Origin of the sequence: Actinacidiphila alni, assembly GCF_900112845.1 — a bacterium.
GTDB lineage: Bacteria > Actinomycetota > Actinomycetes > Streptomycetales > Streptomycetaceae > Actinacidiphila > Actinacidiphila alni.
Genome location: NZ_FONG01000007.1, coordinates 229434 through 286139 on the forward strand (window position 1 = coordinate 229434; position 56706 = coordinate 286139).

A 56706-nucleotide genomic window follows, 5' to 3' on the forward strand; every position below is an offset into this window, starting at 1 on the left:
AGCTGTACCTCAACCACCTGGTCGACGGCCCGGACGAGCATGTCGTCGTCGACATGACGGCGGGCGCCGACGCCTTCGCCTCCGGTCTGTTCACCCGCTTCGACCAGACCTTCGTGGTCGCCGAGCCGACCCGCAAGGGCGTGTCGGTCTACCGGCAGTACCGCGACTACGCGGCCGAGTACGGTGTCGCGCTGGCCGTCGTCGGCAACAAGATCACCGGTCCCGACGACGTGGCCTTCCTGCGCGAGCACGTCGGCGACGACCTGCTGGTCTGCCTGGAGCAGTCCCCGTACGTCCGCGCCCAGGAGCAGGGCAGGCACGCGCCGTTGGGGCGACTCGAACCCGGCAATCTCGGCGCGCTCGACCGGATGCGCGCCGCCGTCGAGAGCCGCGCCAAGGACTGGGGCACCTACCAGGACCAGGCCGTCGCCTTCCACCTCAAGAACGCCGCCGCCTGGGCCAACCGGGCCACCGGCCAGGATCTCGCCGCGCAGGTCGACCCCGGATTCCGGCACGGCCCGGCGGCGCTGCTCGCGGACACCGCGGCGCACTGACGGCGTCCCGCGCACGTACCGCGTCACCCTCCCCGCGACCCCGCACACCCGCTACGAACGGAGCTTGCCCATGTCCCTCGACGTCTCCCCCGAACTGCTCGCCCAGGCCGAGGCCGGGGAGGTCGACGAGGCCGCCTTCGTCGACACCGTCCGGCTCTCGCTGCCGTACGCGTACGACATGATCGCCGGTCTCACCACGGCACTCGCCGCCGGTTCTGCCCCCTTCGCCGACAACACCGAGCCGCCGGCCACCGAGGCCGAGCGCGGCCAGCTGCTGCGCGCCCTGTCCAGCGACGCCATCCGCGGCAGCCTGGAACGCCACTTCGACGTCCGGCTCGCCTTCCAGAACTGCCACCGCGTGGCCGTCTTCCGCCCGGCCGACGCGCGGTCCGCCGCCTTCCGCGACTTCACCTCCGTCCGGTCCCAGCTGCTCAACCAGTCACCGGAGCTGCGGGACTGCTGACGGACCGCCGGCGCCGGGGCCGCCGCTGTGACCCGGGTCGCAGCGGCGGCCTGTCACGTACGGCGGTGGTCGTTTGTCCCATGGTCGTCACCGGCACGGGGCCGGTACCGAACGAGGGGAACGCCATGAACGCCACGAACGCGAGGCCGGACGGCCACCGCGTCGTCGTACTCGGCGCCGGCTACACCGGCATGTACACCGCCCTGCGGCTGGCGCACAGGACCCGCCGCGACGGAGTACGGATCACGCTGGTCAACCCGTCGGGCCGGTTCGTGGAACGGCTGCGCTCGCACCGGATCGCCGCCGGGCAGGAACTGGCCCACCACAAGATCCGGGACCTGCTCGCCGGCACCGGCATCACCTTCGTCGAGGGCACCGCCACCGCGATCGACCCCGCCGCGCGCCGCGTCACGGTCGACGGCGCCGCGCCGCCGGACCACGAGCTGCGCTACGAGACGCTCGTCCACGCGCTGGGCAGCGCCGCCGACACCGGGGCGGTGCCCGGCGCGGACGCGCACGCGTTCACCCTCGACAGCCCCGGTTCCGCCGGGCGGTTCGCCGCCCGGACCGCCGAACTCGCCGCGTCCGGCGGTGCGGTGACCGTCTGCGGCGGCGGCCTGACCGGCATCGAGGCGGCCACCGAGATCGCCGAGAGCCGGCCCGGTCTGCGCGTCACGCTGATCAGCTCTGACGAACCCGGCGGCATGATGGGCGCCGGGGCCAGGGCGTACGTGCGCCGCGCGCTCGACCGGCTCGGCGTCACCGTGGAGAGCGGCAGCCGGGTCGCCAAGGTGCTGCCCGGGGCCGTCGAACTGGCCGACGGCCGCACCGTACGCTCCGACGCCTGCCTGTGGACGGCCGGCGTGACCGTACCGCCGCTGGCCGCCGACGCCGGGTTCGCCACCGACGCGCGCGGCCGGATCGTCGTCGACGCGGCGCTGCGGTCGGTGTCCCACCCCGAGGTGCTGGCGATCGGTGACGCCGCGGCCGTCCGGATGGCCTGGGGCGAGATCCACGGCACCTGCCAGAGCGGGGTGCCCACCGCCCAGCAGGCCGCCGACACGATCGTGCGGCTGCTGCGCGGCAAGCCGGTCAGGCCGTTCCGCTTCGGTTACGTCCACCAGCCGGTCAGTCTCGGCCGCCGGGACGCGGTCATCCAGTTCACCAGGGCCGACGACACCCCGCGCCGGGCGTATCTCACCGGCCGCGCGGCGGTCGCGTACAAGGAGCTGGTCAGCGGCAGCCCGCTGGTCGTGTACCGGCTGAGCCGGCGCATGAATGTCTCCGCCAACTTCTTCAAGGGCGGCCGTGCCACCCGCAGGCCGGCCGTATGACGGGCGCGGCGTCGGCCGTCCCTGCGGCGCGCCGCGCGCCGGCCGGTGCGTTGCCGCGGGCGGCGCGGCGCTGGGAGCATGAGCCGATGACGGACGCGCGCGCGGGACAGGACCCGTACCTCGAACACCGCAGGCTGCTGTTCGCCACCGCCTACCGGATGCTCGGCACGGTCACCGACGCGGAGGACGTGCTCCAGGACACCTGGCTGAAGTGGAGCGCCGCCGACCGCGGCGCCGTCCGCCACCCCAAGGCGTATCTGGTGCGCACCGTCACCAATCTCTCGCTGAACCGCCTCACGTCGGCGCGCGCCACCCGCGAGACGTATGTCGGCCCCTGGCTGCCCGAACCCCTGCTCACCGCGCCGGACATCGCCTCGGACGCCGAGGTCGCCGACGCCGTCTCCACCGCGATCCTCGTCGTCCTGGAGACGCTGAGCCCGGTCGAGCGCGCCGTCTTCCTGCTCCGCGAGGTCTTCGGCTTCACGTACGCCGAGATCGGCGAGGCCGTCGACCGCCCGGAGGCGACCGTCCGGCAGACCGCGCACCGTGCCCGCGACCACGTCCGCGCCCGTACGCCCCGCTACGACACGGACGACGCCGAGCGCCGCCGGATCACCGACCGTTTCCTGCGTGCCTGCGCGGGCGGCGACCTCAACGCCGTGCTGGAACTCCTCGCCCCCGATGTGACCGCCTGGTCCGACGGCGGCGGCAAGGTCACGGCCGCGCGCCGCCCCCTGCACGGCACCGACCATGTCGCCCGGTGGATGCTCGGCTTCCTCGCCAAGCCGGAGCTGGCCGGTCTGTCCATGCGCACCGCGCCCATCAACGGCGAGCTGGGGATTCTCGCCGATCTCGGCGGGCAGCCGGTCGGCGCTCTCACCTTCGACCTCCTCGACGGCCGTATCCGCGCGCTGCGTTTCCAGGTCAACCCGGCCAAGCTCGCGGGCCTCCGGCCCGGGGGCGCCCTGGCGTCAGTGGGTGCGGGCGCGGGTCAGGATTCCGCCGGGCATCGGGAGTGACGCCCGGGACCCGTCATGGTGGGGGCGGCAGACGAGTCGAGCTGTACGCCGGATTTTGTCGCCGGGCGGCCTCGCGGCCGGCCGGGAGACGGCCATCCATCTAGGACCGGCGTTGCCGCCGGCCTCGTGCGGTCTACCCGCGGACTCGGGCGGGCAGCCCTCGAACGTCCGCGCAGAGCACCAAGCCTGGTGTTCCTTTTGACCTTGCTCCGGGTGGGGTTTACCTAGCCGTCCAGGTCACCCTGGACGCTGGTGGTCTCTTACACCACCGTTTCACCCTTACCGGGGACCGAGATCCCCGGCGGTCTGTTTTCTGTGGCACTGTCCCGCGGGTCACCCCGGGTGGCCGTTAGCCACCACCCTGCCCTGTGGAGTCCGGACGTTCCTCGGGAAGCCCCCGGAGGGGATTCACGCGGCCGCCCGCTCGGCTCGTCTGCCGTGTGGACCATGGTACTGGCTGGGAGCGGGGCCCGTGGATCAGGCCGGGGCGAACAGCACCTGGGCGGTGCCGGGGTCGGCGGCGGTGAGGCGGACGCGCAGCCGGCGGCCGAGCGGGAGGGGCGGGGCGCCGGGCGCGGAGGCGATCCGGGCGACGACGGCGGGGTCGTCCAGGTGGATGGTGCCCGAGCCCGGGTCGCCCTCCTTCACGTCGACCACATAGGCGTCGAAGACCTCGCCGACCCGGTCCTCGAGCAGGACGGACTCGATGAGGTCCACGCATCCGCGCTCGACGCGGTTGGCCCGCTGGGTGCCCTCGTTCATCTCCTTGGGGAGGGTGGGCAGCGCTTCCAGCACCCAGCCGGGCGGCTCCGTACCGGCCGCGACGGCGAGGCAGATCTCGCCCGCGTAGCGGTCCACGAGGCGGCGCAGCGGCGCGGTGCAGTGGGTGTACGGGGCGGCGACGGCCGCGTGCGTGGTGTGCTCGGGGAGCGGGCCCGCCCCGGGCCCGAAGACGGTGTAGCCCGCGCCGCGCAGCAGCGTCGTGCACTCCTGGAGGAAGGCGGCGTGGTGCGTGCGCCGCGGGTCGAGGGAGCGGATGACGGTGGCGTACGAGGTGCCGTCCGGCCAGTCGACGCCCAGCGCCCGCGCGACCCGCCGCAGCCGGGCGACCGAGCCGTCGGGCGCGGTCGGCAGCGTACGGAGCACGCCGACCGCGGCCGGGCCGTTCCCGCCGCCGAGCATCAGATCGGCGGCGGCCATCCCCGTCAGCAGCGAGATCTGCGCGTTCCAGCCGTCGGCGGGCAGCGGCGCCCGGTACTCCAGGACGTAGTCGCCGCCGTGCCCGGCGATCTCCTGCTCGGGCACGTTCAACGAGATGCCGCCGCGCGCCACTTCCATCGCCTCGCGCAGCCCGCCGATCTCCTTCAGCAGCGCGACCGGCTCCTCGGCCGTACCGGCGTCGATGGCGTGCTGGACGCCGGCGTAGTCGAGCCGGGCGCGGCTGCGGACCAGCGCCCTGCGGACGTCGGTCGCGGTCGTCGCGCCGTCCGCGTCGAGGTCGAGCCGCCACAGCAGCGCGGGCCTGACCTGGTCCGGCAGCAGGCTCGCGGCGCCCTCGCTCAGCTCCACCGGGTGCAGCGGGACCCGCTCGTCGGGGAAGTAGAGCGTGGTGACGCGGCGGTGCGCCTCGGTGTCCAGCGCGCCGCCGGGCGTCACGAAGGCGGCGACGTCGGCGATGGCGTAGTGCACGCGGTAGCCGCCGCCGGGCCGACGCTCCAGGTGCATGGCCTGGTCGAGATCGACGGAGCCCGGCGGGTCGACGGTGAACAGCGGCAGGTCGGTGGCGTCCGTCTCCGGCAGCCGGGGCGCCGCGGCGGCCGCCCGCGCCTCGGCGAGCACGGCGGGCGGGAAGCCCTCCGGCACCTCGAGGGTGGTGCGCAGCGCGGCCAGCGCGGTGCGCAGCGCCGTGCCGTCGGCGGCCGGGACGTGCAGGAGTCGGCGGGGCATACCGCGAGCGTACGGCGGCCTCGCGGACCTGTCCGGTGGGGCACGGCCGGACAGGTGCGTGCGCTCAGGGCGTACGGTGACGCGCGGGCCGGCCCCGATCAGGTCCTACTCTGGTGCGGGCCCACCGCACACCAGGGGCGGGCCCGCACCACCGTACGTACGAAGGAGATGCCGTGCTCGTCCTGCTGCCGCCGTCCGAGGGCAAGGCCACCGGGGGTACGGGCGCCCCGGTCGCGCTGGACTCGCTGTCGCTGCCGGAGCTGACGCGGGCGCGGGCCACCGTCCTCGACGAGTTGGTCGAACTGTGCTCGGGCGACGAGGAGAAGGCCGCCGAGGTGCTGGGGCTCAGCCCCGGGCTGCGCGGCGAGGTCGCCAAGGACGCGGCGCTGCGCACGGCGCCCGCGATGCCCGCCGCCGAGCTGTACACCGGTGTGCTCTACGACGCGCTGGGCCTGGCGACCCTCGGCCGGGCCGCGCGGCGCCGCGCGGAGGAGTCGCTGCTGGTGTTCTCCGGGCTGTGGGGCGCGGTACGCCTCGGCGACCGCATCCCCGCCTACCGCTGCTCGATGGGCGTGAAGCTGCCGGGCGTCGGCGGCCTGGCCGCGTACTGGCGGCGGCAGATGACCGACGTCATGCCGCAGGCCGCGGGCGACGGCCTCGTCCTCGACCTGCGCTCGTCGTCGTACGCGGGCGCCTGGAAGCCGGCCGGCGAGGTCGCCCGGCGTACGGCGACGGTCCGCGTGCTCCAGGTGACCGAGGTCGACGGGGTCGAGAAGCGCACGGTGGTCAGCCACTTCAACAAGGCGACCAAGGGCCGGCTGGTCCGCGCCCTGCTGGAGTCCGGCGCGCGCCCGAAGGACCCGAAGGCGCTGGCGCGGACGCTGCGCAAGCTCGGCTTCACGGTGGAGGAGCAGCCGGGGGCGGGGCGGCTGGACGTGCTGGTGCGCGAGATCCACTGAGGCCCGGGGCGGTCCCCGTTTTACGTTCTTACGCCGGGTCGCATCCCCTTCACGTTGCACCCTGCGCAACAGGCGTTGCGTGTGCTGAAGCATGCCGTGCAGGATGACGGGCATGACCTCCGTGCTCGACCTCGCGCCCGTGATCCCCGTGGTCGTCCTCGACGACGCGGCCGACGCCGTACCGCTCGCGCGGGCGCTGGTCGCGGGCGGGCTGCCCGCCATCGAGATCACGCTGCGCACACCCGCCGCCCCGGCCGCGATCCGGGCGATCGCGGACGACGTACCCGGCGCGGTGGTCGGCGCGGGTACGGTGCTGACGCCGGAGACGGTGGACGCCTCGGTCGCGGCCGGCGCCCGTTTCCTGGTCAGCCCCGGCTGGACGGACACGCTGCTGACGGCGATGCGCGGCTCCGGGCTGCCCTTCCTGCCCGGTGTCTCGACCGCCTCCGAGGTGCTCGGGCTGCTGGAACGCGGCGTCACGGACATGAAGTTCTTCCCCGCGCAGGCGGCCGGCGGCGTCCCGTACCTGCGGTCGCTCGCCTCGCCGCTCCCCCGCGCCCGCTTCTGCCCGACCGGCGGCATCGACGCGGCCCGCGCGCCCGAATACCTGGCGCTGCCCAACGTCGGCTGCGTCGGCGGGACATGGATGGTCCCCGGCGACGCGGTGCGCGAGCGGCGGTGGGACACCGTGGAGAAGCTGGCCCGCGAGGCGGCGGCGCTCGGCGGTCTCACGCGCGGCCGATGACGGCCCTCACCGCAGGTGGCCGGTGCCGTTGAGCAGCCGCAGCGAGGCGTTGCCGTCCGCGTAATAGGCGATCTCCGACAGCGACGCCGGGTCCAGGTGCATCCGGAACAGCGCCTCGGACGGCGCCCCCAGCGCCAGCCTGGCCAGCGTCTTGACCGGCGTGACATGACTGACCAGCAGCAGCGTACGGCCGGGGTGCGCGGCGATCAGCGCGTCACGGGCGCGGGCGACGCGCGCGGCGACCTCGGTGAAGCTCTCGCCGCCGGGCGGCGGGACGTCGGGCGAGCCGAGCCAGGCGTCGAGCGCGGCGGGCTGCCGGTCCCGTACTTCGGCGAAGGTCAGGCCGTCCCAGACCCCGAAGTCCGTCTCCCGCAGGCCCTCGTCGAGGTGTACGGGCATGCCGAGGCGGTCGGCCGCGGCCTGTGCGGTCTCGCGGCAGCGGGCCAGCGGCGAACTGACCACGGCGTGCACCGGGTCCGGGCGGTCGGCGAGCGCGGCGGCGGCCCGCGCGGCCTGCTCCCGCCCGGCCGCCGACAGCGAGGGATCGCTGCCGCCGCTCCCGGAGAAACGCTTCTCCCCCGTCAGCGCGGTCTCGCCGTGCCGGAGCAGCACGAAGGTGGTGGGCGCCGCCATCGCGGGCGCCGCACCTTCCGCGGCGGTGGTCATCGTGGGCCGGACCCGGTCGTCGGCAGCCTGGGACTCGGCCGTCAGAGGCCGGACTCGGCCGTACGCACCAGGATCCGGCGGCAGTTCTCGCACCGCACGACGCTGTTGGCGGGGGCGGCCCTGACCTCGTTCAGCTCGGTGATGTTCAGTTCGAGCCGGCAGCCCTCGCAGCGCTTCTGGTAGAGCCGCGCCGCGCCGACCCCGCCCTGCTGGCCACGCAGCTTGTCGTACAGCTTGATCAGGTCGTCGGGCACGGTCCCGGCGATGACCTCGCGCTCCTTGGCAGCGGTGAAGCCGTCGGCGTCGATGCCCTCGAGCGCGGCGGTCTTGCGGGCCTCGGCCTCGGCGACCTTGGCCTGCACGGACTCCACGCGCGCGGACAGCTCGGTCGCGCGCTCCTGCGCGGCCTCGCGGCGCTCCATGACGTCGAGGACGACGTCCTCCAGGTCGCCCTGCCGCTTGGCGAGCGAGGCGATCTCGCGCTGCAGGTTCTCCAGGTCCTTCGGCGAGGTGACCGCGCCGGAGTCCAGCCGCTGCTGGTCGCGGGCGGCGCGCTGGCGCACCTGGTCGACGTCCTGCTCGGCCTTGGTCTGCTCGCGCGCGGTGTCGCTCTCCTCGGTCTGCGCGGCGACCAGCAGATCGCGGAGCTGCGTCAGGTCGGCGCCGAGCCGCTCCAGCTCGGCGTGCTCGGGCAGGGTCTTGCGCTTGTGGTCGAGTTGCGCGATACGCGAATCGAGGGCCTGGACTTCGAGAAGTCGGATCTGGTCGGCGGGCTCGGCGTTCAGCGGGGGGCTCCTGTACGGGTGGAAGGGCTTGGGGTGGTGTCCGGGGTGCCGGGAGTGCCAGGGATACCGGGGGCGTTCCCGGCTTCGGGGCTTCCCGGTGTCTCCGGTGTCTCCGGTGCGACGGTGTGTGCCGCGTGTGCGGTCCACGGGTCGGTGACCTCGTACGAGACATGGGTGCGCAGCGCCCAGCCGTGCCGGTCGGAGATCGCGTCGAGCTGGGCCGCGGCCTGCTCGCACCACGGCCACTCGGTGGCCCAGTGCGCGGCGTCCACCAGCGCGGGCGGGCCCGCCTGCTGCGCCTCGGAGGCCGGGTGGTGGCGCAGGTCGGCGGTCACGTACGCGTCCACGCCGGCCGCGCGCACCTGCGCGAAGAGGCTGTCGCCGGAACCGCCGCAGACCGCGACCGTACGCACCGGGGCCTGCGGGTCGCCCGCGATCCGCAGGCCGGTCGCGGTGCGCGGCAGCGCCTCGGCCGCCCGCCGCGCGAACTCGGCCAGCGTCAGCGGCGCCGCCGTCTCGCCGATCCTGCCGAGGCCGCGATGGCCGGCGGGATCGGCCGGATCGGGTACGAGCGGGCCGGTGATCCGCAGACCGAGCGCCTCGGCGAGGGCGTCGGAGACGCCCGGGTCGGCGCGGTCGGCGTTGGTGTGCGCGACGAGCAGCGCGACGCCGTTCCCGATCAGGTCGTGCACGACCCGGCCCTTGAATCCGGCCGGGCCGACCGGCGCCACCGTCGTCGTCCCGCGCAGATACAGCGGATGGTGCGTGACCAGCAGGTCCGCGCCGATCCGTACGGCCTCCTCGACCACCTCGCGCACCGGGTCGACGGCGAACAGCACCCGCGACACCTCGGCCTCGGGCTCGCCGCAGACCAGGCCGACGGCGTCCCACGACTCGGCCAGCTCGGCGGGCCAGAGGGTGTCGAGTTCGGCGAGGACTTCGGACAGTGTGGGCACGGTACGAAGGTTACCTGGCCCCTCGTGCCCGGCGGATCCCGCCGGGTCCCGCCGGCATCCCACCGGATTCTCACCGGATTCCAGCGCGGACGGCCGCCGCGGTCCCGCCGGGAACGGTCGTCGCGGTCCCGCCGTGGACGGGCGTCGCGCGGGGCACATTGGCCCCTGCACATCCGGCCCTCCGCCCGGAGCGGAACGCCGAAACCCGCACCCTTACGTGTGAACCACACCGACTCGCGTTGATCGTCCCGAAATCCCAAAACTACCGTCCTGTGCCGGAGGTGGATGCGTCATATGAGCGGCAATGGCATGGAGATCACCCCCGCCGTCCGCGTGCTGCGGCGGTCGGGTTTCACGATCGCGGCGGACGGGTCGTACGCGGCGTGCCTGGCCGAGGCGGGGGTCGCCGGGGAGGGCGACACCGGCGAAGGGGGCGCGGACTCGGGCGGCGGCGTGGTCAGCGGGTGGTTCGTCGAGCGGTGGACGCTGGCCGGGCCCGAGCCGTACGCGGTGCCGCTGCCGGGGGCGCAGCCGGAGGAGGCCGGGACGCAGCTGGTGCCCCTGCCGGACGGGCGGGTACTGATCCGGCGGCGGGTGGCCGACCGGCACGATCTGGCCCTGCTCTATCCGACCGGGCCGGGCACCGGGGAGCTGCCGATCGGCTCGCTCAGGGGGGACGCAGTAACGCTTCTTCCCCCGTCCCCCTTGGCCGGTACGGCCTTCGCCCTCGTCCATGAGGCCGGGGACGACGGTGGGGCCGACGGCGAGGGTGAGGGGGACGGGGTCACGTCGGTCTGGCAGGTGTGCGGCGCCGGGAACGACGGGCCCGTGCCCGTGCTCCGGGTGACCGGGCGCTGCACCGGCGGCGTCTGGCTCGACCGGGCGGGGCGGCTGCTCGCCCTCGACCGTACGCTCGACGGCCGCACCAAGGCCGTCGCCGTCGACCTGCACCTCGGCGAGGCCAGTCCGCTGCTCCAGCTCACCGAGGACAGTGACGACCGGCTCGTGCTCGCCGAGCCCGACAGCGGTCTGCTCCTGCTGCGCAGCGACGCCACCGGGGAGGCGCGGCTCGGCTGGGGCGTTCTCGGCAGCCGGCGGCCCGTACGTTTCCCCGACGCGCTCCAGGTGCCGGGCGTGCAGCTCACGCCCGTCGCCGCGCAGCCCGGGCAGATCCTCCAGCCCGAGGCGGTCGTGGTCGCGCTCCGCGCGGAGGTGCCCGGCGGGGCGGAGTCGCTCGCGCTGTGGCGCCCGGGCGAACGGCGCCCGCACTGGCGGGCGTCGCCGCCCGGGTGGCTCGGGGCGGCGGGGTTCTGGGGGGCCGACGATTTGCTGCGGCTGCCGTGTTCGGTGCCGGAGTGGCCGTGCGGGGTGGCGGCGTACGAGGCGCCGCGCTTAGGAGCTGGGGCGCTTCCTTCTTCTTCGGGTACGTCCGCGTCACCTTCTTCCGCCGGCTCGTCCGGCGCCGCGCGCGTACGTACTCCGAAGCGGCGTGCGTGCCGGGTGCTGCCGCTCCAGCAGGCGCCGCTCGGCGCGGCGAAGGCGGGGTGACCCCCGTGACCCTGGCGTCACGTCCGTCAGTACACTCGCCCTTTCGGCGCAGGCCGGTTCGTTGTCTCACGGGGATCACGGGGAGATTCAGAAAGATGTCCGACGCTCATTCATCGCACGACGAGGGGTCGAACGGGGATGCCGCGGGGCGGCACCGGGGTGCCGCTTCCTCTTCCTCCGCCGAGGAGGCCGAGGCTCCGCCCCAGGGCAAGCACCGCCGCCCTTCGGACGACTAGCCCTCTCCTCACGCCTTTCCCACCCGCCCACCCGTGCAGGTGATTCGGCGGGTTCCGGTGCCGCCTGTGCGGGGGTCGGTGCCGGGCCGGGGTGTCTCCTCGAGCTGCGTGCGGCACCCTTCGTCCGTATCCGGCACCCATGTGTCGGCACGCAAATCTGCGGGGACACCCCGACCCGGCCCCTCCTCGCCGTCGGCGTCCTCCCCACCACAGGTGGCAAAGGTCAAGGACCAGATTCGGCACCCGGGGGCTCCGGTACCCGCACCCAGGCACTAGGCGATGACATTTGTCATCGGTGGCCGTGGACATTCACCTCTGCCGGGGCGGCGGGGCCGCTCCCTACCGTCGGGGTATGGAGAAAACCGCAGACGCCGTACGCTTCACGGCCGTTCACAAGTCCTTCGGTGCGGTCCGGGCGGTCGCAGGGATCGATCTGGAGATCGCGCGGGGCGAGACGATGGCGCTGCTCGGGCGCAATGGGGCGGGGAAGTCGACCGCGATCAGCTTGTTGCTGGGGTTGGACCGGCCCGATTCGGGTGAGGTGCGGCTGTTCGGCGGTGCGCCGCAGGAGGCGGTCAGGGCCGGGCGGGTCGGGGCGATGCTGCAGGACGGGCGGCCGATACCGCGGGCGACGGTGCGGGAGTTGGTGGGCTTCGTGGCGTCCACGTATCCGCGGCCGATGCCGGTCGCCGAGGCGCTGGCGCTGGCGGGGATCGAGGAGTTGGCGGGGCGCCGGGTGGACCGGCTGTCCGGCGGCCAGGCTCAGCGGCTGCGCTTCGCCGTCGCGGTGGCGGGCAATCCCGAGCTGCTCGTGCTGGACGAGCCGACCGCGGCCCTCGACGTGGAGGCGCGGCGCGCCTTCTGGCGGTCGATGCGCGGCTACGCGGCCCGCGGCAACACCGTGCTGTTCTCCACGCACTATCTGGAGGAGGCGGACGAGAACGCCGACCGCATTCTGGTGATCGACCACGGCCGTACGGTCGCGGACGGCAGCGGCGAGCGGATCAAGCAGGCGGTCGGCGGCACGCTCGTGTCGTTCGACCTGGCCGGGTCCGGGTCGCAGGGCCTGCGCGCCCTGCCCGGCGTCACCCGGGTGGAGATCCGCGGCGACCGGGCCGTCCTGCGGACCGGCGACTCCGACGCCACCGTCGTCGCACTCGCCGCGGCCGGCCGGATCCGCGGCCTCCAAGTGGTCCCGGCCAGCCTGGAGGACGCCTTCCTGACGCTGACCGGCGACCACGGCGCCACCGATGACGACGGCACGGCCCATGACCACGGCACCGCACAAACCCTCATCAAGGAGCCCGTCCGATGACCGAGTACGTCAAGCTCGAAGTGCGGCGCGCGCTGCGCGACCCCGGCTTCATCATCATGGGCTTCGCCATGCCGGTCCTGATGTATCTGCTCTTCACGAACCTCGGCGTCGGCGGCGACAGCAAGGACAAGGCCGACTACCAGGCGTATTACATGATCGGCATGGCAGCGTACGGCGCGCTCGGCGCTTCCATGGGCATCGGCACCGGAGTCGCCGAGGACAAGGGCCACGGCTGGCTGCGCCAGCTGCGCGTCACCCCGCTCAGCCCCCTGCGCGTGGTGATCGGCCGGGCGCTCACCGCCGGCGTGACGGTGCTGCCCGCGATCTGCGCCGTCCTGCTCGCCGGACGGCTGGTGAACGACGTTCACCTGGCGCTGTGGCAGTGGGCCGCCACCGTCCTGCTGCTGTGGGTGGGCACCGTCCCGTTCACGCTGCTGGGCCTCGGCAACGGCTATGGGCTGACCGGTCAGACCACCGGCGTGGTCAGTACCGCCTGCATGATGGGCCTGTCCGTGGTCGGCGGGCTGTGGGTGCCGATCGACGCCTTCCCGCACTGGCTCGCCGCGGTCTCCCGCTGGACGCCGACGCAGCGCTTCGGCCGGCTCGGCTGGAGCGTACTGGACGGGCACGCGCCCACCGCGGGTACGGTGGCGATACTCGGCGGATGGCTGGCCGTCTTCGCTGGTTACGCTGTCCTCTCCTACCGGAGGGGCGCCAGGACCGCGTGATGCACCAGGTGACGGGCCGCGTGGCCGACACGGCGGCGAGCCCCCGGCGGGAGACGTACAGCGCGTACCGAACGGGGACGGTGACCGCCATGACAGTGGACGCGAAGCAGATCGGCGGGGGCAAGACCCTCGCCGAGGACACGGCGTGCCGAAGAGCCTGGTGGCGGCGGCGCGACACCGCCGAGGACATCGCCGAGGAGATCGAGCACCTCAAGGCGCCGGACGGCGGCGCGCTCTACCCCTGGCTGCTGATGGCCGTCGGCCCGACCGCCGATGTCGTCAAGGGCCAGGTCGCGCTGCCGTGGCTGGCGGCCACCGGCCTCGGGATTTTCTGCGTGCTGTACGTGTCCACGGTCCGTACGGCGTTCCACGAGCGGTGGCGCGGCGGGCCGGTCCCGACCCGGCTGCTGGGCGCGCTGGCCGTCTGCGCCGCCGCGCTCGCCATCGGCTACGGCGGCAATTTCCTGCTGCTGTACACCCTGGTCTCGCTCAGCGTGGGCGCGGTCGCCCCCAGCCGCCGCCGGCTCGGGATGATGCTGACACCGCTGAGCGCCGCCGCCGGGATCACGGCGAGCCTGCACCACGAAGGCTTCTGGGGCACGGCGGGGCTGGCGTACGGCACCTTCCTGTCGGGCCTGGTCGTCTCGGTGATCATCACGCTCTTCCATGCCGTCACCCAGCTCAAGGAGACCCGGCAGGAGCTGGCCCGCAGCGCGGTCGCGCAGGAGCGCATGCGGTTCTCCCGCGACCTGCACGACCTGCTCGGGCACACCCTGTCGGTGGTCGTGGTGAAGTCCGAGGCCGCGCGCAGGCTCGCGCCGCGCGACATCGACGCGGCGCTCGCCCAGGTCGCCGACATCGAGGCGGTCGGCCGCCAGGCGCTCACCGAAATCCGCGAGGCCGTCACCGGTTACCGCGAGGGCAGCCTGTCCACCGAACTGGACCGGGCGCGCTCGGCGCTGACCGCCTCCGACATCGAGGTCGTCGTCCAGGAGTCCGGTCCCCCGCTGCCGCCGCAGACCGAGGCGCTGCTCGGCTGGGTGGTCCGCGAGGGCGTCACCAATGTCGTCCGGCACAGCGGCGCCTCGGTCGCCCGTATCGAGCTGGCCACCGACGGCGGCCGCGCCCGCCTCACGATCACCGACAACGGCCGCGGCCCCTGCCCGCCGGAGGGCGCCGACCCCCATCCCCGCACCGGCACCGGCCTGCGCGGCCTCGCCGAACGCCTCGCCGCCGCGGGCGGCTCCCTCGACTCCGGTCCGGCCCACGGCGGCGGCTTCCGCGTCGCCGCGGCCCTCCCGGTCGAGGAGGACCCCCTCCTCGACGCCACCGCCGTCCCGGCGCTCAGGTCCTAGAACCCCGGTCCCGGAGCCAGCCGGTCAGAGCCGTGCGGTTCGGGGTGTCCGGGGCGATGGCGGACAGCAGGGATTCCAGCTCGGCCGGGCCCGCGTCGTCGACCCGGAGAAAGGCCGTGACGAGATCCCGGGCCTTGAGCGGGCCGACCTCCGTGTCCGGGTCGAGGACCGCGGCCGACTGCGCTTCGCGGTCCAACAGCCGCCGCATCAGCGGGATGTAGCGCTCCTGGAGCAGGCGGGCGAGGGCGGGGCCGCACCGCCGGAGGTCGTCGTCATCGCTGAGCGCCCAGTGGTGGGCGTACGGATCGCCGACGCCGTCGTCCTCCCACCCGTCGTCATCGTCCTCGTCGTCGTCCTCGTCGTCGTCATCCTCGTCGAAGACGAACCCGAGGCCGGGCGGTGGCGCGATGTCGCACCGCGCCACCGCGCCACCGGCGTCCGGCTCGCCGGAACCCGGCGCGTCGCGCGTGACCCAGTCCCAGTACGAGCGGGGCACGGTCACGAAGAAGACCTCGAAGGACTCGCCCTCGTCGAATTCGTACGGCTGGAAGGCGAGGATCACCCGGTCCCCGTTGCCGCCCTCCAGGTGGAAGCCGGCCGCGCTCTCGCCGAGGCCCGCGGCTTTCACGGCCGGGCGGACGTATCGCCCGATCAGTGTGCCGAGATCCGTCACCGCGGTCTCCGTTCCTCGTCCTCTGTGCCGCTGCCGGCTTCTCCGGCCTTTCGGGTCGCCGAGCTGCCCGGCCGCTCAGGCCGCGAGCTCGAACATGGCCTGGCTGACGGCCACCGTAGTGACCCCCGCGGCCACCTCGCCACCTCCGGCCACCACAGCGGCGCCCGCCAGTGGCGCGCCGATGATCACGATCGGCACGATGAGCGGCATGAGGCTGCCGCCGTCCTGGGCGAGCGGCACGCTGCCGAGGCCGGGCTGGTAGGCGATGTCCGGGTAGTAGCCGGGGCCGGGACCGGGTGTCGGGGTCGGCACGGGATTCGCCTGCTGCGCCTGCATGGCCGCGGCGGGCGCCGAGCTGAGCACGCGTTTGAACTTGCGCTCGTTCGGCTTGCCGTAGATGACCGAGCCTTCCTCCGGGCCGATGACGTAGTCGCCGTTGCGCATCCGGTACGGGCCGCCGATGGTCCAGCCCTTGACCGCCCTGTCTCCGTTGGCCCGCATGGCCTTGACGTACCAGTCGGCCTCCTTGACCGCCTTGTCCGCCTCGCCGGCCGACTTGACCTCCCAGATGAAGTAGATGCCGGTCTTGTCGTCCTGGACGGCGATGTCCGGAATTCCGTTGCCGCAGCTGGGTCCCGGTGTCGGATTGCCTCCGTAGAGGCAGTTCTTCTTTCCGCCGCCGGGGACCGTCAGGCTCAGGAAGACCTTGTACTTCTTCACGCCCATCGCCCGCAGTTGCTTCCTGATCTCCCTGACGGCCTTTCTGACCGCCATGTTGTGCGCGGTGGTCTTGTCGCCGCTCTTGCCCGACGTGCTGGAGGACTTCATCTTCTTGGGCGGCGGTGTGTAACCGCCGTTGCCGTTGGCCCCGTTGCCGGTCGGGCAGGCGGGATCGTCGGGGCCGCCGCACTTGAGGCGTTCACCGGTGGGGTCGGAGTCGGTGGCCGGATTGTTGGCCGCGTAGGTGTAGCCGTTGAGGGTCTGCGGACGGTCCGTCTCCAGCGCCGGGTCGACGCTGATGAAACGGCCGGTCACCGGGTCGTACGCCCGGGCCCCGATGTAGGTGAGGCCGGTGTCCGGATCGGCGGCCTTGCCGAGGAAACCCTTGTCGTCCGGCCAGTTGCCGCTGCCGCCGGAGCGGGGAGCGCCGAACGGCGTCGTGTAGCGCTTGGTGACCGCCTGGGTGGCGGCGTCGACGGCCAGGCTGCTGGTGCCGTGCTGGTCCCCGGCGATCCAGCTCAGCGTGGTGCCACCGGACTTGCCGGTCCTCACCGCGACGGGGACGCCGCCCGCGGAGTAGGTGCGCTGTGCCCAGTAGGACGGCGCGGCATCCGAGTTGTCGAGGTGGACCTCGGTGATGCCGTCGAGGTAGAGGACCGTCTCGCCGGACGCGTTGCGCCGGATGATCAGCTTGCCGTCGGCGTCGTAGACGTAACCGGTCGTGTCGGTGGTCGTCCCGTGCTGCTCGGAGACCGAGCCGAGGTCGCCCTCGGCGTCCCAGGCCAGGGTCTGCGCGGCGGTGCCGTCGGGTCGGCCGGTGGTGTTGCCGGTGGCGTCGTAGCCGTACTGCGGGGTCACTCCGGTGCAGCTCGCGGCGCCGGTCACCGCGGTCAGCGCGTGCGGCTGGCTGCCGGTGTAGCAGTACGTCCTGCGGCTGTCCCCCGACGTGGTGTGGCGGGTCTCGGTGGAGCGCAGTCCGCCGCTGGAGTAGGTGTACGACGTCCAGTACGGGCTGGCGCCGCCGAGCTTCGCGGCCGTGCGGGAGGCCGTCGCGCAGTCGCCGTCGGCCGGGGTCCACGATTCGGTGAGCCGCTGGTAACCGTCGTAGGCGAAGCACTGGTTGTCCGCGGCTCCGGTGCCGCCGAGGGTCGTCGGGTCCTTGATCGCGGTGACGTTGCCCGCGTCGTCGTAGCTGTACTGGAGGTCCTGCAGCATGTACGGGTGCGTCTGGTCGGTGACGTGCGAGTCGAGCAGGCGCTGGGTGCCCTCCTCGAAGACGTTGGTGATGTACGCCTTCTTCACCTCGGCCGCGGCCGAGGTGCCGAGGGTGGTCAGCAGCGGCTGGCCGGTCGCGGAGTAGCTGGTGTCGAGCACGTATCCGGTACTGCCGCTGAGGGTGGTGGGCAGTCCGACACTGTCGTAGCCGGTGGAGACGATCTCCGAACCCATGCCGCCGGCCGCGGGGGTGCTCACGTACTGCTGGGTGCCGTCGATGTTGTAGTAGGTGGAGAACTTCAGGGTGTCGGCGACCGCGCCCGAGGTGACCAGCGGGTCGCTGTCGGGCAGGTCCAGTTCGGTGCCGGTGGCCCGGTCGAGGCTGTCGTAGGCGGTGACCTTGCGGGTGTACGCGAGGCCGCCGGCGCCGCTGCCTCCGACGTAACGGGTGGAGGTGTCGACCAGTCCCTTGGCCACGGAGTCGTAGCCGTACGAGGTGAGCTGGTTGGCCGGCGTCCGTTCCTCGGCGGTTGAGGTCAGGTCGGCGTTGGCCGGGGCGCGCCAGGAGCCGGTGGTGCGGCCGAGCACGTCGTAGGCGGAGATGACCACCCGGCCTGCCGCGTCCTTGGTCCAGGAGACCTTGTCGTCGGCGGTGTACCCGGTGGTCGTGGTGCCCTTGTCCGGGTCGGCCGCGGAGGTCTGCCGGCCGAACAGGTCGTATCCGTAGGTCCACTTGGCGCCGTCGGGGCCGGTGATGGTGGCCTGCTTGCCGTCGCCCGTGTACGTGTACCGGGTGGAGGTGTACGGCACACCGACGCCGCCGCCGTAGTCGGGGTCGGTGGGTACGGTGCCCGCGTACTGGCGTTCCTCGACGGTGCGGCCGAGCGCGTCGGTGATGGTGCGGGTCGCGGAGCCGCCGGCCGCCGCGGTGGTGGCGGTCGAGTCGCCGGTGTAGGAGGTGGTCGCGGAGCGCTTCTGCACGCCGTAGACGAGCAGGCTGGTGGTCGTCGGGCGTTCCGCGCCGTCGAAGACGGTCTCGGTCTGCGCCGGCGCCTCGCCGTACTCGGCGCGCGTGTAGGTGCCGTTGGGCGCGGTGGTGGCGTCGTGGATGTCGTCGAAGGTCTCGTAGGTCAGGCCGCGGCTGTCGTACCGGGTGTCGGTCAGCAGCCGTCCACCGGCCGGCGTCGGGGTCTGCGTCTGGAGGCTGCGCTGCAGGGCGTCGTAGATGGTGTACGAGGTGTTGTACGTGCTGCCGTCGGCCTTGAGGGTGCCGGTGGACGTCCAGGACGGCTGCGTGGCGCTGAGGTGGTAGCCGAAGACGGTGTTCGCCGTCTGTCCCGCTGACCTGCTGCGGTTGGGCAGCCAGGCGGCCGTCACACGGCCGAGCGCGTCGTAGGTCTTCTCGGTGATCCGGTTGTTGGCGTCGTACGCCTTCAGCGGCAGGCCGCGGGCGGGGTCGAGGTAGTTGTAGGTTTTCTGGCCCTTGGCGTTGGTGATCGTGACCTTGGTCAGCGGCCCGGTGTCCGCGGGGGTGTACGCGGTCGTGGTGGTGCTGCCCGCCGCGTCGGTGGCCGACATGATCCGGCCGAGGGCCGCGGTGGTGTCGTCGTAGGTCGCGGTGCTCGTGGTCTGCCAGGTGGTGGGCGGGCGTTCCCCGGCGGTCGCGCCGGCCGGGTAGGCGGCGGCGCGGCCGGTCCAGGTGGCCTCGCCCTTGGTCGGGACCTGCGACGGGGACCAGGCGGTGGCCGAGGTGTTGTCGAAGACGGTGGCCACGTCGGAGAGCACATTGCCGCGGGAGGCCGCCGAGGCGGGCAGATTCAGCGCCGTCTCGGCGACCGAGCAGGGCCTGTCGACCGTGCGGATGCGCGAGGTCAGCGAGGTGATGCCGACGGCCGCGTTGCGCGCGTACCAGGTGCGGGTGCAGGTCTCGTCGCCGGACACCGCGGTGTCCCCGGTGTCGTCGGAGCTGATCCGCATGCCGTAGCCGTCGTAGCCTGCGGTCTGGATGTCGGTGCGCCAGGTGCCCGGCACGGTCAGGTATGTGGACGAGGAGGTCTTCGCCGTCCGTACGTAGTACGCCTCGATGTCGGCGTACGACTTGTGCTGCGTGGCGGTCCGCTGCGACCAGGGGTCGGAGACGGTGACCGATTCCGGGGCGGCGCCGTTGTACGTGACCTGTTCACGCTCGAAGCCGGCGTACCGGTCGGTGTCCGCGAGGCCGGGGACGGTGAGGCCGGGCAGGGCGACGCCCGTGACCGTCGCCGGACGGGTGCTCGTACTGCCCTTGATCCGGTCGCCGTCCATGCCCTGCATGTAGACGGTGACGGTCCTGGACTGTGTGGTGCCGGCAGCGCCGCTGACCTCGGTGACCTGCCCGTAGCCGCGGAATTGCGACCAGGTGCGTTCGTCGGCCGGGGTGAACGGGTCGTCGTTGTAGTGCCAGGCGGGGTCGGCGTAGCTGTAGGAGTGCTCCAGGCCCTCGCCGTGCCCGGTGGGGTCGGTGGTGAGCACGGCGATCACCGGATACTTGTGGAACCAGTCGAGCCCGGCGTCCTCGGAGCCGTTGATGTGCCAGTACTGCGGGAAGCACCGCTTGTGGTCGTTGTCCTCGGCGGGCATGTTCGAGCCGCGTACGCACTCGGCGGGGGCGAGGCTGACGGTGGTGATCGCGCCGGTCTCGGAGGTGATCGTGTCGATGCGCGGGCGGTTGAGCGGCAGGATGTCGTCGGTGGCGTCCACCCGGTTGGGCAGCTGGCGGTAGGTGAAGGTGACCGGGTCCATCGCCAGGGACGAGCCGCCGCTCTCCCCGGTGTGCCGCAGCGCGGTGAGCACCATGGTCTGGTCGCTGCTGTCGCCGATGTCGCCCGGGTCGAGGAACTGCTCGGTGAAGTCCCACTTGTCGACCGGCGCGTAGGTGGCGGCGCCGGATCTGACGAAGGTCTCCACCTTGGTCAGCCGTTTGCGGGTGAAGAAGGACGGGCTGACGGCGTGACAGGTCGCGCCCGACGCGCAGACCGAATCGAAGGGCACGTCGGGCCAGTTGTGCGCGGAGTCCTTGTTCAAGGTGGTGCAGTCGGAGGCGAAGCAGCGCTCGTCGTAGCCGAGGACGACTTTCTGCGTGGCGTCGGCGGTGAACAGGGTGTCCGAGCGCTGGCCGTAGAGGATGGTGTCGAGGTGGCCGCCGCGGGTGTAGAGAGCAGTGCCGGTGGTGGCGTTGTTCTTGGCGTAGTAATTGGTCTCGGCCGTGTACCAGTACGTCATCGCGTTGCCGTGCGGGTCGACGACGTAGTCGAGGTTCCAGCGCCAGGCCTGGTTGTACGAGCGGTCGGCGAAGGCGTCGCCCTTGGTGTAGCCGGGTTCGCCGGAGTCGTCGCCGAACACCGGCGTGGTCCATACGGAGTTGGTGCGCTGGGTACCCGCGCCGGGCAGCTTGTTCAGGCCGAAGACGTAGGTGGTGCCTTCGCCGGTGACCACCGTCCAGTATTCGCCCGCGCCGTCGATGGTGCTGTCGCCCTGGTCGCCGTTGTCGGCTCCGGTCGAGTGGGTGACGGACGAGGCGTCGTCGTCCTTGAGCCGCCAGGTGCCGGAGGTGTCGTCCTTGACGAGTTCGGTGGATTTGCCGTTGAGGACGAGTGAGGCGTTGTCGTACTTCCAGCACTGGTCGAAGCGGTCCTTGACGCCGTCGTCGTCGCACACGCCGTAGGAGCGGGTGATGTACGACGAGGTGAGGTCGAAGCCTTCGCCGAGCTGGGTGGACTGGTTGTTGGTGGAGGCGGTCCTGCCGTCGATGCCGGCGGAGTCGTAGGACAGGGTCAGGTCGGGGACGGGCCCGGCGGCGGGCGGCGGGGTGTCGAGGTCGTAGGACCAGTCGAACGAGCCGGAGGAATTGCCCGCCTGCCAGGTCGCGGAGGGCGAGAGCGGTGTCGCGCTGATGTCGCCGGCACCCGAGGCGGATTCGCCCGGGGACGCTTCGAGGGCGAGGACGGTGGCGGGCGCCGCGGAGGGTGCTGTGGATGTGACGGCCGATGTCGCGGTGGACGTCGTGGCGCCGGGGTCCGCGGCGGTGAGGTCGACGGTGGCGGCGACGGAGTGGCCCGCGATGTCGTTGTGCGAGTCCAGCGGGGTCCGCACCCGGCACCGGGCCTCGGCGGGGGTGGTCAGGGCGCACGCCGGCAGCCGGACCAGGTGCAGCCGGCCGGACCAGCCGCCGCCGTACGCCGAGGCGAACGCGCCGTAGTCCACGCTCACTTCGGTGCTGCCCGTGGCGGTGGAGTCGACGGCGAGAAGGGTGCCCTTGACTCCGGCGGCGTCGGCGGCCTGTTGGCCGAGCGCGCGGACACCGACGCGTGCGGTGGACGGCGAGGCCGCCGCGGCCGAGGCGCGGGCGATGCGTACGGGCAGGCCGCCCGCCTTCACGGTGGCCGCCCCGGTGCCGGAGAGCGTGGCCGAGGCCGAACCGGCCGCGGGCCAGCTGACCTTGCGCTGGGCGGCGCCCCGGTCGGCCTGCGCGGTATCGGCCTTCTTGGCCGCCGCCACGTGCGTCCGCGCGGCCTTGGCGCCGAGCGTCGTGACCGGGGTGACCTTGCTGGTCCGCTGCGGAGGCAGATCGGGGCGGCCCAGGCCGCCCGTGCCGGTCAGCGCCCGCGCCTGGACGGCGGGTGCGCAGTCCAGGGTGAGGGCGACGGACACCGCCAGCACGACCGCGGTCGTCGCGGCGTACGCCGCCCGCCGTTTGCGCGACGGCCGCCAGGGCGTCGGCACCAGGCCGCGCAGATACCTGCCGACCTTTCCGCTCCTCGTACCGGCGCTCACGAGCGTGCCTCCCAACGGTCGTGCCTGGACTGGGGGTTCTGGAATGGTGGTTCTGGGCCGGGGGTAACCGACTGCTGGTGCGGGCAGCTCAGTCGCCGACCGTGTCGACGATCTGCTGCTGGTCGGTCATCGCGCCGGCCCAGATCCGCAGGTCGGTGATGCTGCCGGGCAGGTAGTGGCCCCAGCCGGTGCCGGACGGCCCGCGCCCCACAGCGAAGTCGCCCGATCCGGCCGCCGCGGCGTACTCCTGATCAGTGCCGTTCTGGTTGTCCCCGACGAAGAGCCGGACCGTCCCGTCCTGCGCGTCGAAGATTCCCGTGAGACGTACGGGGGTACCGGCGGCGGCCGGTTCGTCGGACGTCACGCCGGTGAAGGTGCCGTCGGCGTTGAGTCGCCCGAAGTGCCAGAAGCCCACCGGCACGGTGCTGTCGGTCTCGGGATCCGTATCGGTGCCGGTCAGTTGGTACCAGAGCCCCCACGACGAGCCGTCGGCAGTGCGCTGGCCTGTCACCTGGACAGTGGAACCGACGGGTTCGGCCGCCAGGGTGCCGGAGTCCAGGGACACCTCGGTGGTGACGGTGAAGGAGCCGGTGTCGTCGATCACCGGCCCCGGGGTGCCGGCGGCGCCGTCGGTACCGTTCAGCACGAGTGACGTGCCGTCGAGCGTGGCGCCGCCGGAGGTGGTCAGGGTGCGGCCGTAGCCGGAGGCGGTGTCGGTCAGGGTGCTGCCCGTGGCGCCGGACGGGTCCCAGGCGGCGGTGAGTTCGACCTGTGCCTTGCCGTCGGAGTTCAGCAGGCGTGCCTCGTCGGACGCCTCCTGCGGGGTCAGGGCCCGCTGCCAGACCTTGACCTCGTCGATGCTGCCGGGGAAGTTGTACTGGTACGTCCCCCACTTGTAGCGGCCGATCTGGAAGGGGCCGGTCGCGGACCAGGAGCCGGTGACGGTGGCCGAGCCCTGCGAGACGCCGTTGACGTAGAGGGTGCTCTGCTGGGTCGACGGGTCGTAACTGCCCACCAGTTGCGTCCAGATGCCGGTCTTGGCGGGTGTGTCGGAGGCGACGCCGTAGTACGCGGTGCCGGTGTTCGCGTCCTGCTGCTTCACACCGAAGAACCAGGTGCCGAGGCCGTGGTCGTAGCCGAGGATGAACGGGCTGTACGTGACGCCGTCCTGGGAGAGCACGATCGCGTTCGGCGTGAGGGTGTCGAGCTTCACCCACGCGGAGACGGTGTACGCCGACCGGGTCTCCAGCACCGGTCCCGCCGTCGAGGCGTAACCCGACGTCCCGTCCAGGCGCAGGCCCTTGTCGGGGGTGGTGCCGCCGTTGCCGTCCGGCAGGTCGCCGCGGCGGCCGTTGTCGTCGCGGGTCGCACCGGTCGAGAGCGTCGCGTTGTGCTGCTGCGCCGCCACGGTGGTGGAGGTGTCGATCGCCTGGCCGCTGCTCTCGTCGAAGTTCCACTGCGCGACGGGACCGGCGCCGGCCGCGACGAGGAAGTCCTTGACGGTCTCCGCGCCCCAGCGGCCGACGACGTCCTTGGCCCGTACGTCCAGGTGGTACGTGCCGGCCGCGGGCGGTTTGACGGTCACGCTGGTCTGCCCGTTCGGCAGGGCGATCCAGGCGTCGCCGGACGACAGCTTGTACTCGTACGCGACATTGCTGTCGCCGGACGCCGGGCCGAAGGTGAGGGTGCCCGCCACCCCCGGACCGCCCGCGGCCAGGCAGGAGTTGGGCAGGCACTCGCTGTACGTGCTGGTGAAGGCGATCGACGGCGCCTTGGGGGCGGTGGAGTCGACCTTGAAGTAACACCAGCCGGTGGTCGAGCCGTTGGAGGGCCCGGACAGATAACTGGTCTGGTTGTCGTAGTAGGAACGGGTCCAGGTGCGGTAGCGGTACAGCGTGCCGTCGGTCAGCGTCGGGGCGGTGGCGACGCCGGGCGAGACATTGTCACCGACGAAGCCGCTGGTGGGCCGGACGATGTCGGCGAAGGCGCTGGACCACGTGGCGGTGGACGCCGTGTACTTGTCCATGCTGAACACCGAGCGCAGCCGAGCGCCCGACTCACCGCCGGCCGCGGTCTGCGGCACCGACGACAGCGCGGGGGTCGGGTCGGAGATCACCGACGGGTCGGCGCTCTTGGTCGAGCAGACCGTGCCGCTACCGGTGACCAGGCCGATCTTGGTCGGCAGCGCCGGGTTGGCGACGTAGTTCACCGACAGTGTCGCGTCGTTCTTGAACCGCTTCCACGCCGAGGTGTCGGACTCGTCGTGCGCCCGCAGCTCCAGGGTGAGTTTCGCGAATTTGCCCGCCGCGAAATTCGCCACGGTGGGGGTGAGGTTCTCGTTCGTCTCGTCCGGGTTGTCGGCGAACTCGATGGGCGCGGCGGGCGAGTTCGGGTCGCAGGAAGAGCCGCGGCCGGCCGAGAAGGAGCGGTCGACCATCAGGTCGAGTTCCGCGGGGCGGGAGGACCAGGTGGTGGACGAGGAGAAGTTGTTCGTGCGCTCCAGGTCGGTCCAGCGCGCGGCGCACTGGAAGGCCCAGGGCGAGGTCACCCGGAAGGTCGCCTTCAGCACCTTCTTGCCCTTGAGGGCGCCCGGGGTGAACTGGAAGTACAGCCGCTGGGTGTAGCCGGGGCCGCAGTAGTAGCCGTCCCAGGTGCCGCAGTGGCCGTCGCCTTCGCCGTTCGTGCCGTTGGCCCAGCCGTAGCTCTTGTACCCGTCGCTGCGCAGCAGGGTGCGCTCGGGCGAGCCGGAGGCGAGCGACACGTCGGGGTCGATGTACAGCGGATACGCGGCGGTGTCGGTGGACGCCAGCAGGTGGGGGTCGGGGACGACGGTGACGGCGGAGGCCGTCAGGTCGAGCGGGGTGGTGGCGGAGGTGGCGCCGGGGGCGGGGCCGTCGGTGCCGTCTTCGCTGTCCGCCGGGGTGGCCTGGGGCTGCACGCCGGGCGTCGCCTTGGTGCCGGGTGTCGCCTTCGCCGCTCCGGTCGCGGCCTTCGCGTTCTTCGCGTTTTTCGCGGCCTCGGCTCCGGTGCCGTGCGAGTCCCACATCTGGGCGGCCGGGGAGGTGAACAGTTGCTGCCCGTCCGGGCCGATCGCGGCGAAGCCGCCGTCCGCGGTGCGGCCGACGTCGAGGCCGGAGGTCCGCAGCCCGAACGCGATCCGCTTCAGCCGCGGGTCGGCCGCCGCCTTGGGCGTCCTCACCACCAGCACCTCGCGGTAGCCCTGGGTCGTGGCCGTCATCCGCAGGTCCACGTCGGGCAGCACGTCCGCGTACACGGCGCTGTCGCCGTCGAGCGTCGGCGCCGGCAGGGTGCCGGGCCAACTGAACGTCATGGTGCGGCCGTTGCGGCCGATCGTCACCAGCGGGGTCTTCCCGCCACCGGAGAAGGCCAGGTCCACGGCGGCGGCCCTGGGCGCCACCGTCCCGTCCGCCCGCCGCGCCAGTGTCGCGTCGGGGGTCACCCACGAGCCGTCCGCCGCCGCCACCCGCACCGGCACGGTCGACTCGTCGAGCCGCATCGTCACGCCGTCCGGATTCGCGTACGTCGTGGTGGTCTCGGTCCGCTCCCCCACGACCTCCACCGGGGCACCGGACGCCTTCGCCCGGTCCAACGCCCGCTCGGCCTCGGTCTGTTGCCGCGGCGCGGTCCCGCTGTCGGCCTGCGCGCCGAGCGGCGTCAGCCCTGCCCACAGCACGGCCGCGACCGCACCCACGGCGGCCCCCCGCCACGCGAGTCTCCGCACTCCCCGAACAGCACGACTCTTCACGCCCGCCCCCACCCCTGCCCGACCCCAACTCCCCAATGAGCGATGTGGATTCTGTGGCCACGCGGTGATGCCCGTCAAGTTTTTTCGTGAATGGGAAGTGGAATCCGGACCACCTGATCGCGGGCTCTGCCCTTTCGGGTATACCCGTCGGAGTACGCGCGCCCGCACCGCCGGCGTACGGCCGTCACGGAGGTGGGGTGAGCCCGGCGTACGCCTGTGAACAGGGCGGAGCCCGGTCCGCCGCCGATACGGGGAAGACGGGGGACCGGGCCGCCCATGTGTCCGGCCACTGCCAGGAGAAGGGAATTCTCCGGCCGTCCGACAATCCGCGTCAAGCGTCTCGATAAACCGGGAAGCGGAATTCCTTCGTCCCCGGGATACGTACTCCGGGGTTCGTGAACCCCGGAGTACGTATCCAATTGCCCGACCGGTACGAGCCATTCCCCGCCCCGATATCGGACACTTCGCCGTCCGGTCTCCCGCGCGGGCCCCGGCCCGGACGGACGATGGACGCGACCCCGGACAACTCCCACGCCGAGGTGACGTCACCGGACGAGGCCGAGTAGCCCTCCGGCCCGTGCCGTCGTCGCCGTCGTCGCCGTCCTCGGTGACGACGGCACGGGCCGGGCCGAATTCCCGGGCTGGCCGCCGTCGCCCAATTCGACGCCCTGTACGAGGTGTGACGGCAGGGCCGCATCACATGCGGCCTGACGCTGCACATGTCCGACGGCGCCCGCCACAAGCGGCTGTGGCAATCCGGCGAACCGGCCCACCGCCTCCTCCCGATCCTCGGCCCCCGTCCCACCGCCTGACCCCGGTCAGACCAGGGGGAATTCGCCGTCCCGGACGGCCCCGGTGAAGGCTTTCCAGGCTGCCGCCGGGAAGACCAGGGCGGGGCCCTGGGGGTCCTTGGAGTCACGGACGGCCATCGCCCCGCCGCCGGGGAGGCGGGCACCTTCGACGCAGTCCCCGCCCGTGTTGTCGCTGTAGGTCGACTTGAACCAGTCGACGGTCGGGCCTGTGTCTCCTACGCAGGCACCGCCCCGGCCGTTGCCGTGGCCAGACGCGCCCCCATCCGTACAGGGGATGAGGTCAGACTCGGCGCTCGTTGCCATCAATGCTCCTTGATCGCTTCCTTGATCACGCGGAGGGACTCGTCCGGTCCCAGCGCCTCGGCTTGCAGGTCGGTGAAGGCGTTCGCAAACCGCTTGACGTCTGCGTCGTCCCGCTTGACCCAGGTGTCGGCGAGATGCTCGATGTGGACCAGCGGCTTGAGTCCCAGTCGTTCCGGGAAGCGAAAGATGCAGAACGGCCCGTTCATCACGCGGCTGGCGCCCGCTGCGAACGGCATGACCTGCACCTTCACGTTCGGGCGCGACTCCACCGTCTCCACGATGTGGGCGAGCTGATCGCGCATGATCTGTGGTGTTCCTACCACGCGGCGCAATACGGCCTCGTCGACGACCGACACGTAGCGCAGCGGCGACTCCTCCCGAACGAGGACTTCTTGGCGCGTGATCCGGATGTCCACCACCCGATTGATTTCATCCGCCGTGAACTCCAGATCCGAACGTCGATGGATCTCACGAATGTAATCCTCGGTCTGCAACAACCCCGGCACGAAGCCGACTTGACACAGCTGCGTCGTCTCGGCGGCAGCCTCCAGATCGAGGAACGCCTTGAAGCCGGGCTTCAGAACCGAGCGGTACTCGGCTGTCAGCCACCAGTCCCGGTTGGTCTTGGTGACCTTCGCGTAGCTGAGCAGAACGGCGCGGCGTTCGGGGTCAGCGCCGTAGATCTCGCACAGCGCCATGACGTCGGTCGGCTCGACGGTCGTGTTCTCCCCGGTCTCAAGGCGGGTGAGCTTGGACGGGCTCCAGAGCAGCTTCTTCACCACCTGGGCGCCCTTGAGCCCCGCTGTCAGGCGGAGTTGGCGCAGCTCGCTCCCCAGTTGGAGGCGGCAAAGAGCCGGGCTGGCCGACTCCCTGTCTGTCGTCATCCGTTCACCTCTCCCCGAAATGTTGCGCACCGGCGTGGAACGTTCTGCGCGTACGCGAAACGTTCTGCGCCGCAGCGGGAGATTCCACCCGCCGTGGAAAAGCACTGTTCGGGCACGGGAATTCACGCCAAAGCTTGGCCAGCAGAATTCCAACTACCCGGTGCCACCGTACCGTTACCGATGCCACGCTTGGAGGAAATTGCTGACGTAAAGCAGCGCATCCGCCTCCGGAGAGTGACCAACGACATGCTCGACGCACCGCCGCCCGCAGCGGCCGACGCGGCCGCACCCGTAAAGCTCTGGCCGCCCACCGCGTGGACCGTGCACAGGGCGCGGCACGCCCTCGTCGACGTCCTGGACGAGTGGGAGTTGGACGAGTTGGGCGACGTCGCCCAACTCGTCCTGTCGGAGCTGCTGACGAATGCCGTACGGCACGGCCGCGTGCCCGGGCGGGACATCGGGACGCGGTTCCTGCGGCTGGCCGAGGGCGGTCTGCGGATCGAGGTGCACGATCCGCGCGAGGCGGGGCCGGCGCCGCGGACGGCGGGGGCGTGGGACGAGGACGGGCGCGGCCTCGCGCTGGTGGAGGCGCTGACGGCGGGCCGTTGGGGGACGGCGACGCGGGAGGGCCCGGGCAAGCTCGTATGGGCCGACCTTCTCCCGGAGGGAGCTCGGCTGCCGTGACGGCCGCCTTGTCGGTGGCGGCTGGCACCATGCGGGGATGGACACGGACAGCCAGGAGAAGAAGGCCCTCTCGGCGTTTCTCGCGGCGCAGCGAGCCAGCGTGCTGGCCATTGTCGACGGGCTCGACGCGCGGGCGCTGACCACGCCGGTCGTGCCTTCCGGCTGGACACCCCTCGGGCTCATCGAGCATTTGGGGCACGCGGAGAGGCACTGGTTCCAGGAGGTCGTCACCGGAGCGGCCGAGCCGTTGCCGTGGCCCGACGACCAGGCGCCGCTGACGACACCGCGGGCGCCGGAGGCGGTCTTCGCCTTCTACGAGGAGCAGTGCCGGCGTTCCGACGCCGTGATCGCGCGCACCCCGTTGGCGGCGCTTCCGCGGGGCCGTCACCACGAACCTCTGGGGGACGAACTCGCCGATCTGCGCGGGATCGTCCTGCATCTGATCGAGGAGACCGCGCGGCACGCCGGCCACTTGGACATCGTCCGCGAGCTCCTCGACGGGCGAACGGGGCTCGGGCCCCGTTGAGCGCCTGCCCGCGGCAGCCGGGACCGGTGCCCGGGCTCCGTCTCCGGCGCACGCCCTAGGCTGGGGGGATGACTGAGCCCAGTGGCGAGCGTGCCGTGCCGCCGACGCGTGTGCTGCTTGCCGAGGATCAGGGGATGATGCGGGGGGCGCTGGCGCTGCTGCTGAATCTGGAGGACGACATGGAGGTCGTCGCCCAGGTGGCGGCGGGTGACCGGATCGTGGCGGAGGCGCTGGAGGCGCGGCCGGACGTGGCGTTGCTGGACATCGAACTGCCCGGACGCAGCGGTCTTGACGCGGCGGCGGAGCTGCGCAAAGTGCTGCCGGAGTGCCAGGTGCTGATTCTGACGACGTTCGGGCGGCCGGGGTACCTGCGGCGGGCGATGGAGGCGGGCGCGGCCGGGTTTCTGGTCAAGGACGGGCCGGTGGAGGAGTTGGCGGACGCGGTGCGGCGAGTGCTGCGCGGCGAGCGGGTGATCGACCCGGCGCTGGCCGCCGCCGCGCTGAGCGCGGGTCCGAGCCCGTTGACGCCGCGCGAGCAGGACGTGCTCAATGCCGCCGCCGACGGCGCGACCGTCGCGGACATCGCCGCCCGCGTCTTCCTTTCGGAGTCGACCGTACGGAATTACCTGTCGGCGGCGATCGGCAAGACCGGCACCCGCAACCGTATGGAGGCCGTGCGGCACGCCCGGCAGAACGGCTGGCTGTAAATCCGTTCGCACCCCCGCAGCGGGAGGCGTTAGCTTCCGGCGAAAGGCTCGAAGAGCCTGACCACGAGGGGAATCCGCGATGGCGACCGACGACGTACGCACCGACCGGCTCAGCGTGCTGCTCGACCAGTTCGACAAGGCGCGGGAACAGGCCCAGGTGCGGCTGACGGGGCTCACCGACGAGGAGTACCTGTGGGAGCCGGTCGCGGGGTGCTGGTCGGTCCGGCGCCGGGGCGAGGCGACGACGCCCCGGGCGTACGGGCCCGGGGAGTGGGTGCTCGACCTGGGGGCGGCGGACATCCCGGGCGGCGAGTACGCGGAGGTCGCGCGGCAGGCGGCGAGCGGGATGAGCGTCGCGCAGATCGCCGAGGACTGGAATGTGAGCGAGGCCCGGGTCGAGGAGGTGCTCGCGCACGAGGGCGAGCCGGAGCCGGACCGTACGGCGGTCACGACCATCGCGTGGCGGCTCTGCCATCTGCACACCGGCTTCGCGGGCGGCTGGGAGTGGGCGTTCGGCGGGAAGAAGCAGGACCCCAAGCTGATGGTGGACTTCACGCCGGACGCCGCGCTCGCGCTCGACCGTTTCTGGGCGGCGATCGACCAGTGGCGCGACAGCATCGGCACCCTCACCGAGGAACAGCTCGACACGGTCGGCTTCTCGACGTATCCGTACGGCTCCGACGCCTACGACCCCTTCGTGAGCGTCGTGGCGGGCGGCAATCTGGAGTTCATCCACCACATGGCGGAGATCGCCGTCCTCCGTGACCTGTGGCGCGCCGGCCGTCAGTGATCCGCGTAGTGGTGGGCGTAGAGCGCGGTGAGCCGGGGCAGCCGCCGCGCCATTTCGGCCCGGTCGTCGAAGTCGAAGCCCCAGTCCGGGTCGAGCACCGGGTAGCGGATCGTGAACGACTTCGCGGGCAACTGCTCGCCGGTCGCCCGCAGATGGGCGTTCCAGACGATGCCGAGCACCGCTTCGCAGTCCAGCTCCTCCCACTCGGCCGCGGCGGCCCGTACGGCCGGGAGGTCGGCGAGCGTGTCCGGGTCGGCGGTGACGCGCTCGAAGACGTCGCGGCCCTGGGCTATCAGCCAGCCGCGGAAGTAGTCGAACCCGTCGTCGGAACAGCCGCCGTTGATCGTGTACGCCGCCGCCCACAGGGGGTTGGTGTACGACGCGGCCATCGCGTCCCACAGCGCCTGCTGCGCCGCGACGATCTCCGCGGGCGGGCGCGCGGCGAGCAGCGCCACAGCCGCCTCGGCGACGGCCTCGCCGTCGACACAAGTGCTTGCTGAACCGTCCGCCGGGCCCGCGGCCGCCCGCTCCCGCGCCGCGCCGATCAACTGCCAGAAGTCTTCGCTGTCCATGGCTCCGCAGCATGCCACCCGGCACTGACAACGCCCGCCGGGCGGCGCCGTATCCGCGCTCGGGCCCGTATCCGCCCCCCCTGGGCCACCGCCTCAGCCGAAGAGCGGGAACCGCCCCGCGTCCTCCCCCAGCGCCGCCCGCTCGGCGGCCGTCAGCGCCGCCCGCCCGGTCGCGGCCCGCGCGTACCGCTCGTCGCTCCACGCCACCGGTACGGGCCGCCCGAGCAGTCCGTCGAGCGTGGCCCGTACGGCGGCCAGGCCGGCGGCCGACGGGGGCGGCGCGTCCGGGAGCGCGACGGTGAGGTCCAGGTGGTGGACGGTCGCCTCGACGGCGAGCGTGGTCACCAGATCGGCGGCGGTCAGGACGTGGCCCTGCGTACGGACGAGAGAAGCCTCGTCGGCCGCCTCCGCGGCAGTCGCCGCGGCCGCGGCCGTCTCCGCGTACAGCTCCCGCAGCTGGTCGAAGACCAGGAACATGCTGGCGCTCACCCGTACCCAGCGCCGCCCGTTGGCCGCGCCCGCGGTGCCCGGCTCCCAGTCCTGCCAGTACGTGACCGCGTCGCGGTCGGCGAGGCCCGACGCCGGGGTGTGCAGGGCGACGAGCCCCCGCTGGGCGTCGGCCAGGCAGTGGAAGACCAGATCCCTGACCGCCCAGCCGGTGCACCCGGTGGGCAGCCAGGACCCGTCCTCGTCAAGGCCGTTGACGACGGCGGTGAAGGCGCCGTACGCGTCCCGCAACGCCGTCGCGGGACGATCGAGGATCACGACACCGCCTTCGGCGTCGGCTTCGGCAGCAGCGTCGTCAGCGCGGTGCCGGCCACCAGGAAGGCGGCGCCGAGCAGGAAGGCCAGGGAGTAGCCGGAGGTCGCCGCGTGGGTGGCGGTGGCACCCGCCTCCGTGCGGGAGGTGATGCGGTCGGCCGCGGCCGTCGCGAGGATCGTGAGGCCGAGGGCGCCGCCGAGCTGGCGGGAGGTGTTGAGCAGGCCGGAGACCAGGCCCTGTTCGCCCATGCCGACGCCCGAGGTGGCGGCCGCCGCGATCGGGGTCATCATCAGGCCGGCGCCGAACATGGTGAGGACGCCGGGGCCGAGGATCGAGGTGAGGAAGGCGCCGTCCACGGTGAGGCGGCTCTGCCAGGCCAGGCCCGCCGCCGAGATGATGCCGCCGGTCGCGCCGATGATCCGGGCGTCCACGTAACTCATCAGCCGGGGCGCCAGTTTGGAGCCGACGATGATGCTGACGGTGTGCGGCAGAAAGGACAGGCCGGCCTTGACCGGGCTGTAGTGCAGCACATTCTGCATGTAGAGCGACAGGAAGTACCAGGTCGCGAAGGTCGCGGCGCCGACGGCGAGCAGTACGGTGTTGGCCGCGGACACCGAGCGGATGCGGAACAGCCGCAGCGGCATGAGGGGTTGGGCGGTGCGCGCCTCGACGGCGACGAAGCCCGCCAGCAGCACCAGGCCCGCGATCAGCGGCAGCAGGGACGTCGCCGACGTCCAGCCGTGCGACTCGCTCTCGGCGATGCCGTACGCGAGGGCGGCGACGCCGCCGGTGACGAGGACGGCGCCCGGTATGTCGAGCTTGCGGCCCGCGCCGCCGCGGCTCTCGGTGAGCCACAGGGCGGCGCCGACGATGACGAGCGCGCCGATCGGCACATTGACCAGCAGCACCCAGCGCCACGACAGGTAGTCGGTCAGCAGACCGCCGACCAGGCCGCCCGCCGCGCCGCCGCCGGCGCCGACGGCCGTCCAGGTGCCGATCGCCCGGGTCCGCTCGGGGCCCTCCGGGAAGGACGTGGTGAGGATCGCCAGGGTGGTCGGGGCGAGCACGGCGGCGCCGATGCCCTGGAGGGTGCGGGCGCCGATCAGCATCGCCGACGACTGGGCGAGGCCGCCCGCCAGGCTCGCCGCGGTGAACAGGCCGAGGCCGGTCAGGAAGGTCCGCTTGCGCCCGAAGAGGTCGGCGGCCCGCCCACCGAGCAGCAGCAGCCCCGCGAAGGTGATCGCGTACGCGTTGACCACCCACTGCTGCCCGGTCTGGCTCAGCGACAGCGCCGTCCGCATCGACGGCAGCGCCACATTCACCACGGACACGTCAAGCACCACCAGGAACTGCCCCGCGCACACCGCGAGCAGCACCGCCCACGCCGGCGGCGCGGCCCGCCCCGTACGCCGTACCGTGTCCTCGCGCTGCCCCAGGAGTTCGCTCATACGTCCATGCTGCCGTCTCCCCCGTCACGCAAGCATCGTCATTTCGACCTACACCCCTCCCCTGCGCCGGCCCTAGGCCGACGGCCCCGGGCGCCCCGGGCGATGTCCGACCCCCGCCGTAAGGTCCATAAGGTGAGGTCATGACGGATGTGGTCGCGGCGTTCGAGGCCGCCAAGGGGTTTATGCCGCGGGACGAGGGGATGGCGCTGTACGGGGCGGCGCGGGAGGTGGCGGGGCGGTTGGGGCTGCCGTTGCTGGAGGTGGGGACGTATTGCGGGCGGTCCACGATTCTGCTGGCGGACGCGGCGCGGGAGGCCGGGACGGTGGCGGTGACCGTGGACCACCATCGCGGCAGCGAGGAGCAGCAGCGGGACTGGGGCGGGGGGATCTATCACGACCCGGAGCTGGTGGTGGACGGGGCGAGCGGGCTGATGGACACGCTGCCGACGTTCCGCAGGACGCTGCACGAGGCGGGCCTGGAGGAGCACGTGATCGCGGTGGTGGGCCGGTCGCCGCAGGTGGCGAAGGTGTGGCGGCAGCCGCTCGGCCTGGTCTTCGTGGACGGCGGGCACACCGACGAGCACGCGGGCGGCGACTACGAGGGGTGGGCGCCGCTGCTGGCGGTGGGCGGGCTGCTGGTGATCCACGACGTGTTCGCCGACCCGGCCGAGGGCGGGCAGGCGCCGTACCGCATCTACCGGCGCGCGCTGGCCTCCGGCGTCTTCACGCAGGTGTCGGCGACCGGCTCGCTGCACGTGCTGCGCAGGACGCCCGGCGACTTCGTTCCGTAACGGCCCGGTAGCGGCTGCGTAGCACCGCTTCGGGGATCTGTGCGGTGCCGATAGAGTCGCGGGCGTGTCCAGGAACGAGTCGTACGGGGGCGGCAGGGGCCGCACCGTGATCATCGCCGTCGCCGTCGTGGTGCCGGCGTGCCTCGCGGGCGCTCTGGTCTACCACGAAGTCGGCGGCTCCGACCCGGACAGCGCGGTGCAGGCGGCGTCCGCGACGACGGACGGCACGCCGGCCGCGGCCCCGCGGATGGACCCGACGAGCACCGCGACCACCCGCAGGCCGCCGCCCTCGACGACGCCGAAGCCGCCGACCATCAAAGCGCCCGGTTCGCTGGGCCTGAAGCCGCTGGCGGGAAAGACCGTCGTCCTCGACCCCGGGCACAATCTCAACAACGCCAAGCACACGGCGGAGATCAACAAACTGGTGGACATCGGCACGGCGCACAAGGAGTGCGACACCACGGGGACGGAGACCAACGCCGGTTACCCGGAAGCGTCGTACACCCTGGACGTCTCGCACCGGGTGCGGGCGATCCTCCAGGCGCGCGGCGCGAAGGTGAAGCTGACCTACGACGGGGACCGGTCGTACGGCCCGTGCGTGGACGAGCGGGCCCGGATCGGGAACCAGGCGCACGCGGACGCGGCGCTGTCGATCCACGCGGACGGCGCGCCCGCGTCGGCGTCGGGTTTCCATGTGATCGCGCCGAAGTCGGTGCACGCGGGAATTGCCGACACCCGGAAGATCGCGGCGCCTTCGCTGGTGCTGGCCACGACGCTGCGGTCGCATTTCGCCTCGGCGACGGGTGAGCATTTCGCGGATTACCTCGGCGGCGGCAAGGGGTTGACGGTCCGCGACGACCTCGGCGGGCTCAATCTGTCCACCGTGCCGAAGGTGTTCATCGAATGCGGGAACATGCGCAATGCGCATGACGCCAAGTCGTTGACGGACCCGGTGTGGCGGCAGCACGCTGCCCAGGGGATCGCCGACGGCCTCACCGCCTTCCTCGAAGGGAAGAGGTGACAGGGCTGTAGCAGTCCGGTATGGATCGTGCAGCAATGGTCATACCCGGCTGTCTGGTCATGATCACACCCGTACGATGGGGCACCGCCCGAATGAGTACCACAGCAGCACAACACCCAGCACAACATCACAACGGCACGACCGAACGAACCGAACTGACAAAGGACAGGACCTGACGTGAACATCCGCTCCCTGACCCGAGGAGACGGCGCGGTGATCGGAGCAGCGGTGCTGCTGCTGATCGCCTCGTTCCTGCCGTTCTTCAGCTTCAAGTCCGCGTTCAACGGCGCGTCGAGTTCACGGAACCTGTGGCACTCGGACATGTTCCCGACCCTGCCCTCGGTGACGCTGGCCGCGCTCGTGGCCGCCGCGGCGGTGCTGCTGTCCCGGACGGGTCCGCTCGTCGGGCGGCAGATCCTCGGCCTGACCCTGGAGCAGTGGGGCATCGCGCTCTCGCTGTTCGTGGGCTGGACCGCGGTGTGGGCGACGCTCTTCGACAACCCGGACGGTGTCGACAAGGGCGCCGGCAACTGGCTGACGCTGCTGTTCGGCATCGCCATCGCCGTGGTGGCGCCGCTGTCCAACAAGCTGCCCGCGCTCAAGGCGCCGCTGCTCGGCGCGCCGAAGCCGGCCCAGCAGCCGTACGGTGTCGGCCCCGGCGGCCAGCAGCCGTACGCGGCGGGCCCGCCGCAGGCCGGTTACGGCTACCCGGGCGGCGCGCAGTCGGTCGACCCGTCCTACGGCCAGCAGGCCCAGCAGCCGTACGGTGCGCAGCAGGCCGCGCCGCAGCCGGTCGCCGCGCAGGCCCCGTCCTCGGACTTCACCGCCTTCTGGTTCGCCGTTCCGGTGCCGCGCCCGTTGTACGCGGAGGACAACTCGGGCACGCAGATCGCCGAACTGACCCCGGGCACCTGGTACCTGGCCGTCGACCAGCGCGGCCCCGCGCTGATCGCGCAGACGCAGGACGGCCGGCGCGGCGTCCTTCAGGACAGCAGCGGCATCCAGCGCGGCTGACCTGACCAGCCGGCCGCCTGGCCGGCTGACCGATCGGGCGAGCCGCAGCGACACAGCGGCCGGTCCCGGCCCCGGATTCCCTCCGGGCGCCGGGACCGGCCGTTTCGTTGTCCTCGTCCGTACGGGGACGGCGGCTTTTGCGTGCCGCTTTACATGGAGCTTTACGTGCCGCGCCGCGGTCGTGATGTCCGTGCCGGGCCGATGGGCCGTACGGGGTACGCGCGGGGTACGTGCGGGGTCGCCGGAAGCGGCTAGCCGCCGATGTCGGACAGTGACGGCACCTTGTCGGTGACGTCCGCTCCGGCGTCCTTGCCCGCCTGCTTCACCTTGTTGATCACGTCGTCGAAGCTGGACACGACGGAGTCGGTGGAGTCGCCCTTGCGCAGCTTGGACGGCAGGTCCTTGAGCGCGTCGATGCCCGCGGTCAGCGGTGCCACGGCCTTGCTCAGCGTCGGGTCGCCCTTGGCGTTGGTGGCCGCGGCCTTCAGCCTGTTGTAGGCGAACCCGCCCGCGAGACCGGCCTTGACCAGCGCGAACGTCCGCCCGTTCGCGCCCTTCTTGAACTTGCCCGCCCGGTACGGCTTCACGATCCACTGGTACGTGGCGCCGGCCGCGAGGCCCGCGTTGGCCACGAAACGGGTCTTGGCGAGCTTCTGCCGCTGGGCGGAGCTGGTCGGCGAGGCACCGCTGGTGGACATGTCGTCCGAGGAGTTCCCGCAGGCGGCGACGGTGAAGAAGACGGCGGCGAGCAGCAGCGCGACGATCGAGCGGCGCAGCGGGATGCCTGTCGGCACGGGGACCTCCGGGTGACGGGTCTGCGGTCTGTCGCAGCTTCACCCGGCCGCGGTCCGTCCGCCACCCGGGCGCGGCCCGTCCGCCACTCGGCCGCCCGCTCGCCCCGCGACCTGGCCTTCCGGTCATTAATGGCCAGAACATGACACTCCGCACCCGGTCCCGGCCGGCCGGTTCGAAAGGGAGTTTCACCGCGGAGACTCGGGCAATGCGAGGGTCATGGCCAGACGGTATGGCGGTAACCCCGCCGCGGCGATCATCCTCCTCGTCGCAGACATCGCTGCACTGATCCTGATCCTGTGGATCATCTTCTTCGTGTTCGACGCCAACCGCGCGAACGACCTCGTCAACTGGGTCCATCACTCGGCGAATTGGCTCGCGGGCTGGTCCAAGGACCTGTTCACGGTGGACAACGCCAAATGGCGCACCGTGCTCAACTACGGTCTGCCCGCGGTCGTCTACCTGCTGATCGCGCACGCGATCGCGGGCCGGGTCAACCGCGCCTGACACCCTGCCGGGCCGCCGCTCAGCAGCAGCCCGTCCTGCCGGTCACCTCGGGTTCGAGCCCGACCGGCAGCCGTTCCCCGCCGAAGACCGCGGTGGTCGCCTCGTCCCCCCCGAGCGCGGCCACCGCGAGCAGTACGGCGGCGGCGGTCCAGGTGGTGCGCTCCAGCGGCCAGACGGCGTCGTCCTCGAAGACGTAGCCGGTCCAGTACATGCCGTCGTCGGCCCGCAGATGGGCCATGTCGGCCAGCAGCCGCACCGCGCGGTCGGACTCCCCCACCGCCCAGAGCGCCAGGGCGAGTTCGGCGGTCTCGCCGCCGGTCACCCACGGGTTGGGCACCACGCAGCGCACCCCGAGGCCCGGCACCACGAAGCGCGCCCAGCCCTCCTCGATCCGCGCCAGCGCGCGCGGGCCGCGCAGCGCGCCGGACAGCACCGGGTAGTACCAGTCCATGGAGTAGCGGCTCTTGTCGAGGAAGCGCTCGGGGTGGCTGCGGATCGCGTGGCCCAGCGCGCCGGTCGCCAACTCCCAGTCGGGCTGCGGCTCTTCACGGTGCTCGGCGAGCGCGAGCGCGCAGCGCAGCGCCTGATGGACCGACGAACTCCCGGTCAGCAGCGCGTCGTCGACGACCGCGCCGCCCTCTTCCGCGGGCTCCCGCTTCCAGCCGATCTGGCCGCCGGGCCGCTGGAGCGCCAGCACGAATTCCACCGCCGCGAAGACGGTGGGCCACAGCCGTTCCACGAACGAGTCGTCGCCGGTGGACAGATAGTGGTGCCAGACGCCGACGGCCACGTACGCGCAGAAGTTGGACTCCTTGGAACGGTCGGTGGGCCGCTCCGGATCGCCGTCGTGGTAGGCGGCGTACCAGGAGCCGTCCTCGTTCTGGTGCCGGGCCAGCCAGGCGTACGCGGCCTCCGCGCGGTCGTGCTCGCCCGCGGTGTCCAGCGCCATCGCGGCCTCGACGTGATCCCACGGGTCCAGGTGGTGGCCGCGGAACCACGGGATCGCGCCGTCCTCGCGCTGCGCCGCCGCGATGCCGCGGACGGTGGCCGCGGCCTGCTCGGCGGAGAGCACACCGGGCAGCACCAGCCGCTCGGCCCGTTCCGGCCTGCGCCGGGGCTCGCGGCGGGGAGGGGTCACGCCGGGTCCGCGATCGTCGCGTCCGCCGTCGCAGGGTCCGCGATCGCCGGGTCCGCGATCGTCGCCGCGTCCACCGGCAGGTGCGGCTTGGTCGCGTACGCCACGAAGCTCTTGCCGATCAGCGGGTTCAGTGCCTGTTCGGCGACCCGGGTGGCCAGCGGTTTCTTCATGATGTCCCAGACCAGGAGCTTGTGGTACAGCTTCACCGGCAGGGCCTTGTCGTTGTCCACGCCGACCGCGCACTTGATCCACCAGTACGGCGCGTGCAGGCCGTGGGCGTGGTGGGTGCCGTACGGGCGCAGGCCCGCTTCCCGCATCCGGCCGAGGAGTTCGTCGGCCTTGTAGATGCGGATGTGGCCGCCTTCCACCTCGTGGTACGCGTCGGACAGGGCCCAGCAGACCTTTTCCGGGCCGTAGCGGGGCACGGTCACCGCGATCCGGCCGCCGGGGCGCAGCACCCGGACCATCTCGGCGAGGACGCCCTTGTCGTCGGGGATGTGCTCCATCACCTCGGAGATGATGACGACGTCGAAGCTCTCGTCGGGGAAGGGGAGTTGGAGGGCGTCGCCCTCCATGGCCACCGCGGAGGCGCCCTCCGGTGCCTCGCCCTCGGCCTTCATCGCCGCGAACCAGCGGGCGACTTCACGGATTTCGTCGCCGTTGCGGTCGAGCGCGACGACGTGCGCTCCGCGCCGGTAGCACTCGAAGGCGTGGCGGCCCGCCCCGCAGCCCAGGTCCAGCACGCGGTCGCCTGCGGCGAGCGGGAAGCGGGTGAAGTCGACGGTCAGCATCAGCTTTTGCTCCCTACGGGACCGGGTTCAGTCTCGGTTCGCCCCGAGGGGGCGGTGCTCTTCCCCTCCGGGGCGGTGCGCGTCACCACCGGCCCCAGGGGGGCGGACGCCGTTGTTCTCGGGCCGCCCGCCGGTGGGGGCTGGTCGCGCAGTTCCCCGCGCCCCTTCGGGGCGCTTCCTCGGTGGGGGTGGGACGCGATGGCCTGGTGGTAGAGGGCCACCGTCGCCTCGGCGGCGCGGGTCCAGGTGAAGTGGGCCAGGACGCGGGCGCGGCCGGCGGCGGCGAGACGGCGCCGGAGGGCGGGGTCGGCCAGGAGCCGTTCGAGGCCGGCGGCGAGAGCGCCGGAGTCGCCCGGGGGGACGGCGAGACAGGTCTCGCCGTCGGGCCCCGCGACCTCGGGGATGGCGCCGCCGGTGGTGGCCAGCAGCGCGGTGCCGGTGGCCATGGCCTCGGCGGCGGGCAGTGAGAAGCCCTCGTAGAGGGAGGGCACGCAGGCGACTTCGGCGCCGCGGATGAGATCGACGAGTTCGGCGTCGCTGATGCCCTTGACGAACCGCACGGCCTCTTCGAGGCCGAAGCCGTTGATGGCGTCGGCCACCGGCCCCTTCTCGGGGCGTTTGCCGACGACGACGAGATGGGCGTCCGGCCGCTGCGTCCGCACCTTGGCGAGCGCTTCGACGAGGAAGACCAGACCCTTGAGCGGAACGTCGGCGCTGGAGGTGGTGACGATCCGGCCGGGCACCTCGGGGACGGCCGGGTCGGGCGAGAAGAGCCTGGTGTCGGCGCCGATCGGCACGGTGTGGATACGGCCGGGCCGTACGCCGAGATCCTCGACGATCTCGTCGCGCGAGGAGCCGGAGACGGTCACCACGGACGGCAGCCGCCGGGCCACCCGCTTCTGCATGCGCGTGAAGCCGTACCAGCGGCGTACCGACAGCCGCCGCTTCCAGTCCTGCGCGGCGGCCAGGTCGAGGCGGCGGTCCACGGTGATCGGGTGGTGCACGGTGGTGACCAGCGGCAGGCCGAGGCCGAGGAGCCCGTAGCCGAGCGTCTGATTGTCGTGCACGACGTCGAACTCGGCGCGGCGGGCGGCGAGATGGCGGCGGGCGCGCAGGCTGAAAGTGAGCGGTTCGGGGAAGCCGCCGGTCCACATGGTGGCGACTTCGAGCGCGTCGACCCAGTCGCGGTACTCCCCGCGCCCGGGCGTACGGAAGGGGTCGGGCTGCCGGTACAGGTCGAGGCTGGGCAGCTCGGTGAGGGTGACGCCCTCGCCGACGGAGTCCAGTACGGGGTAGGGCTGCGCGCCGATCACCTCGACGCGGTGGCCGAGCGCGGCCAGCTCGCGCGACAGGTGCCGGACGTACACGCCCTGGCCGCCGCAGAAGGGATTGCCCTTGTAGCTGAGCAGGGCGATCCGCAGCGGCCTGGCCTGTGAGGTCACTCCGGCCCCCTTCTCAGTTGCGATCGAGCCGGAGCGTAACCGCTGTCGCGCTAATCTAGAACAAGTTTCAGACGTGATGGTACAGAAACCGAATCTACCGGCCGCCGGACGGTCGGTTCACGCCGTCACGGGTGATTCGCACCACGACACCCGCCCTGCCATCATGCACGCAGCGCGGCACACCGGCAGCACGGCAGGGGATGAGGCAGATGACCACGGACTCCAGGCCGTCCGCCGCCGCCGTACCGCTGGTGCCGCCGCCCTCGCCTCCGCTGACCGAACGGCAGGAGGCACGGCGGCGGCGGATCCTGCACGCCACCGCCCAGCTGGCCTGCCGCGGCGGGTTCGACGCCGTGCAGATGCGGGAGGTCGCCGAGACGTCGGAAGTGGCGCTCGGCACGCTCTACCGCTACTTCCCTTCCAAGATCCATCTGCTGGTCGCCACGATGCAGGACCAGCTCGGGCAGCTCCACGAGACGCTGCGCAAGCGGCCCCCGGTGGCGGCGGACCCGGCCGAGCGGGTCGCCGAGACCCTGATGCGGGCCTTCCGCGCGATGCAGCGCGAGCCGCATCTGGCGGACGCGATGGTGCGCGCCCTGACCTTCGCCGACCGGTCGGTGAGCGCCGAGGTCGACACCGTCTCGCGGCTGACCACCGCGATCATCCTGGACGCGATGGGCCTGGACGCCGCCCCGACCGCGGAACAGCTCTCGGCGGTCCGCGTCATCGAGCACACCTGGCACTCGGCGCTGGTCACCTGGCTGTCGGGCCGCGCCTCGATCGCCCAGGTGAAGATCGACATCCAGACCGTCTGCCGGCTGATCGACCTCACGGCGCCCCGGTAGTCCCTCCCGTGCCGCCCGGCGCGGCCCCGCCGGGTGCGGAGCGGCCCCGCCGGCCGCCCGGCCGCACACCGGCCCTTCACGGGAGCTTCACCGGGTCCCCGCGGGCCCGCCGTCCGCCGTACCGTCGTTCCCGGCACCCGGGAAACCGCATACCCGGTCAACCGACCTGCACCCAAAGGGAGTTGACTGTTCGCGTGCGCGGGAGCGCGCGAAGGATATGGGGCAATAGTGCCCCACTGCAACCTTGTCTCCGAAATTTCCAGAAACGATCTGGACCCCGCGTGAGCGGAACGGCAGACTCGGAACCACCATTCAGAAGGGACACCATGCCGCTGAGAAGCACCGCAACCGCCCGCCAGGAGCGCCTCGGTGCAGAGCTACGGAAAATGCGGGAAGCGGCGGGCATCACCGCCCGCGACACCGCCCGGCTGCTCGGCACCGACCCGGCGAAGGTGAGTCATATCGAGGCGGGGCGGCTCGGCGTGAGCGAGGAGCGGTTACGCAGACTCGCGGCCTTCTACGAGTGCGGTGACACCGCGCTGATCGACGCACTCGTGATCATGGCCAACAGTCAGGGCCGTAAGGGCTGGTGGGAGACCTACCGGGGCGTCGTCCCCGCCGGGCTGCTCGACATCGCCGAACTCGAACACCACGCCACCCGGCTCCGCACCATCCAGATCACCCACATCCCCGGGGTGTTCCAGACCGAGGACTACACCCGTACGGTCTTCGGCTACGCCATTCCGCAGCTGCCCGACAACGAGCTGGAGGCCCGGGTGGCCCAGCGCATGGAGCGCTCGGGGGTGCTCTACCGGGAGACGGCTCCGCCGTACGAGGCACTGATCCACGAGGCCGCGCTGCGCATGCGCTTCGGCGGCGGGAAGGTGGCGCGGGCCCAGCTCGAACACATCCAGGAACTCAGCCACCTGCCGCACATCAGCGTCCGGGTGATCCCGTTCGCGGCGGACGGCCACATAGGTTCAGGACACGCGATGCTCTATGCGAGCGGTCCGGTCCGGCCGCTCGACACCGTCCAGATCGACTCGGCGCACGGCATCAGCTTTCTGCACGCGGCGCCGCATCTCGCCAATTACCGCGTTCTCTACAACACCCTCGCGGAGGTGGCGCTGGATCAGTCCCGGTCCCGGGATTTCATCCGCGACATCTCCCAAGACCTCTGAAAGGCCCCGCCGATGACCGCGCCCGCGTCACTCGTTTGGCAGAAGTCCACGTACTCGCAGGAACAGGGCGAGTGCGTCGAGCTGGCCGAGGACGGCGGCGCGGTCCTGCTCCGCGAGAGCGACGACCCCACCGTCGTGCTGAGTACCACCCCGACCGCGCTGGCCCGTTTTCTACGGGCCATCAAACGCGGCGGATAGCCGCACGGGCGGCGGGCGCGGGCGGACGCATTCGGGGTGTCCGCCCGCGCCCGTCGGCGTGCCGCACCGGGCCCGCGTCAGGACTGATACCGGTTCTCGTTATGACGGGCCGGGCCGGCCGGGGTACGGCCCCCGCACCCCGGCCCGGGGCCCGTGACCCGCTGGGCCGGCCACCGGCCTACCGGGGCGTACGGACATTCGCAGCAGGACGTTAAGGTATCGGGACACCTCCCGCACCCCTACGCAAAGGCCCCACCCCCATGCCCCTGCGCCGCCGCGCCGCCGCCCTGGCCGCCGTCGCCGTCACGGCGCTGTCCGCCCTCGCCGCGGCCCCGGCCGCCACGGCCGACACCGCGAGCCCCTCCCCGAGCGCCACCGCTTCCGCGCCGAAGCCGAAGCTGCCCGCGGGCCTGTACGGGACGGCCGACCCGACGTACGACGGCGTGTGGCGACAGTCCTACGCGCTGCTCGCGCTCACGACCTACGGCGTCACCCCGGCCCCCGCCGCTGTGAGCTGGCTCACCGGCCAGCAGTGCGCCGACGGCGGCTTCCCGTCCTACCGCGCGGACACCGCCAAGGCGTGCGACCCCAAGCTTGAGGACACCAACGCCACCGGCATCGCCGTGCAGGCGCTGGCCGCGCTCGGCGGCCACGACGCGGTGACCGCGAAGGCCGTCGACTGGCTGACCGGCGTGCAGAACGCCGACGGCGGCTGGTCGTACAACCCCGGCGCCGCCTCCGACCCCGACTCCACGGGCGTCGTCATCGGCGCCCTGGCCGCCGCAGGCAAGGACCCGGCCGCCGTCCGCAAGGGCGGTGGCGGTACGGCGTACGACGCGCTGCGCGGCTTCCAGTTCGGCTGCAAGGCCAAGGAGACGGACCGCGGCTCCTACGGCTACCCCACCGACGGCAAGCTCGCCGTCAACGCCAAGGCGTCCGCGGACGCGGTGCGCGGCGGGGCCGGGGCCGGTTTCGTCGTGAAGCCGCCGGCCGCCGGGACCGCGGCGAAGCCGCTGGCCTGCCCGGCCGGGGCCGCCGACCGGGCCGCCTCCACCGACGCGGGCGCCGCGTGGCTGACCGCGCGGCTCGCCGCGGGCGGCGACCACCTCACCGCCGTCACGCCCGGGGCCGACACCCCGACGCCCGACTACGGGACGACCGCGGACGCGGTCGTCGCCCTCGCCGCGGCCGGGCACCTCGCGCCCGCCGCCTCCGCTTACGGCTGGCTCGCGGCGCACTCCGCGCAGTGGTCGCGCGGCAATCCCGCCGCGCTCTCCCAGCTCGTGCTGGCCGCGCACGCCGCCGGGGCCGATCCGCGCGCGGCGGGCGGCGCCGATCTTGTGCAGCAGCTCACCAATCTCGGGCCGCGGCCCGCTCCCGCGGCTTCGGCCTCGGCCTCGGCGAAGAAGAAGGACGACGGCGGGTCGTCCGCCGCCAGTACCTGGCTCATCGTCGGCGTCTTCTTCGTCGCCAGCGTCGGCGTCGGCTTCCTCCTTAGCGGCCGCCGCCGCAACCGGCCCGGGGCCTGACGGATGCTCTGCGAGCCGCTCGCCCGACACGGAGTGCCCGTACCCTCAGCGGCGCGGTCCGCTGCCCGCACGGGCGGAGGACCAGGTGCCTCAGGGGCGCGGCCCGCTGCCCGCACATGCGGAGGACCAGGCCCATCAGGGGCGCGGGGAACTGCGCGAGCAACCCCCACCCGCCCGGTGGTCGCGAAACAGACAGCGTCTGCCCCACTGGGGCGGGTTTTTGAGCCGCGCCACGGTGGTGGGTTGCTCGCGCAGTTCCCCGCGCCCCTGAAGGGGCGTCCCTCGTCCGCAGAGGTGCGGGTGAGGGCCCTCACGGGGGTGCTGGTCGTGGTGGCCGCGTTCCTCGGGTTGGTGGCCGGTGCGGCACAAGCACAGGCGGCCGGGTACAGGTACTGGTCGTACTGGCTCGGCGCCCGCGGCGGGACGTGGACGTATGCGCAGACGGGCCCGGCGATGCACACGCCGAAGGACGGCACCGTCGAGGGGTGGCGGTTCGCGGTGAGCAAGGACGCCGCGGACAAGGCGGCCCAGCCCCGCGGGACGGCGGATTTCGCGACGATCTGCGCGGCGACCCCCGCCAGGGAAGGCATGAAGCGGGTCGCGCTGGTGATCGACGCGGGCACGACGGCCGACGCCCCGGGCGGCGAGGCGCCGCCGGAACAGCGAACGGCCTGCGCGCGGGTCGCGAAGAACGCCTCGTCGGCGGACGCGCTGGCGACCGTCGCCCGCCCGCTGCGCTACGACTCGGCCGGCATCCTGTGCGCGATCGCCGGCTACCCGGCGGCCGGCTGCGGCGAGCAGGTCAGCGGCACGACCCACACGAACGCGAGCGCGAAGCGCAAGAGCGGGGGCCCGTCCGTCGGCGTGTACGCGGGCGTCGCCGCCGTCGTCGTCCTGGCGGGTGCCGCCGTGTGGCAGACCCGCCGACGCCGCCCGTGAGGGCACGGGCTCCGCGCGCCGACCGTTCCAACGCCGTGCACGCCGGCGCGTGGTGGCTGTGGGCGCTGGGCCTGGCGACGGCCGCGTCCCGGACCACGAACATGCTGCTGCTCGCCCTGGTGGCGGCGGTCGCGGGCTATGTGGTGGCCGCGCGCCGTACGGACGCGCCGTGGGCCAGGTCGTACGGGGCGTTCCTGCGGCTCGGCCTGGCGGTGCTGGTGATCCGGGTGGTGTTCGCGGTGGCGCTGGGCTCGCCGGTCCCGGGCACCCATGTAGTGATGACGCTGCCGGAGGTGCCGCTGCCGCACTGGGCGCAGGGCGTACGGATCGGCGGGCGGGTGACGGCGGAAGGGCTGGTGTTCGCGGTGCGGGACGGCATGAAGCTGGCCGCGCTGCTGGTGTGCGTGGGCGCGGCCAACGCGCTCGCCAACCCGGCCCGGCTGCTCAAGTCGCTGCCGGGCGCGCTGTACGAGGCGGGCGTCGCCGTCGTCGTCGCGATGACCTTCGCCCCGCATCTGGTGGCCGACGTCTCCCGGCTGCGCGCCGCCCGCAGGCTGCGCGGCCGGGACGACCGGGGGCTGCGCGCGCTGCTCCAGGTCGGACTGCCGGTGCTGGAAGGCGCGTTGGAGCGGTCGGTGGCGCTGGCCGCCGCGATGGACGCGCGCGGCTACGGCCGTACGGCCCATGTGCCGCCCGCCGTACGCCGGTTGACCGCGGCCCTCACGCTCGGCGGCCTGCTCGGGATCTGCGCGGGCACGTACGCGCTGCTGTCGGCGAGCGGTGCCGGTTACGGGCTGCCGGTGCTGCTGCTCGGGGTGGCCGCCGCGCTGGCCGGGCTGCGGCTCGGCGGCCGGCGTTCGGCGCGCACCCGTTACCGCCCGGACCGCTGGGGGCCGCGCGCCTGGCTGGTCGCCGGGTCGGGCGCGGCGGTGGCGGCGCTGATGATCTGGGCCGCGTCGTACGACCCGGCCGCGCTCGATCCGGCGGCGGTGCCGCTGACCGCGCCGACGCTGCCGCTGTGGCCCGCGCTGTCGCTGCTGCCGGGGCTGCTCCCGGCGTTCGTCACCCCGGCACCCGACCGGGCCGGCCGGGAAGAACGGGCCGACCTGGTACGGGAGTCGGCGCCGGAGCCGGTGAAGGGAGCCACGCCGTGATCCGCTTCGAGAACGTCTCGGTGACCTACGCCGACGCCGCCGCGCCCGCCGTCTCCGGCATTGAACTGACCGTCCCCGAAGGGGAGTTGAGCCTGCTGGTCGGCCCGTCCGGGGTCGGCAAGTCGACGGTGCTCGGCGCGGTCAGCGGCCTGGTGCCGCACTTCACCGGCGGGCGGCTGAGCGGCCGGGTCACCGTGGCGGGCCGCGACACCCGTACGCACAAGCCGCGTGAACTGGCCGACGTGGTGGGCACGGTGGGCCAGGACCCGCTGTCGCACTTCGTCACCGACACCGTCGAGGACGAACTCGCCTACGGCATGGAGTCGTTGGGCCTGGCCCCGGACACGATGCGGCGACGCGTGGAGGAGACGCTGGACCTGCTGGGCCTGGCCGAGTTGCGGGACCGGCCGATCGCGACGCTCTCCGGCGGGCAGCAGCAGCGGGTGGCGATCGGCTCGGTGCTCACCGTGCACCCGAAGGTGCTGGTACTGGACGAGCCGACGTCGGCGCTCGACCCGGGCGCGGCCGAGGAGGTGCTCGCCGTGCTCCAGCGGCTGGTGCACGACCTCGGCACGACCGTCCTGATGGCCGAGCACCGGCTCGAACGCGTCGTGCAGTACGCGGACCAGGTGATCCTGCTGCCCTCCCCCGGCGCCCCGCCGGTGGTCGGCGCGCCCGCCGACGTCATGGCCGTATCGCCCGTGCACCCGCCGGTGGTGGCGCTCGGCCGGCTCGCGGGCTGGTCGCCGCTGCCGCTGTCGGTACGGGACGCCCGGCGGGCGGCGGGCCCGCTGCGGGAGCGGCTGGCCGGCCGTACGCCGCCGCCCACCGCCGTCCCCGACGGCGATGTCCTGGTCGAGGTCGACCGGCTGTCGGTGCGGCGCGGCCGGATCGAGGCGCTGCGCGGTGTCGGCCTGACCGTGCGCGCGGGCGAATCCGTCGCCCTGATGGGCCGCAACGGCGCGGGCAAGTCGACGCTGCTGTCCGCGCTGGTCGGGCTGCACACGCCGGCCGCCGGTTCGGTGCGGGTCGGCGGCGCCGTGCCGCACCGCACCCGGCCCGGCGAACTCGTACGCCGCGTCGGGCTCGTCCCGCAGGAGCCGCGGGATCTGCTGTACGCCGACACCGTCGCCGCCGAGTGCGCCGCCGCCGACCGGGACGCGCGGGCCGCGGCCGGGACCTGTCGGCGGCTGGTCGCCGAGCTGCTGCCGGGGGTGCCGGACGCGGTGCATCCGCGCGACCTGTCCGAGGGGCAGCGGCTCGCGCTCGCCCTCGCGATCGTCCTGGCGGGCGAGCCGCCGGTCCTCCTGCTCGACGAGCCGACGCGGGGGCTCGACTACGCCGCCAAGGCGCGGCTCGTCCGCCATCTGCGGCGGCTCGCCGCCGCCGGGCACGCGATCGTGCTCGCGACGCACGACGTCGAGTTGGCGGCGGAGGTGGCGGATCGCGTCGTGATCCTCGCCGACGGTTCCGTCGTCGCCGACGGGCCCGCCCCGGACGTGGTCCTGTCCTCCCCCGCCTATGCTCCCCAGGTCGCCAAAGTCCTCGCCCCCTGGCTCACCGTCCCCCAGGTCGCCACCGCCCTGGACGGCACCTGATGCGGAATTGGCTGCGCCGGCATAGGCCCCGATCCCCGGGCCCGCACTGTGCGGAGGACGCTCACCCTCAGGGGCGCGGGGAACTGCGCGACCAGCCCCCACCGGCCCGGTGGTCGCAAAACAAACAGCGTCTGCCCCGCTGGGGCGTGTTTGTAAGCCGCGCCAAGGATGTGGCCGAGCGCGCAGTTCCTCGCGCCCCTAAAAGCATCGGGCGCCGCCCGAGGGACCGCGAAGGCACTCCGCGCCCCGTGCGGATAGGCCCCCGCGGAGGCGCCGTACTAGGAGTGGTGAGCCTCATCGGAGCGGCGGCCTTCGGATGGCCGCTGCTCGCCTCGCACGGCTCGGCGGTGGCGGCGCACAGTACGGACGCGCCGTGGCTGTTCGCGGCGCTGCTGCCGCTGCTGGTCGCGGTGGTGATCGCCACGCTGTCCGACACGGGGGTGGACGCCAAGGCCGTGGCGATGCTGGGCATGCTCGCGGCGGCGGGCGCGGCACTGCGCCCGCTGGGCGCGGGCACGGCCGGCATCGAGCCGATGTTCTTCCTGATGGTGCTGTCCGGCCGCGTCCTCGGCCCGGGCTTCGGCTTCACGCTGGGCTCGTTGACGATGTTCGCGTCGGCGCTGCTGACCGGCGGGGTGGGGCCGTGGATGCCGTTCCAGATGCTGGCGATGGGGTGGGTGACGATGGGCGCGGGCCTGCTGCCGCGCCCGGACACGCTGCGCGGGCGCGGTGAGCTGGCGCTGCTCGCGGCGTACGGCGCGGTCTCGGCCGTCGCGTACGGGACGGTGATGAATCTGCAGGGCTGGCCGTACATCGGCGGCCTCGCCTCGAACATCGCCTACGACCCGCACGCGTCGCTGAGCACGAATCTGGCGCGGTTCGCCGCGTACTGCCTGACCACCTCGCTGGGCTGGGACCTGCCGCGGGCGGCGCTGACGGCGGTGCTGGCGTTCACGCTCGGCCCGGCGATCCTGCGGGCGCTGCGCCGGGCGACGCGGCGGGCCTCCTTCGACGCGTCCGCGGTCTTCGAGGACGCGCCGCCCGACGCGTAAGGGTCCGCGACGGCCGGATCCGCCGGGCTGCGGGGACGACGGCGGGGCCGCGACGCCGGTCGTACCGGGTCGGGCCCCTGTGCCGGCGCCGCCCGCCGCGGGCGGCGCCGCCGCGTCACAGCACGGTCAGCAACTGCCGTGTCATATCGCGGTACTTGGTGAGCGCGACGCGCAACTCCTCGGTGTCGGTGTGCTCGTCGCCGTCACCGCCGTGCCACGATCCGTGCAGGTCGGAGCGGCGCTCCTCCAGCAGCCTGGTCAGCCGCGAGGCGGCCTCCTCCAGGACGGCGTCCGCCTCGCGGACCGCACGCCGCGGGTCGTCGACGAAGCCGCCGATCGCCCGCTCCATCCGGTGGCCGAGCCGGTCCAGCTCCTCCGCGCCGCCGGTGCCGTGCGGGGCCTGGCCGGCCGCCTTCTCCGCGCTGTCGGTGCCCGCGGCGGGTTCCGCCGGGGTGCGGGGCGCCGGCACGGACGGCTTGCCCGTGGGACGCGCGGGGCCGGCCGGCGCGGGTTCCGGGGTCCTGCCGGGGTCCGGACGTCCGGCCTCGGGCGCCGTCGCGGGCGCGCGTTCCGGGCGGTCGGGCAGGATTCCGGGCTTGGTCGGCCCGTCCGTTCTGTCCGCCGTACCGAGTGTGTCGGCGCCGCTCTTGGTGTCCGGTGCGTTCGGGACGCCCCGCGTGCTCCGGGTGTCGCGGGTGTCCCGCGCTCCCGGCGTGGTCCCGCCGTCGGCCGTACGGCCACCGGCCTTGGGGGTCTCGCTCGCGCGGTCGTCGGCCTTGCGGGCCTCGTTCACGCGCTCATCGGCCTTGCGGGCCTCGTCCGCGCGCTCGTCCTCCGTGCCGGAGCGGAGGTCCCGCTCGTGCTCATGGCGCAGGTCGCTCATCGTCTGTCATCTCCCTGTCGGTGTTCCTGCCGGCCCGGCGGCCGACGCCCCGTCAGGAGCGGTCGGCCGGGGCCCGGGGCGACCGGCCTCAGAGCCGCTCGTCGTCGTCGGTGCGGTCGCGCCGTCCGCCGGTGAGCGCGGCGAACCGCTCGCTCAGCGGGGCCCGGTGGCCCGCCGTCTTCGTGTCCGTGGCGTCCGTGTCGGCGCTCTCGTCGGCGTCGGGCTCGTACGGTTCGGTCGCGGCGGCTTCGTCGTCCGCCGTGGTGGCCCGGGTGGGCCGGCCGTCGTCGCGCGTCAGGTCCTCGAACAGGCCGCGCGCATTGACCAGCGCCTTGCGCAGTTCCTCGGTCGACTGCCGCTTCTGCGGGCCGCCGTGACCGCTCGCGCCGCCGGCGACGCCGGACGCGCCGGGGCCGCCCGCCAGGGTGTGGGCCTGCCGGTAGCCGCCGAGGCTGTGCGGGTGGTGCACGGACAGCGCGTCGAAGTGCTCGGGCGAGTCGGCGCCGGGGAAGCCGCGTTCCGCGGCGATCCGGCCGATCAGGGCGTCGGCCTGGCCGACGGCGGTGGCGGGTTCGTCGACGAACTTCGCCTGGAGCGCGTTCCATTCGGCGCCGTACCGCTCACGGTCGCGCTCGGACAGCGGCCGCGGTTCCAGGCCGCCGTACCGCTTCACCCGCTCGGACAGCTCCGCACGGGTGGCCTTGACGTCGCCGTCGTGGCCGTCGAGGACGCGGTCGTACTCCGGTCCGAAGCGGTGCTTGAGCCGCGCTCCCGACATGCCTCCCGCCCCGCCGCCCCGTACGGCGAGGAACGCGATCAGCGCGACCACGATCACCGCCACCACGATGATGGCTACTACCGCTCCGGTGGACATGGCATGTGCCTCCCGTTCTACGGGCCGTCAGACAGTGACGTGCTCTCTTCATGCACGGCTTGCCACTGCCGGGCCCCGCAAACGGGCGGCTTCACGCCTCGGGTTTCACGCCTCGGGTTTCGTGCCTCGGGTTTCGCACGTCGGATTCCGCGCCTCGTGTTTCGCGTCTCAGACGGCGGTGGCGCCGCCGGTCGCCGCCCTGGCCTGCGTGCCACGGTTCGGCCGGTCGCCGTCGCAGCCGCACAATTCGCTGCTCAGCTTGGTGACCAGCGCGGCCAGATCGGCGTGCTTGGCCGGGTCCCAGTCGCCGAGCAGCCCGGCCAGCACCGTACGGCGCGCCTCGGTCAGCCGCTCCGCGAGCGCCCGCCCCGACGCGGTGAGCACCAGCGGATTGCCGTCGCGTACGGCGAAGCCCCGGCTCTCGGACTCGGCGGCGGCCTCCTCGATGACGTCGGCGGGCACCGTGGTGCGGCGGGCCAGTTCCACCGGGTCGCCCTCGCCGTCGCGGGCCAGCCGCAGCAGCAGCCAGCTGGTGGCGGGGTGGATGTCGAGTCCGGCCAGGTCCGTGATGCGGGTGTAGAGGTCGCGGCGGGCGTCGCGGCTGCCGAGCAGCGACAGGCAGCGGGCGATCTCGTCGAGCGAGGACCGCTCGACCGGATTGGTGCCCAGCGTCTCGCTGGCGTCCGGCACGGTGACGGTGCCGCGCAGCGGCTGCTCCTTGAGCAGCCAGGCCAGGACGAAGCCGACCAGCACGATCGGCACCGCCCACAGGAACACCGTCGTGATCGAGGCCGAATACGCGTGCAGCACCGGCCCCTTGACCGACTCCGGCAGCGAACCGACCGCCTTGGGGTCGGCCTGGAACTGCGAGGGGTCTACCCCGGCGGGCAGCGATGTGCCGGAGAAGGCCGAACTCAGCTTGTCCGCCAGCCGGTTGGCGAAGATCGTGCCGAACAGCGAGACGCCGAAGGACGCGCCGATGGAGCGGAAGAAGGTGGCGCCCGAGGTGGCCGCGCCCAGGTCCTCGTAGCCGACGGAATTCTGCACGGCCAGCACCAGCACCTGCATCACCAGGCCGAGCCCGAGGCCGAACACCAGGAAGTACAGGCTCATCACCCAGGTGCTGGTGGACTCGTCGAGGGTGTGCAGCAGCAGGAGTCCGGCGGTGATGACGGCGGTGCCCGCGATCGGGAAGACCTTGTAGTGCCCGGTGCGGCTGACGATCTGTCCGGAACCGGTGGACGACAGCAGCATGCCGATCACCATCGGGATCATGTGCACCCCGGACAGCGTCGGCGAGAAGCCGTGCACGACCTGGAGGAAGGTCGGCAGATACGTCATCGCGCCGAACATCGCGAAGCCGATGATGAAGGAGATGATCGAGCAGAGCAGGAACGTACGGTTGCGGAACAGCCGCGGCGGCAGCACCGGTTCCTGCGCGCGCCGCTCGATCAGCACGAACACCGCGATCAGTACGGCGCCGGCGATCGCGAGGCCGATGATCCCGGCCGAGCCCCACGGCCAGGTGACGCCGCCGAGCGAGGTCATCAGTACCAGGCAGGTCGCGGCGGCGGCGATCACCGCCATGCCCAGGTAGTCGATGCGGTGCGCGGTGCGCCGCACCGGGATGTGCAGCACCGCGGCGATCACCGCGAGAGCGACGATGCCGATCGGCAGGTTGATGTAGAACACCCAGCGCCAGGAGAGCTGTTCGGTGAAGACCCCGCCGAGCAGCGGGCCCAGCACGCTGCTCGCGCCGAACACCCCGCCGAACACGCCCTGGTAGCGGCCCCTGTCGCGGGGCGGCACGATGTCACCGACGATCGCCATCGACAGCACGATCAACCCGCCGCCGCCCAGGCCCTGGAGCGCCCGGAAGGCGATCAACTCCCCCATGTTCTGGGCGATTCCGCACAGCGCCGAACCCAGCAGGAAGATCACGATGACGGTCTGGAAGAGCCGCTTCCTGCCGTACATGTCGCCGAGCTTGCCCCACAGCGGGGTGGCCGCGGTCGATGCCAGCAGATAGGCCGTCACGACCCAGGACAGATGGTCGATGCCGCCCAGTTCGCTGACGATGGTCGGCAGCGCCGTGGACACGATGGTCTGGTCGAGGGCGGCCAGCAGCATGCCGAGCGCGAGGGCGCCGATCGCGATCCGGACCGCCCGCTTGTCCTGGTACTCCCCCGGCTCGGCCGGCGCCGGGCCCGCGGCGGTCGTGGTGTCCTGGGCCATGGAACGGCTCCTCGCGTCATCCCCCGACGGTCGGAACCACATATTCCCACCCTTTGTACGACTTTGGCCTCCGGTAGTCGGCCACTTGTGCGGACAGCGGGCTGCGCGGACCGCCAGAGGTCGGCATAATCGGCACGTCTTTGCGAATATGCGTTTTTGCGAACGACGGCCAGGGAGGGGAATCCAGTGGCGCCGCAGCCGGACGCTGCCCGCGAGGAGTACGCCGGGGACGGCGCTCCCGCCACCGAGGCACGCGCCGCCGAGCGCTCGGCCGAACGGGCCGCCGCTCTCGCCGCCACCGAGGGGTTCCACCCGCTGCGGCTGCGCCCCTACGTCGCGGAGCCGGACGGCGAGGCGGGCGAGACGACCGTACGTCCGCTGCTGTCGCCGTCTTTCGACGGCGGTCCTGCCGAGGGGGACCTCGGGCTCTTTCCTGAGGCGTACTCCGGGGTCGAGTACCCGGCCGAGCTTCCGGGCGAGTTCCCGGGCGAGTTCCCGGGCGAGTTCCCGGGCGGGCGCGATACGGGACCGGCCGCGGCGCACGGCAGGCACCGAAGGCGCAGACGCGGCATCGTGGTCGCCGCCGCGGCCGTCGCGGCGTCGGCGCTGGCCGCGGGTGCGGTGGCCGTCACCGGCCAGGTGATGGGCGACGAGCCGCGCACCGACCGGGCGATGCCGCCCGACCGGAGCGCGTCGGTGCCCGATGTGGAGCTGCCGACGGAAGTCGCCGGGGTCAGCGGCACCGCCACCGAGGCGGCCGCACGCCGAGTGCCCGCGCAGCGGGCGGCGCCCACGACGTCGGCTCCGCCCTCGCCCACGGCCTCCGCGCCGTCCCCGACGGCGGCCGCGTCCACGACCCCGCCGCCCACCACGGCCGGCACCGCGTCGCCCACGGCCACCGTCACCACCACCGCGCCGTCGGCCTCCCCATCGGATCACGTCGCCTCTCCCGCGACCGCGGGGCCTCCCGTCCTCCAGCAGGGCGACACCGGGGCCGCCGTCGCGGATCTGCAGCAGCGGCTCATCGACGTCTGGGTCTACCACGGGCGGGTCGACGGCACCTTCGACCGCGGCGTCGAGCGGGCCGTCGCCCTCTTCCAGATCTGGTACGGCGTCCAGGGCGACGCTTCCGGGGTCTACGGCCCCCACACCCGAGCGGCCCTGGAGCACCAGACCTCCTGACCACCCGCACCTCCCGGAGGTGGGCGCCCGATGTCTTTGGGGCCGCGACCCCTTGCCCGCACCCTGCGGAGGAGGGTGCCCGATAGGGGCGCGGGGAACTGCGCGACCAGCCCCCACCGGCCCGGTGGTCGCAAAAACAACAGCGTCTGCCCCGCTGAGGGCGGTCTTTCGCCTGAAGGCGCGCGTGGGCTGAGCGCGCAGTTCCCCGCGCCCCTGAGGGGCAACGCCCTCCGCAGGAGATCACTCACCCTCCTCCCGCGAGGGGCGGGTTAGGGTCGGGGCGTGGCCTCGGGTGGAGATGACGGTGTGGGCGAATTCCAGCTCGTGCTGCTGAGAAGGATGGCGGACCACCAGCCGGAGCTGGTGACCGAGGCGCTGCGCGCCTTGGGCGCGACCAGGGCCGAGGCGAGGGAAGCGCACCGCAAGTGGCAGGCGCGAGCCCACTCCCGCACCCACCCCGGCGGCGTCCGCCGCTATCGAATGGTGCTGGGCCCCCCGGAAAGCGAGTCCGCCCGCAGAATCGGAGACGTGGAGTGCCGCGCACTCCGGTGGAAGCTCCCCCTGTGGCCCGACCTCCGCTTCGAGGTGCTGTGCGCGCCGCAGGGCGGAGCGGTGTGGAACGAGTGGCTGGTCCGGGCCCCGGGCGCCCCCCGCCCGCGGCTGCGGGACATCGCCGACCTCACCCCGTGGTCGTGCACGGTCGACGACGTGGCCGCCGCCTTCCCGCCCGCGGCGATGCTGGAGCCGGACGCACCGAGCAGGGCGCGCCTCCAGGTGACGGGCCCGGCCGGCGAGCGGGTCGTCGCGCACTTCACATGGGGCCTGCTCCAGTACGTGGACGTCGGGACTGGCGCTTGACGCCCCGCTTTTGTACCGTGGAGAAACAAAGTGGTCCCGCCCGCTCACCCTGACCGGCGGGCGGGGCCACGTTGCCGTACCTACCGCGCGTACCGACCCCGAGGAGCCCCAGAAAATGCCCGTCCTCCCCGCGAAAGCCCTGCTGCTGGACATGGACGGGACGCTGGTGAACTCCGACGCCGTCGTGGAGCGCTGCTGGCGCCGGTGGGCCGGGCGGCACGGCCTGGACGCCGACGAGGTGCTGAAGGTCGTGCACGGCCGCCAGGGCCACGCCACGATGGCCGTGCTGCTCCCGGACCGCCCGATGGCCGAGAACTACGCCGAGAACGCGCTGATGCTCGCCGAGGAGACCGCCGACACCGACGGTGTCGTGCAGGTCCCGGGCGCCGGCGCGTTCCTGGCCGCGCTGGACGGCCGTCCGCACGCGCTGGTGACGTCCGCGAGCGAGGCGCTGGCCACGACCCGGATGGCCGCCGCGGGCCTGCCGCTGCCGCCGGTGATGGTGACCGCCGAGCGGGTCAGCGCCAGCAAGCCGGACCCGGAGGGCTTCCTGAAGGGCGCCGCGGAACTGGGCTTCGGCCCGGAGGACTGCGTGGTCTTCGAGGACGCCGAGGTCGGTGTCGCGGCGGCCAAGGCCGCGGGGATGCGGGTGGTCGGCGTCGGCCCGCGCGCGGCCGTGCACGCGCCCACCGTCCACGTCGACTCGCTGGAGCGGATCCGCGTGGAGGCCGCCACGGACGGCGGCCTCCGTATCGTCGTCGCCTGACCGGACCGACCGGCCCGTGCAGCCCGGGCCCGGGCAGAGACGCGGGCCCGGACGCACAGGCGAAAACGGACCTCAGCCCGCGATCGCCTCGTACAGGCTGAAGCCCGCGAGCACCACCATCACGGCCGCCGCGATCTTCGTGATCAGCGCCAGCGGCACCCGCTTCATCAGCAGCCGGCCGCCGAAGATGCCCAGGCCCGCGACCGCCCACAGGCCGAGCACCGCGCCGATGCCGACGGAGACCGGGTCGTCGTAGCGGGCGGCGAGATTCGCGGTCATGATCTGCGTGAGGTCGCCGAATTCGGCGACCAGGATCAGCGTGAAGCCGGTGCCCGCCACCTTCCAGAAGCTCTGGTCGGCGGGCTCGCGCACCTCTTCCTCTTCGTCGCCCTTGGCGAAGAGGAGCATCGCCGCGCCGCCGAGGAAGAGCAGCCCCACCACGCCCTGCACCCAGCGGTGCGGCAGCAGGGTGAGCAGGCTGCCCGCGGCGATGGCGAGCGCCACATGGACCACGAAGGCCGCCGCGACCCCGCAGAAGACGTACGAGGCGCGGTAGCGGGTGCCGAGCATCAGCCCGGCGAGCGCGGTCTTGTCCGGGAGTTCGGCAAGGAAGATGACGCCGAAGACGACGG

The 56706-nt window shown here is 72.9% G+C and carries 48 protein-coding genes, 1 other RNA gene and 1 pseudogene (2 of these 50 running past the window's edge); 29 read left to right on the forward strand and 21 right to left on the reverse strand.

Annotated elements, in window-relative coordinates; genetic code table 11:
• The 4 genes from BM076_RS14165 to BM076_RS14180 all read left to right on the forward strand — a co-directional run.
• Nucleotides 1–554: the 3' portion of an ATP-binding protein gene (locus BM076_RS14165; RefSeq protein WP_177246441.1), read on the forward strand. 421 nt of this gene lie to the left of the window's left edge; 554 of the gene's 975 nt are visible here — the last part of the coding sequence; its start codon lies beyond the left edge, outside the window; it ends in the stop codon at nt 552–554.
• 70 nt (nt 555–624) lie between these two features.
• Nucleotides 625–1017, forward strand: coding sequence for an SCO5389 family protein (locus tag BM076_RS14170; protein ID WP_093713850.1), 393 nt, complete (start codon nt 625–627; stop codon nt 1015–1017).
• A gap of 125 nt (nt 1018–1142) precedes the next feature.
• A complete protein-coding gene (locus BM076_RS14175) occupies nt 1143–2351 on the forward strand; it encodes an NAD(P)/FAD-dependent oxidoreductase (RefSeq protein WP_093713995.1) in 1209 nt (402 codons plus the stop codon).
• An 86-nt stretch (nt 2352–2437) separates the two neighbouring features.
• Nucleotides 2438–3370, forward strand: coding sequence for an RNA polymerase sigma-70 factor (locus BM076_RS14180; RefSeq protein ID WP_093713851.1), 933 nt, complete (start codon nt 2438–2440; stop codon nt 3368–3370).
• A 28-nt stretch (nt 3371–3398) separates the two neighbouring features.
• On the opposite strand, the gene rnpB is transcribed toward BM076_RS14180, so the two are convergent.
• Nucleotides 3399–3802, reverse strand: an RNA gene (gene rnpB, locus BM076_RS14185) — RNase P RNA component class A.
• Nucleotides 3803–3847: 45 nt separating this feature from the next.
• A complete protein-coding gene (locus BM076_RS14190) occupies nt 3848–5317 on the reverse strand; it encodes an RNB domain-containing ribonuclease (RefSeq protein ID WP_093713852.1) in 1470 nt (489 codons plus the stop codon).
• 173 nt (nt 5318–5490) lie between these two features.
• Here BM076_RS14190 and yaaA point away from each other — a divergent pair, with 173 nt between their 5' ends.
• The gene (gene yaaA / locus BM076_RS14195; RefSeq protein ID WP_093713853.1) at nt 5491–6276 is read left to right on the forward strand and encodes a peroxide stress protein YaaA; all 786 of its coding nucleotides are present in this window, start codon (nt 5491–5493) and stop codon (nt 6274–6276) included.
• Between the two features lie 112 nt (nt 6277–6388).
• The gene (gene eda, locus BM076_RS14200) at nt 6389–7021 is read left to right on the forward strand and encodes a bifunctional 4-hydroxy-2-oxoglutarate aldolase/2-dehydro-3-deoxy-phosphogluconate aldolase (protein ID WP_093713854.1); all 633 of its coding nucleotides are present in this window, start codon (nt 6389–6391) and stop codon (nt 7019–7021) included.
• 6 nt (nt 7022–7027) lie between these two features.
• Here eda and BM076_RS14205 read toward each other — a convergent pair.
• From BM076_RS14205 to BM076_RS14215, 3 genes and pseudogenes are all read right to left on the reverse strand, one after another.
• Nucleotides 7028–7651: pseudogene (locus tag BM076_RS14205) on the reverse strand (histidine phosphatase family protein); the annotation flags it as partial.
• A gap of 77 nt (nt 7652–7728) precedes the next feature.
• On the reverse strand, nt 7729–8472 hold the full coding sequence (locus BM076_RS14210) for a zinc ribbon domain-containing protein (protein WP_093713996.1): 744 nt from the start codon (nt 8470–8472) through the stop codon (nt 7729–7731).
• Nucleotides 8469–9428 (reverse strand): Nif3-like dinuclear metal center hexameric protein, encoded by a 960-nt coding sequence (locus BM076_RS14215; RefSeq protein WP_093713856.1) that lies wholly within the window; start codon nt 9426–9428, stop codon nt 8469–8471. Before BM076_RS14215 ends, BM076_RS14210 begins: the two co-directional genes overlap by 4 nt.
• Nucleotides 9429–9722: 294 nt before the next feature.
• On the opposite strand from BM076_RS14215, the gene BM076_RS14220 reads away from it, so the two are divergent.
• The 4 genes from BM076_RS14220 (at nt 9723) to BM076_RS14235 (ending at nt 14610) form a co-directional block, all read left to right on the forward strand.
• Nucleotides 9723–10976, forward strand: coding sequence for a hypothetical protein (locus tag BM076_RS14220; protein WP_093713857.1), 1254 nt, complete (start codon nt 9723–9725; stop codon nt 10974–10976).
• A gap of 588 nt (nt 10977–11564) precedes the next feature.
• Nucleotides 11565–12527 carry an ABC transporter ATP-binding protein gene (locus tag BM076_RS14225; protein ID WP_093713858.1) on the forward strand — a complete coding sequence of 321 codons (963 nt, stop codon included), beginning with the start codon at nt 11565–11567 and terminating at the stop codon, nt 12525–12527.
• Nucleotides 12524–13255: an ABC transporter permease gene (locus BM076_RS14230; RefSeq protein ID WP_093713859.1), complete on the forward strand. Its 732-nt coding sequence runs from the start codon at nt 12524–12526 to the stop codon at nt 13253–13255. Before BM076_RS14225 ends, BM076_RS14230 begins: the two co-directional genes overlap by 4 nt.
• 89 nt (nt 13256–13344) lie before the next feature.
• Entirely contained in the window at nt 13345–14610 is a 1266-nt protein-coding gene (locus BM076_RS14235; protein WP_093713997.1) for a sensor histidine kinase, read from the forward strand.
• Here BM076_RS14235 and BM076_RS14240 read toward each other — a convergent pair.
• The 5 genes from BM076_RS14240 to BM076_RS14260 all read right to left on the reverse strand — a co-directional run bounded on the left by BM076_RS14240 (nt 14600) and on the right by BM076_RS14260 (nt 27795).
• Complete coding sequence (locus BM076_RS14240) at nt 14600–15283, reverse strand: hypothetical protein (RefSeq protein ID WP_093713860.1); 684 nt, start codon at nt 15281–15283, stop codon at nt 14600–14602. The genes BM076_RS14235 and BM076_RS14240 overlap by 11 nt on opposite strands.
• 75 nt (nt 15284–15358) lie before the next feature.
• Nucleotides 15359–22030: an RHS repeat-associated core domain-containing protein gene (locus BM076_RS14245; RefSeq protein WP_245796046.1), complete on the reverse strand. Its 6672-nt coding sequence runs from the start codon at nt 22028–22030 to the stop codon at nt 15359–15361.
• A gap of 88 nt (nt 22031–22118) precedes the next feature.
• Nucleotides 22119–25742: a LamG-like jellyroll fold domain-containing protein gene (locus tag BM076_RS14250; protein WP_245796047.1), complete on the reverse strand. Its 3624-nt coding sequence runs from the start codon at nt 25740–25742 to the stop codon at nt 22119–22121.
• Nucleotides 25743–26614: 872 nt separating this feature from the next.
• A complete protein-coding gene (locus BM076_RS14255; RefSeq protein ID WP_093713862.1) occupies nt 26615–26911 on the reverse strand; it encodes a DUF397 domain-containing protein in 297 nt (98 codons plus the stop codon).
• Complete coding sequence (locus BM076_RS14260; RefSeq protein WP_093713863.1) at nt 26911–27795, reverse strand: helix-turn-helix domain-containing protein; 885 nt, start codon at nt 27793–27795, stop codon at nt 26911–26913. The genes BM076_RS14255 and BM076_RS14260 overlap by 1 nt, the downstream gene beginning before the upstream one ends.
• A 234-nt stretch (nt 27796–28029) precedes the next feature.
• On the opposite strand from BM076_RS14260, the gene BM076_RS14265 reads away from it, so the two are divergent.
• The 4 genes from BM076_RS14265 to BM076_RS14280 all read left to right on the forward strand — a co-directional run bounded on the left by BM076_RS14265 (nt 28030) and on the right by BM076_RS14280 (nt 30502).
• The gene (locus BM076_RS14265) at nt 28030–28479 is read left to right on the forward strand and encodes an ATP-binding protein (RefSeq protein WP_245796048.1); all 450 of its coding nucleotides are present in this window, start codon (nt 28030–28032) and stop codon (nt 28477–28479) included.
• 37 nt (nt 28480–28516) lie between these two features.
• A complete protein-coding gene (locus tag BM076_RS14270; RefSeq protein ID WP_093713864.1) occupies nt 28517–29005 on the forward strand; it encodes a DinB family protein in 489 nt (162 codons plus the stop codon).
• Nucleotides 29006–29073: 68 nt separating this feature from the next.
• Nucleotides 29074–29712 carry a response regulator transcription factor gene (locus BM076_RS14275; RefSeq protein WP_093713865.1) on the forward strand — a complete coding sequence of 213 codons (639 nt, stop codon included), beginning with the start codon at nt 29074–29076 and terminating at the stop codon, nt 29710–29712.
• 79 nt (nt 29713–29791) lie between these two features.
• Nucleotides 29792–30502, forward strand: a complete 711-nt coding sequence (locus tag BM076_RS14280) for a DinB family protein (protein WP_093713866.1) — start codon at nt 29792–29794, stop codon at nt 30500–30502.
• Here the strand turns inward: BM076_RS14280 and BM076_RS14285 are convergent.
• The 3 genes from BM076_RS14285 to BM076_RS14295 form a co-directional block, all read right to left on the reverse strand.
• Complete coding sequence (locus BM076_RS14285) at nt 30496–31074, reverse strand: DUF4240 domain-containing protein (protein WP_093713867.1); 579 nt, start codon at nt 31072–31074, stop codon at nt 30496–30498. The two genes, BM076_RS14280 and BM076_RS14285, sit on opposite strands and share 7 nt — an antisense overlap.
• A gap of 93 nt (nt 31075–31167) precedes the next feature.
• A complete protein-coding gene (locus BM076_RS14290; protein ID WP_245796049.1) occupies nt 31168–31839 on the reverse strand; it encodes a maleylpyruvate isomerase N-terminal domain-containing protein in 672 nt (223 codons plus the stop codon).
• Nucleotides 31836–33284 (reverse strand): MFS transporter, encoded by a 1449-nt coding sequence (locus BM076_RS14295; protein ID WP_093713868.1) that lies wholly within the window; start codon nt 33282–33284, stop codon nt 31836–31838. The genes BM076_RS14290 and BM076_RS14295 overlap by 4 nt, the downstream gene beginning before the upstream one ends.
• A gap of 140 nt (nt 33285–33424) precedes the next feature.
• Between BM076_RS14295 and BM076_RS14300 the strand changes: the two genes are divergently transcribed.
• The 3 genes from BM076_RS14300 (at nt 33425) to BM076_RS14310 (ending at nt 36110) form a co-directional block, all read left to right on the forward strand.
• A complete protein-coding gene (locus tag BM076_RS14300) occupies nt 33425–34075 on the forward strand; it encodes a class I SAM-dependent methyltransferase (RefSeq protein WP_093713869.1) in 651 nt (216 codons plus the stop codon).
• A gap of 64 nt (nt 34076–34139) precedes the next feature.
• The gene (locus tag BM076_RS14305; protein WP_093713870.1) at nt 34140–35096 is read left to right on the forward strand and encodes an N-acetylmuramoyl-L-alanine amidase; all 957 of its coding nucleotides are present in this window, start codon (nt 34140–34142) and stop codon (nt 35094–35096) included.
• Nucleotides 35097–35273: 177 nt separating this feature from the next.
• Nucleotides 35274–36110: a hypothetical protein gene (locus BM076_RS14310; RefSeq protein WP_093713871.1), complete on the forward strand. Its 837-nt coding sequence runs from the start codon at nt 35274–35276 to the stop codon at nt 36108–36110.
• 251 nt (nt 36111–36361) lie between these two features.
• Here the strand turns inward: BM076_RS14310 and BM076_RS14315 are convergent, their stop codons facing one another.
• Nucleotides 36362–36904 (reverse strand): hypothetical protein, encoded by a 543-nt coding sequence (locus tag BM076_RS14315; RefSeq protein ID WP_093713872.1) that lies wholly within the window; start codon nt 36902–36904, stop codon nt 36362–36364.
• 217 nt (nt 36905–37121) lie between these two features.
• Here BM076_RS14315 and BM076_RS14320 point away from each other — a divergent pair, with 217 nt between their 5' ends.
• Entirely contained in the window at nt 37122–37409 is a 288-nt protein-coding gene (locus BM076_RS14320) for a hypothetical protein (protein ID WP_093713873.1), read from the forward strand.
• A 19-nt stretch (nt 37410–37428) separates the two neighbouring features.
• On the opposite strand, the gene BM076_RS14325 is transcribed toward BM076_RS14320, so the two are convergent.
• The 3 genes from BM076_RS14325 to BM076_RS14335 are packed head-to-tail and all read right to left on the reverse strand — an operon-like array spanning nt 37429 to nt 40780.
• Nucleotides 37429–38547: a glucosidase family protein gene (locus BM076_RS14325; protein WP_093713874.1), complete on the reverse strand. Its 1119-nt coding sequence runs from the start codon at nt 38545–38547 to the stop codon at nt 37429–37431.
• The gene (locus BM076_RS14330; protein ID WP_093713875.1) at nt 38544–39338 is read right to left on the reverse strand and encodes a class I SAM-dependent methyltransferase; all 795 of its coding nucleotides are present in this window, start codon (nt 39336–39338) and stop codon (nt 38544–38546) included. Before BM076_RS14330 ends, BM076_RS14325 begins: the two co-directional genes overlap by 4 nt.
• A complete protein-coding gene (locus BM076_RS14335) occupies nt 39338–40780 on the reverse strand; it encodes a glycosyltransferase family 4 protein (protein ID WP_093713876.1) in 1443 nt (480 codons plus the stop codon). The genes BM076_RS14330 and BM076_RS14335 overlap by 1 nt, the downstream gene beginning before the upstream one ends.
• Before the next feature lie 209 nt (nt 40781–40989).
• On the opposite strand from BM076_RS14335, the gene BM076_RS14340 reads away from it, so the two are divergent.
• From BM076_RS14340 to BM076_RS14375, 8 genes are all read left to right on the forward strand, one after another.
• Complete coding sequence (locus BM076_RS14340; protein ID WP_093713877.1) at nt 40990–41625, forward strand: TetR family transcriptional regulator; 636 nt, start codon at nt 40990–40992, stop codon at nt 41623–41625.
• Nucleotides 41626–41951: 326 nt separating this feature from the next.
• Nucleotides 41952–42806: a helix-turn-helix domain-containing protein gene (locus BM076_RS14345; protein WP_093713878.1), complete on the forward strand. Its 855-nt coding sequence runs from the start codon at nt 41952–41954 to the stop codon at nt 42804–42806.
• 12 nt (nt 42807–42818) lie between these two features.
• Entirely contained in the window at nt 42819–43004 is a 186-nt protein-coding gene (locus tag BM076_RS14350; RefSeq protein ID WP_093713879.1) for a DUF397 domain-containing protein, read from the forward strand.
• A gap of 260 nt (nt 43005–43264) precedes the next feature.
• Nucleotides 43265–44533, forward strand: coding sequence for a prenyltransferase/squalene oxidase repeat-containing protein (locus BM076_RS14355; RefSeq protein ID WP_093713880.1), 1269 nt, complete (start codon nt 43265–43267; stop codon nt 44531–44533).
• A gap of 300 nt (nt 44534–44833) precedes the next feature.
• On the forward strand, nt 44834–45472 hold the full coding sequence (locus BM076_RS14360) for an SCO2322 family protein (protein WP_177246442.1): 639 nt from the start codon (nt 44834–44836) through the stop codon (nt 45470–45472).
• Complete coding sequence (locus tag BM076_RS14365; RefSeq protein ID WP_177246443.1) at nt 45445–46626, forward strand: CbiQ family ECF transporter T component; 1182 nt, start codon at nt 45445–45447, stop codon at nt 46624–46626. The genes BM076_RS14360 and BM076_RS14365 overlap by 28 nt, the downstream gene beginning before the upstream one ends.
• On the forward strand, nt 46623–48224 hold the full coding sequence (locus BM076_RS14370) for an ABC transporter ATP-binding protein (protein ID WP_093713882.1): 1602 nt from the start codon (nt 46623–46625) through the stop codon (nt 48222–48224). Before BM076_RS14365 ends, BM076_RS14370 begins: the two co-directional genes overlap by 4 nt.
• Nucleotides 48225–48430: 206 nt before the next feature.
• A complete protein-coding gene (locus tag BM076_RS14375) occupies nt 48431–49276 on the forward strand; it encodes an ECF transporter S component (RefSeq protein ID WP_245796064.1) in 846 nt (281 codons plus the stop codon).
• 115 nt (nt 49277–49391) lie between these two features.
• On the opposite strand, the gene BM076_RS14380 is transcribed toward BM076_RS14375, so the two are convergent.
• The 3 genes from BM076_RS14380 to BM076_RS14390 form a co-directional block, all read right to left on the reverse strand.
• Nucleotides 49392–50159, reverse strand: coding sequence for a hypothetical protein (locus BM076_RS14380; protein ID WP_093713884.1), 768 nt, complete (start codon nt 50157–50159; stop codon nt 49392–49394).
• A gap of 88 nt (nt 50160–50247) precedes the next feature.
• Nucleotides 50248–51033 (reverse strand): hypothetical protein, encoded by a 786-nt coding sequence (locus BM076_RS14385; protein WP_093713885.1) that lies wholly within the window; start codon nt 51031–51033, stop codon nt 50248–50250.
• Between the two features lie 168 nt (nt 51034–51201).
• Entirely contained in the window at nt 51202–53268 is a 2067-nt protein-coding gene (locus BM076_RS14390) for an MFS transporter (RefSeq protein ID WP_245796050.1), read from the reverse strand.
• 186 nt (nt 53269–53454) lie between these two features.
• On the opposite strand from BM076_RS14390, the gene BM076_RS14395 reads away from it, so the two are divergent.
• From BM076_RS14395 to BM076_RS14405, 3 genes are all read left to right on the forward strand, one after another.
• Entirely contained in the window at nt 53455–54450 is a 996-nt protein-coding gene (locus BM076_RS14395; RefSeq protein WP_093713886.1) for a peptidoglycan-binding domain-containing protein, read from the forward strand.
• Nucleotides 54451–54789: 339 nt separating this feature from the next.
• Nucleotides 54790–55308 (forward strand): hypothetical protein, encoded by a 519-nt coding sequence (locus BM076_RS14400; RefSeq protein WP_093714002.1) that lies wholly within the window; start codon nt 54790–54792, stop codon nt 55306–55308.
• A gap of 115 nt (nt 55309–55423) precedes the next feature.
• Nucleotides 55424–56074, forward strand: coding sequence for an HAD-IA family hydrolase (locus BM076_RS14405; protein WP_093713887.1), 651 nt, complete (start codon nt 55424–55426; stop codon nt 56072–56074).
• A gap of 72 nt (nt 56075–56146) precedes the next feature.
• On the opposite strand, the gene BM076_RS14410 is transcribed toward BM076_RS14405, so the two are convergent.
• Nucleotides 56147–56706, reverse strand: the 3' portion of a protein-coding gene (locus tag BM076_RS14410) for a TMEM165/GDT1 family protein (RefSeq protein ID WP_093713888.1). It continues 22 nt past the right edge of the window; only the last 560 of its 582 coding nucleotides appear in the window; its start codon lies beyond the right edge, outside the window; its stop codon occupies nt 56147–56149.

What these genes read in the sequence shown, in the direction of transcription:
- BM076_RS14170 (WP_093713850.1), top strand. Translation starts at nt 625, where the DNA reads ATGTCCCTCGACGTCTCCCCCGAACTGCTCGCCCAGGCCGAGGCCGGG.
- BM076_RS14175 (WP_093713995.1), top strand. Translation starts at nt 1,143, where the DNA reads ATGAACGCCACGAACGCGAGGCCGGACGGCCACCGCGTCGTCGTACTC.
- BM076_RS14180 (WP_093713851.1), top strand. Translation starts at nt 2,438, where the DNA reads ATGACGGACGCGCGCGCGGGACAGGACCCGTACCTCGAACACCGCAGG.
- BM076_RS14190 (WP_093713852.1), bottom strand. Translation starts at nt 5,317, where the DNA reads ATGCCCCGCCGACTCCTGCACGTCCCGGCCGCCGACGGCACGGCGCTG.
- eda (WP_093713854.1), top strand. Translation starts at nt 6,389, where the DNA reads ATGACCTCCGTGCTCGACCTCGCGCCCGTGATCCCCGTGGTCGTCCTC.
- BM076_RS14220 (WP_093713857.1), top strand. Translation starts at nt 9,723, where the DNA reads ATGAGCGGCAATGGCATGGAGATCACCCCCGCCGTCCGCGTGCTGCGG.
- BM076_RS14225 (WP_093713858.1), top strand. Translation starts at nt 11,565, where the DNA reads ATGGAGAAAACCGCAGACGCCGTACGCTTCACGGCCGTTCACAAGTCC.
- BM076_RS14230 (WP_093713859.1), top strand. Translation starts at nt 12,524, where the DNA reads ATGACCGAGTACGTCAAGCTCGAAGTGCGGCGCGCGCTGCGCGACCCC.
- BM076_RS14235 (WP_093713997.1), top strand. Translation starts at nt 13,345, where the DNA reads ATGACAGTGGACGCGAAGCAGATCGGCGGGGGCAAGACCCTCGCCGAG.
- BM076_RS14255 (WP_093713862.1), bottom strand. Translation starts at nt 26,911, where the DNA reads ATGGCAACGAGCGCCGAGTCTGACCTCATCCCCTGTACGGATGGGGGC.
- BM076_RS14260 (WP_093713863.1), bottom strand. Translation starts at nt 27,795, where the DNA reads ATGACGACAGACAGGGAGTCGGCCAGCCCGGCTCTTTGCCGCCTCCAA.
- BM076_RS14270 (WP_093713864.1), top strand. Translation starts at nt 28,517, where the DNA reads ATGGACACGGACAGCCAGGAGAAGAAGGCCCTCTCGGCGTTTCTCGCG.
- BM076_RS14275 (WP_093713865.1), top strand. Translation starts at nt 29,074, where the DNA reads ATGACTGAGCCCAGTGGCGAGCGTGCCGTGCCGCCGACGCGTGTGCTG.
- BM076_RS14280 (WP_093713866.1), top strand. Translation starts at nt 29,792, where the DNA reads ATGGCGACCGACGACGTACGCACCGACCGGCTCAGCGTGCTGCTCGAC.
- BM076_RS14285 (WP_093713867.1), bottom strand. Translation starts at nt 31,074, where the DNA reads ATGGACAGCGAAGACTTCTGGCAGTTGATCGGCGCGGCGCGGGAGCGG.
- BM076_RS14295 (WP_093713868.1), bottom strand. Translation starts at nt 33,284, where the DNA reads ATGAGCGAACTCCTGGGGCAGCGCGAGGACACGGTACGGCGTACGGGG.
- BM076_RS14300 (WP_093713869.1), top strand. Translation starts at nt 33,425, where the DNA reads ATGACGGATGTGGTCGCGGCGTTCGAGGCCGCCAAGGGGTTTATGCCG.
- BM076_RS14320 (WP_093713873.1), top strand. Translation starts at nt 37,122, where the DNA reads ATGGCCAGACGGTATGGCGGTAACCCCGCCGCGGCGATCATCCTCCTC.
- BM076_RS14330 (WP_093713875.1), bottom strand. Translation starts at nt 39,338, where the DNA reads ATGCTGACCGTCGACTTCACCCGCTTCCCGCTCGCCGCAGGCGACCGC.
- BM076_RS14340 (WP_093713877.1), top strand. Translation starts at nt 40,990, where the DNA reads ATGACCACGGACTCCAGGCCGTCCGCCGCCGCCGTACCGCTGGTGCCG.
- BM076_RS14345 (WP_093713878.1), top strand. Translation starts at nt 41,952, where the DNA reads ATGCCGCTGAGAAGCACCGCAACCGCCCGCCAGGAGCGCCTCGGTGCA.
- BM076_RS14350 (WP_093713879.1), top strand. Translation starts at nt 42,819, where the DNA reads ATGACCGCGCCCGCGTCACTCGTTTGGCAGAAGTCCACGTACTCGCAG.
- BM076_RS14355 (WP_093713880.1), top strand. Translation starts at nt 43,265, where the DNA reads ATGCCCCTGCGCCGCCGCGCCGCCGCCCTGGCCGCCGTCGCCGTCACG.
- BM076_RS14380 (WP_093713884.1), bottom strand. Translation starts at nt 50,159, where the DNA reads ATGAGCGACCTGCGCCATGAGCACGAGCGGGACCTCCGCTCCGGCACG.
- BM076_RS14385 (WP_093713885.1), bottom strand. Translation starts at nt 51,033, where the DNA reads ATGTCCACCGGAGCGGTAGTAGCCATCATCGTGGTGGCGGTGATCGTG.
- BM076_RS14390 (WP_245796050.1), bottom strand. Translation starts at nt 53,268, where the DNA reads ATGGCCCAGGACACCACGACCGCCGCGGGCCCGGCGCCGGCCGAGCCG.
- BM076_RS14400 (WP_093714002.1), top strand. Translation starts at nt 54,790, where the DNA reads ATGGCGGACCACCAGCCGGAGCTGGTGACCGAGGCGCTGCGCGCCTTG.
- BM076_RS14405 (WP_093713887.1), top strand. Translation starts at nt 55,424, where the DNA reads ATGCCCGTCCTCCCCGCGAAAGCCCTGCTGCTGGACATGGACGGGACG.